Origin of the sequence: Janthinobacterium aquaticum (assembly GCF_009208565.1) — a bacterium.
Classification (GTDB): Bacteria; Pseudomonadota; Gammaproteobacteria; order Burkholderiales; family Burkholderiaceae_D; genus Janthinobacterium.
Map to the genome: position 1 here is coordinate 1 of NZ_WFLK01000005.1, position 57119 is coordinate 57119.

Annotated in this window: 52 protein-coding genes, 1 rRNA gene, 1 other RNA gene and 1 riboswitch (1 of these 55 running past the window's edge); of the genes, 22 read left to right on the forward strand and 32 right to left on the reverse strand. The window is 62.0% G+C overall.

Features of this window, described 5'->3' with window-relative positions; genetic code table 11:
• Positions 1-97, reverse strand: a 16S ribosomal RNA gene (locus tag GCM43_RS09760); the annotation flags it as partial.
• 453 nt (positions 98-550) lie between these two features.
• Between GCM43_RS09760 and cobT the strand changes: the two genes are divergently transcribed.
• The 12 genes from cobT (at position 551) to GCM43_RS09820 (ending at position 12652) form a co-directional block, all read left to right on the forward strand.
• Entirely contained in the window at positions 551-1600 is a 1050-nt protein-coding gene (gene cobT / locus GCM43_RS09765) for a nicotinate-nucleotide--dimethylbenzimidazole phosphoribosyltransferase (protein ID WP_152243690.1), read from the forward strand.
• Positions 1601-1604: 4 nt separating this feature from the next.
• A complete protein-coding gene (locus tag GCM43_RS09770) occupies positions 1605-2387 on the forward strand; it encodes an adenosylcobinamide-GDP ribazoletransferase (protein ID WP_152243692.1) in 783 nt (260 codons plus the stop codon).
• Complete coding sequence (cobC, locus tag GCM43_RS09775; protein ID WP_152243694.1) at positions 2388-2942, forward strand: alpha-ribazole phosphatase family protein; 555 nt, start codon at positions 2388-2390, stop codon at positions 2940-2942.
• Between the two features lie 45 nt (positions 2943-2987).
• A riboswitch (cobalamin riboswitch) is annotated at positions 2988-3222 on the forward strand.
• A gap of 136 nt (positions 3223-3358) precedes the next feature.
• A complete protein-coding gene (locus GCM43_RS09780; protein WP_152243696.1) occupies positions 3359-5230 on the forward strand; it encodes a TonB-dependent receptor domain-containing protein in 1872 nt (623 codons plus the stop codon).
• 75 nt (positions 5231-5305) lie between these two features.
• Positions 5306-6331 (forward strand): FecCD family ABC transporter permease, encoded by a 1026-nt coding sequence (locus GCM43_RS09785; protein WP_152243698.1) that lies wholly within the window; start codon positions 5306-5308, stop codon positions 6329-6331.
• Positions 6332-6349: 18 nt separating this feature from the next.
• The gene (locus tag GCM43_RS09790; RefSeq protein ID WP_152243700.1) at positions 6350-7123 is read left to right on the forward strand and encodes an ABC transporter ATP-binding protein; all 774 of its coding nucleotides are present in this window, start codon (positions 6350-6352) and stop codon (positions 7121-7123) included.
• On the forward strand, positions 7120-7752 hold the full coding sequence (cobO, locus tag GCM43_RS09795; RefSeq protein WP_152243702.1) for a cob(I)yrinic acid a,c-diamide adenosyltransferase: 633 nt from the start codon (positions 7120-7122) through the stop codon (positions 7750-7752). Before GCM43_RS09790 ends, cobO begins: the two co-directional genes overlap by 4 nt.
• A gap of 4 nt (positions 7753-7756) precedes the next feature.
• Positions 7757-8311: a bifunctional adenosylcobinamide kinase/adenosylcobinamide-phosphate guanylyltransferase gene (gene cobU, locus GCM43_RS09800; protein ID WP_152243704.1), complete on the forward strand. Its 555-nt coding sequence runs from the start codon at positions 7757-7759 to the stop codon at positions 8309-8311.
• A gap of 10 nt (positions 8312-8321) precedes the next feature.
• Entirely contained in the window at positions 8322-9317 is a 996-nt protein-coding gene (cbiB, locus tag GCM43_RS09805) for an adenosylcobinamide-phosphate synthase CbiB (protein ID WP_152243706.1), read from the forward strand.
• A complete protein-coding gene (gene cobD / locus GCM43_RS09810) occupies positions 9310-10308 on the forward strand; it encodes a threonine-phosphate decarboxylase CobD (RefSeq protein WP_152243708.1) in 999 nt (332 codons plus the stop codon). The genes cbiB and cobD overlap by 8 nt, the downstream gene beginning before the upstream one ends.
• The gene (locus tag GCM43_RS09815) at positions 10305-11198 is read left to right on the forward strand and encodes a cobalamin-binding protein (RefSeq protein ID WP_152243710.1); all 894 of its coding nucleotides are present in this window, start codon (positions 10305-10307) and stop codon (positions 11196-11198) included. The genes cobD and GCM43_RS09815 overlap by 4 nt, the downstream gene beginning before the upstream one ends.
• A 26-nt stretch (positions 11199-11224) precedes the next feature.
• Complete coding sequence (locus tag GCM43_RS09820; protein WP_152244209.1) at positions 11225-12652, forward strand: cobyric acid synthase; 1428 nt, start codon at positions 11225-11227, stop codon at positions 12650-12652.
• Here GCM43_RS09820 and GCM43_RS09825 read toward each other — a convergent pair.
• Positions 12649-13812, reverse strand: a complete 1164-nt coding sequence (locus GCM43_RS09825) for a hypothetical protein (RefSeq protein WP_152243712.1) — start codon at positions 13810-13812, stop codon at positions 12649-12651. The genes GCM43_RS09820 and GCM43_RS09825 overlap by 4 nt on opposite strands.
• A 179-nt stretch (positions 13813-13991) precedes the next feature.
• Here GCM43_RS09825 and GCM43_RS09830 point away from each other — a divergent pair, with 179 nt between their 5' ends.
• The 6 genes from GCM43_RS09830 (at position 13992) to yacG (ending at position 19430) form a co-directional block, all read left to right on the forward strand.
• Positions 13992-15455, forward strand: coding sequence for a DHA2 family efflux MFS transporter permease subunit (locus GCM43_RS09830; protein ID WP_152243714.1), 1464 nt, complete (start codon positions 13992-13994; stop codon positions 15453-15455).
• 99 nt (positions 15456-15554) lie between these two features.
• Positions 15555-16751: a type II secretion system F family protein gene (locus GCM43_RS09835; protein WP_152243716.1), complete on the forward strand. Its 1197-nt coding sequence runs from the start codon at positions 15555-15557 to the stop codon at positions 16749-16751.
• A 99-nt stretch (positions 16752-16850) separates the two neighbouring features.
• Positions 16851-17723 carry a prepilin peptidase gene (locus tag GCM43_RS09840; RefSeq protein ID WP_152243718.1) on the forward strand — a complete coding sequence of 291 codons (873 nt, stop codon included), beginning with the start codon at positions 16851-16853 and terminating at the stop codon, positions 17721-17723.
• Positions 17724-17742: 19 nt separating this feature from the next.
• Positions 17743-18390 (forward strand): dephospho-CoA kinase, encoded by a 648-nt coding sequence (gene coaE / locus GCM43_RS09845; RefSeq protein ID WP_152243720.1) that lies wholly within the window; start codon positions 17743-17745, stop codon positions 18388-18390.
• A 63-nt stretch (positions 18391-18453) separates the two neighbouring features.
• Positions 18454-19209 carry a cell division protein ZapD gene (zapD, locus tag GCM43_RS09850; protein ID WP_152243722.1) on the forward strand — a complete coding sequence of 252 codons (756 nt, stop codon included), beginning with the start codon at positions 18454-18456 and terminating at the stop codon, positions 19207-19209.
• A 20-nt stretch (positions 19210-19229) separates the two neighbouring features.
• The gene (gene yacG / locus GCM43_RS09855) at positions 19230-19430 is read left to right on the forward strand and encodes a DNA gyrase inhibitor YacG (protein ID WP_413770940.1); all 201 of its coding nucleotides are present in this window, start codon (positions 19230-19232) and stop codon (positions 19428-19430) included.
• 150 nt (positions 19431-19580) lie between these two features.
• On the opposite strand, the gene GCM43_RS09860 is transcribed toward yacG, so the two are convergent.
• The 3 genes from GCM43_RS09860 to argJ are packed head-to-tail and all read right to left on the reverse strand — an operon-like array spanning position 19581 to position 22089.
• Positions 19581-19991 (reverse strand): NUDIX domain-containing protein, encoded by a 411-nt coding sequence (locus GCM43_RS09860; protein ID WP_152243726.1) that lies wholly within the window; start codon positions 19989-19991, stop codon positions 19581-19583.
• On the reverse strand, positions 19988-20854 hold the full coding sequence (locus tag GCM43_RS09865) for an ATP-binding protein (protein ID WP_152243728.1): 867 nt from the start codon (positions 20852-20854) through the stop codon (positions 19988-19990). Before GCM43_RS09865 ends, GCM43_RS09860 begins: the two co-directional genes overlap by 4 nt.
• A complete protein-coding gene (argJ, locus tag GCM43_RS09870) occupies positions 20851-22089 on the reverse strand; it encodes a bifunctional glutamate N-acetyltransferase/amino-acid acetyltransferase ArgJ (RefSeq protein ID WP_152243730.1) in 1239 nt (412 codons plus the stop codon). The genes GCM43_RS09865 and argJ overlap by 4 nt, the downstream gene beginning before the upstream one ends.
• A gap of 349 nt (positions 22090-22438) precedes the next feature.
• Between argJ and GCM43_RS09875 the strand changes: the two genes are divergently transcribed.
• Positions 22439-23518, forward strand: a complete 1080-nt coding sequence (locus tag GCM43_RS09875) for an alpha/beta hydrolase (protein WP_193315588.1) — start codon at positions 22439-22441, stop codon at positions 23516-23518.
• A gap of 56 nt (positions 23519-23574) precedes the next feature.
• Here the strand turns inward: GCM43_RS09875 and secA are convergent, their stop codons facing one another.
• The gene (gene secA, locus GCM43_RS09880) at positions 23575-26343 is read right to left on the reverse strand and encodes a preprotein translocase subunit SecA (RefSeq protein WP_152243734.1); all 2769 of its coding nucleotides are present in this window, start codon (positions 26341-26343) and stop codon (positions 23575-23577) included.
• A gap of 252 nt (positions 26344-26595) precedes the next feature.
• On the opposite strand from secA, the gene GCM43_RS09885 reads away from it, so the two are divergent.
• The gene (locus tag GCM43_RS09885; RefSeq protein ID WP_152243736.1) at positions 26596-27108 is read left to right on the forward strand and encodes a DciA family protein; all 513 of its coding nucleotides are present in this window, start codon (positions 26596-26598) and stop codon (positions 27106-27108) included.
• Positions 27109-27199: 91 nt separating this feature from the next.
• Here GCM43_RS09885 and lpxC read toward each other — a convergent pair whose 3' ends face one another.
• The 3 genes from lpxC to GCM43_RS09900 all read right to left on the reverse strand — a co-directional run bounded on the left by lpxC (position 27200) and on the right by GCM43_RS09900 (position 29956).
• On the reverse strand, positions 27200-28135 hold the full coding sequence (gene lpxC, locus GCM43_RS09890; protein ID WP_152243738.1) for a UDP-3-O-acyl-N-acetylglucosamine deacetylase: 936 nt from the start codon (positions 28133-28135) through the stop codon (positions 27200-27202).
• Between the two features lie 57 nt (positions 28136-28192).
• Positions 28193-29035 carry a DMT family transporter gene (locus GCM43_RS09895; RefSeq protein WP_152243740.1) on the reverse strand — a complete coding sequence of 281 codons (843 nt, stop codon included), beginning with the start codon at positions 29033-29035 and terminating at the stop codon, positions 28193-28195.
• Positions 29036-29185: 150 nt separating this feature from the next.
• Positions 29186-29956, reverse strand: a complete 771-nt coding sequence (locus GCM43_RS09900; protein WP_152243742.1) for a helix-turn-helix transcriptional regulator — start codon at positions 29954-29956, stop codon at positions 29186-29188.
• 119 nt (positions 29957-30075) lie between these two features.
• Between GCM43_RS09900 and GCM43_RS09905 the strand changes: the two genes are divergently transcribed.
• Positions 30076-30843 carry a class I SAM-dependent methyltransferase gene (locus GCM43_RS09905; RefSeq protein ID WP_152243744.1) on the forward strand — a complete coding sequence of 256 codons (768 nt, stop codon included), beginning with the start codon at positions 30076-30078 and terminating at the stop codon, positions 30841-30843.
• Between the two features lie 119 nt (positions 30844-30962).
• Here GCM43_RS09905 and GCM43_RS09910 read toward each other — a convergent pair whose 3' ends face one another.
• The 17 genes from GCM43_RS09910 to rnpB form a co-directional block, all read right to left on the reverse strand.
• Positions 30963-31469, reverse strand: a complete 507-nt coding sequence (locus tag GCM43_RS09910) for a peroxiredoxin (protein ID WP_152243746.1) — start codon at positions 31467-31469, stop codon at positions 30963-30965.
• Positions 31470-31641: 172 nt separating this feature from the next.
• A complete protein-coding gene (ftsZ, locus tag GCM43_RS09915) occupies positions 31642-32850 on the reverse strand; it encodes a cell division protein FtsZ (RefSeq protein WP_152243748.1) in 1209 nt (402 codons plus the stop codon).
• A 158-nt stretch (positions 32851-33008) separates the two neighbouring features.
• Positions 33009-34241: a cell division protein FtsA gene (gene ftsA / locus GCM43_RS09920; RefSeq protein WP_152243750.1), complete on the reverse strand. Its 1233-nt coding sequence runs from the start codon at positions 34239-34241 to the stop codon at positions 33009-33011.
• Positions 34242-34293: 52 nt separating this feature from the next.
• Complete coding sequence (locus tag GCM43_RS09925; RefSeq protein WP_152243752.1) at positions 34294-35106, reverse strand: cell division protein FtsQ/DivIB; 813 nt, start codon at positions 35104-35106, stop codon at positions 34294-34296.
• 4 nt (positions 35107-35110) lie between these two features.
• On the reverse strand, positions 35111-36079 hold the full coding sequence (locus GCM43_RS09930; protein WP_193315589.1) for a D-alanine--D-alanine ligase: 969 nt from the start codon (positions 36077-36079) through the stop codon (positions 35111-35113).
• Positions 36080-36081: 2 nt separating this feature from the next.
• Positions 36082-37476, reverse strand: a complete 1395-nt coding sequence (murC, locus tag GCM43_RS09935) for a UDP-N-acetylmuramate--L-alanine ligase (RefSeq protein ID WP_152243754.1) — start codon at positions 37474-37476, stop codon at positions 36082-36084.
• A gap of 10 nt (positions 37477-37486) precedes the next feature.
• Positions 37487-38581: an undecaprenyldiphospho-muramoylpentapeptide beta-N-acetylglucosaminyltransferase gene (gene murG / locus GCM43_RS09940; RefSeq protein ID WP_152243756.1), complete on the reverse strand. Its 1095-nt coding sequence runs from the start codon at positions 38579-38581 to the stop codon at positions 37487-37489.
• Positions 38578-39789, reverse strand: coding sequence for a putative lipid II flippase FtsW (ftsW, locus tag GCM43_RS09945; protein WP_152243758.1), 1212 nt, complete (start codon positions 39787-39789; stop codon positions 38578-38580). The genes murG and ftsW overlap by 4 nt, the downstream gene beginning before the upstream one ends.
• Positions 39789-41345 carry a UDP-N-acetylmuramoyl-L-alanine--D-glutamate ligase gene (gene murD / locus GCM43_RS09950; protein ID WP_152243760.1) on the reverse strand — a complete coding sequence of 519 codons (1557 nt, stop codon included), beginning with the start codon at positions 41343-41345 and terminating at the stop codon, positions 39789-39791. Before murD ends, ftsW begins: the two co-directional genes overlap by 1 nt.
• A complete protein-coding gene (mraY, locus tag GCM43_RS09955; protein ID WP_152243762.1) occupies positions 41345-42520 on the reverse strand; it encodes a phospho-N-acetylmuramoyl-pentapeptide-transferase in 1176 nt (391 codons plus the stop codon). Before mraY ends, murD begins: the two co-directional genes overlap by 1 nt.
• Before the next feature lie 2 nt (positions 42521-42522).
• A complete protein-coding gene (locus tag GCM43_RS09960; RefSeq protein ID WP_152243764.1) occupies positions 42523-43968 on the reverse strand; it encodes a UDP-N-acetylmuramoyl-tripeptide--D-alanyl-D-alanine ligase in 1446 nt (481 codons plus the stop codon).
• Positions 43968-45488, reverse strand: coding sequence for a UDP-N-acetylmuramoyl-L-alanyl-D-glutamate--2,6-diaminopimelate ligase (locus tag GCM43_RS09965; RefSeq protein ID WP_152243766.1), 1521 nt, complete (start codon positions 45486-45488; stop codon positions 43968-43970). Before GCM43_RS09965 ends, GCM43_RS09960 begins: the two co-directional genes overlap by 1 nt.
• A gap of 8 nt (positions 45489-45496) precedes the next feature.
• The gene (locus GCM43_RS09970) at positions 45497-47275 is read right to left on the reverse strand and encodes a peptidoglycan D,D-transpeptidase FtsI family protein (protein WP_152243768.1); all 1779 of its coding nucleotides are present in this window, start codon (positions 47273-47275) and stop codon (positions 45497-45499) included.
• Positions 47275-47544, reverse strand: a complete 270-nt coding sequence (ftsL, locus tag GCM43_RS09975) for a cell division protein FtsL (RefSeq protein WP_152243770.1) — start codon at positions 47542-47544, stop codon at positions 47275-47277. The genes GCM43_RS09970 and ftsL overlap by 1 nt, the downstream gene beginning before the upstream one ends.
• On the reverse strand, positions 47541-48518 hold the full coding sequence (rsmH, locus tag GCM43_RS09980; protein WP_152243772.1) for a 16S rRNA (cytosine(1402)-N(4))-methyltransferase RsmH: 978 nt from the start codon (positions 48516-48518) through the stop codon (positions 47541-47543). The genes ftsL and rsmH overlap by 4 nt, the downstream gene beginning before the upstream one ends.
• A 9-nt stretch (positions 48519-48527) precedes the next feature.
• Complete coding sequence (gene mraZ / locus GCM43_RS09985; RefSeq protein ID WP_152243773.1) at positions 48528-48956, reverse strand: division/cell wall cluster transcriptional repressor MraZ; 429 nt, start codon at positions 48954-48956, stop codon at positions 48528-48530.
• Between the two features lie 626 nt (positions 48957-49582).
• An RNA gene (rnpB, locus tag GCM43_RS09990) (RNase P RNA component class A) lies at positions 49583-49943 on the reverse strand.
• Between the two features lie 158 nt (positions 49944-50101).
• Here rnpB and GCM43_RS09995 point away from each other — a divergent pair.
• Positions 50102-51802 (forward strand): thiamine pyrophosphate-binding protein, encoded by a 1701-nt coding sequence (locus tag GCM43_RS09995; protein WP_152243775.1) that lies wholly within the window; start codon positions 50102-50104, stop codon positions 51800-51802.
• Between the two features lie 16 nt (positions 51803-51818).
• Here GCM43_RS09995 and GCM43_RS10000 read toward each other — a convergent pair whose 3' ends face one another.
• The 6 genes from GCM43_RS10000 to GCM43_RS10025 all read right to left on the reverse strand — a co-directional run.
• On the reverse strand, positions 51819-52379 hold the full coding sequence (locus GCM43_RS10000) for a hypothetical protein (RefSeq protein WP_152243777.1): 561 nt from the start codon (positions 52377-52379) through the stop codon (positions 51819-51821).
• Between the two features lie 156 nt (positions 52380-52535).
• Positions 52536-53603: a porin gene (locus GCM43_RS10005; protein ID WP_152243779.1), complete on the reverse strand. Its 1068-nt coding sequence runs from the start codon at positions 53601-53603 to the stop codon at positions 52536-52538.
• 983 nt (positions 53604-54586) lie between these two features.
• Complete coding sequence (locus tag GCM43_RS10010) at positions 54587-55039, reverse strand: nuclear transport factor 2 family protein (protein WP_152243781.1); 453 nt, start codon at positions 55037-55039, stop codon at positions 54587-54589.
• Positions 55036-55803, reverse strand: a complete 768-nt coding sequence (locus tag GCM43_RS10015) for an SDR family NAD(P)-dependent oxidoreductase (protein ID WP_152243783.1) — start codon at positions 55801-55803, stop codon at positions 55036-55038. The genes GCM43_RS10010 and GCM43_RS10015 overlap by 4 nt, the downstream gene beginning before the upstream one ends.
• Complete coding sequence (locus GCM43_RS10020; RefSeq protein ID WP_413770941.1) at positions 55800-56360, reverse strand: DUF3833 domain-containing protein; 561 nt, start codon at positions 56358-56360, stop codon at positions 55800-55802. Before GCM43_RS10020 ends, GCM43_RS10015 begins: the two co-directional genes overlap by 4 nt.
• Positions 56357-57119, reverse strand: partial view of an MFS transporter gene (locus tag GCM43_RS10025; RefSeq protein ID WP_152243787.1) — the 3' portion only. Its footprint extends 506 nt past the window's final position; the window shows 763 of its 1269 coding nt (coding positions 507-1269); its start codon lies beyond the right edge, outside the window — the gene reads right to left on this strand; the stop codon is at positions 56357-56359. Before GCM43_RS10025 ends, GCM43_RS10020 begins: the two co-directional genes overlap by 4 nt.

The window sequence follows — 57119 nt, forward strand, 5'->3', positions numbered from 1 at the left end:
ACTCGCCACCAGAGCAAGCTCCGTGCTGCCGTTCGACTTGCATGTGTAAGGCATGCCGCCAGCGTTCAATCTGAGCCAGGATCAAACTCTTCAGTTTAATCTCTGTTACTTTGCCGTTTTACCGGCACCGTCATTGCTGACGGGTCGCTCACTCAAAAAACTGACAGGCCACTACTTTCGTAGCGTCCTATTTCATTATTTCTTGTGAACATTTGATATTTTAAGTTTGACGTCAATCCGAAGATCAACGCTGCACTTCATCAAATGCCCACACTTATCGACTGTTAATTGTTAAAGAACTGTATTCGGTACTACGTGTTTCGCGCTATCGACAAAGCGTTGTGTTTGTCAGCTGCGAAGAAGGAAGAGTATGAAGCGTTTGCAGCATTTCGTCAACCTTCTTTTTTTCCTTCACTCTACTGTGCAACAGCTTGTTTTGTGTGCACCGTTTTGCGAGGAGGCGAATTATAGCCAAGGCTGATGCCGGATGCAAGGCCTTTTAAAGCTGTGCTAAGGTAGCAGCAACACCATCCACACCGCTCACCTCCCCATGCTGATACCCACCATTACCGCTATCGCCGATGCCGACCTGGCCGGCAAGCTCGATCACGCCATCAATCACAAGACCAAACCACTAGGCAGTCTGGGCATGCTGGAACCGCTGGCGCGCCAGGTCGGCTTGATCCAGCAAACCATCGAACCGCAACTGCGCCTGCCTGCCGTGCTGGTATTTGCCGCCGACCATGGCGTGACCGACGAAGGCATTTCGGCCTATCCGCAAAGCGTGACCTGGCAGATGGTGGAGAACTTCCTGGCCAATGGCGCGGCCATCAATGTGTTTGCACGCCAGAACGATTGCGGCCTGTATATCGTCGACGCGGGTGTCAAACATGACTTCGGTGCCCGTGAAAACCTGCTCGATTTCAAGCAAGGTCCGGGCACGCGTAATTTTGCGCAGGAGCCGGCCATGACCATGCAGCAATGCGAAAACGCCATGCTGGTCGGCATGAAGCTGGCCGACACATTGACAGGCGACGTGCTGGGCTTTGGCGAGATGGGCATCGGCAATACCACCTCCGCTGCGGCGCTGATGCACAAGCTCACCGGTATTCCGGTAGCGCAATGCGTGGGCGCCGGCACTGGCTTGTCGGAAGACGGTGTGCGGCACAAACAGCAGGTGATCGAGGCGGCCGTGGCGCTGCATGCCAGTGCGAATGAACCGCTCGATGTGCTGGCGACCTTTGGCGGCTTTGAAATTGCCATGATGGCCGGCGCCATGCTGCAGGCGGCTGCCATGCGCAAGGTGCTGCTGATTGACGGCTTTATCGTTACCAGCGCTCTGCTGGTGGCGGCGCGCCTGCAGCCGGCGATACTTGATTACTGCGTGTTTTCACATTGTTCGGACGAAAGCGGCCATCGCCTGCTGCTGGCGCATCTGTTAACGCACTTGAAGGCGCGTCCACTGTTGCAACTCGACCTGCGCCTGGGCGAAGGCACCGGCGCGGTACTGGCCCTGCCGCTGCTGCATGCGGCCGTCAATTTCCTGCGCGAGATGGCCACTTTCGACTCGGCGCAGGTCAGCGAGAAGTCAGCAGACTAAGCCCATGCACCAGCTCCGCCTGTTCTTTATTGCACTGCAGTTCTTTACGCGCCTGCCGATCCCGCGCTGGGTCGGCTTCGAGTCGGCCTGGCTGCACCAGTCGTCACGCTATTTCCCGCTGGTCGGGCTGGTGGTGGGTGCGCTGTGCAGCGCTGTGTATATGGCGGCCAGTTGGCTGCTGCCGCCACTACTGGCCATGCTGCTGGCGGTGGCGGCCGGCATCTATATAACCGGCGCCTTCCACGAAGACGGCTTTGCCGATATGTGCGACGGCTTCGGTGGCGGCATGAGCCGCGAGCGCGTGCTGGAGATCATGAAGGATTCGCGCATCGGCGCCTATGGCGCAATCGGCATAATGTGTCTGCTGGGTATCAAGTGCACAGCGTTGGCGTCGTTGCCGCCAGCTGCCATCGTGACGGCCTTGCTGGTCGCCCATCCACTGTCGCGCCTGGCAGCCGCCTCGCTGATCCGCTTGATGGACTACGCGCGCGACGAAGGCAAGGCCAAGCCGATGGCGCAAACCATGAGCCGCACCGAATTTGCGATTGCCGCCGCCTGCGGCTTGCTGCCCGGCGCCGCCTGTGCGGTACTGGGCATGCTCGACTGGAGCGCACTGGCTTTTGCTGTGGTGGCTGCTGCGCTGGCGGCCTGGTTTCTGGCGCGCAAATGCCAGCGCCGGTTGCAAGGCTATACGGGCGACTGCCTGGGCGCCGTGCAACAATTGTCGGAAGTGGCCATTTACCTGGCGATCCTGTCGAGCTTTCAGCCGCCGCTGCGTTTGTATTAGATGCAACTGATCCTGATACGCCATCCGGCGCCCGACATTGCCAGCGGCCTGTGCTACGGGCGCAGCGATGTGCCGGTAGCAGCGCAGGAACTGAACAGGGTGCGCGCCAGCCTGCAAAACTCCTTGCCGCGCCAGGTACCGGTCTATTCCAGTCCGCTGTCACGCTGCCTGCAGCTGGCTACGCTCCTTGCGCAGGACTTGCACGCAGGCACCCCACAAACCGATGCCCGCCTGATGGAAATGGATTTTGGCACCTGGGAAATGCAAACCTGGCACGATATCGAGCACGCCGCCATCGACGCCTGGGCCGCCGATCTGGTGCATTACCGGCCCGGTGGCGGCGAGAATGTGCTGACCATGGCGACCCGCGTTCAGTCGTTTCTGCAGCATCTGTTGCGCGAACAACACGCTACCGTCATCGTGGTCTGCCATGCTGGCACCATCCGCCTGATCACTGCCCTGCAGAGCGCATGTTCACTGGAAAAAGCCGCATTGCTGGCGGCCTCATCTGCGCACAAAATCGCTTATGGCAGCAGCACCACAATTGACTTTTGAGCGACATTCACCAGACAGGCCATTACAGTTCCACGCCTGCTGCACGTATAATGGACAGGTTTTGGTGCCCGCGTTCATGTCCATGAACGCAGTTAAACGGGAAACACGATGCTGATCGATAGCCAACGTGTGCTGCCCCCGCAACGGTAAACAAGTGCCCTCGTTTTCAACACGAAAGCGACTGGCAGGCGATCTCTGACAACCACTGTGCCTATGCGGCATGGGAAGGTGAGATGGCTTTACTTGCAGCCCGGATACCGGCCAGAACAGGTGGAAGCGTGCGAACGGGGATGTTCGCGATCCGACTGGCCTGGCATCCGGGCTGTCTTTGATCGTCATCTTCAGTTCCCTCTTCTGTTCAATCTGGCCCACGGGGACGTCGGCTGGTTGCTTATTATTCTTACTGAAAAATTATCATGACTCATGCTGTTTCGCGCCACGCGGCGCTCACTTCGCTCGCGCTGGCCATTGCCGCGCCTTCCGCTTTTGCGCAAGCCACTCCCGACACTTATGACCCTGTTGTCGTTACCGCCAGCCGTTATCCACAACACCTGAGCGAAGTACTGAGCGATACGCTGACCATCAGCTCGGAAGACATCTCGCGCTCGGGCGCCAGCTCGGTAGTCGACCTGCTGCAAAAACAGCGCGGCATCGAAGTGGCGCGCAATGGCGGCCCGGGAACCTCGGCATCGGTCTTTATGCGCGGCGCTAACAGCAACCAGAACATCGTGCTGGTCGACGGCGTACGCATCGGCTCCTCGACCCTGGGCACGGCCAACTTCAGCGCCCTGCCACTGTCGAGCATCGACCATATTGAAATCGTCTACGGCCCGGCCAGTACCATGTACGGCGCCGACGCCATCGGCGGCGTAATCCAGATCTTTACCAAAAAAGGCGACGGTCCCGTGCAACTGAGCGGCTCGGTCGGCTACGGCAGCGACAATACGCGCCAGGTCGAAGCGCATGTCTCGGGCGCCACTGGCGGCGCCAACAGCTTCAGCTACGCTCTGAGCGCCGGCAAGGAAAAATCGGACGGCTACTCGGCATCGAAGCTGGGCGCGTCGTCGTTTACCTACAATCCGGACAAGGACGGCTACGACAAGGAAAGCGTCAGCGGCCAGATCGGCTACCAGATGGCAAAGGGCCACCAGGTTGGCCTGGCGTTCATGAACAGCAAACTCGATGCGCAATACGATGCCGGTCCTGGCTACGATGCACGCAGCAACCAGAAGCTGGAAAACATCTCGGTATTTACCCGCAATGAATTCACGCCCAACTGGACCAGCGAACTGCGCTACGCGGAAGCGCGCGACAAGTCGGGCGACGACAGCGCTGCCGCATCGTGGGGCAAGAGCCAGATCGACACCAAGCAGACCGACCTGAGCTGGCAGAATGACATCCGCTTCGGCCGCGACAACCTGCAACTGCTGGCCAGCTACCGTGACGAAGACGTCACCTCAAGCAGCACGCCTGAAGTGACCGGTTCGCGCAATACCAAATCGTTTGCGGCGTCCTACAACCTGGTCCGCGGCGCGCATCTGCTGAGCGTCAGCGGCCGTCGCGACGACAGCTCGGCATTCGGCAAGCACAACACCGGCAGCGTGGCCTACGGCTACCGCTTCACCAACGCCCTGCGCGCGACCGCCAGCTACGGCACCAGCTTCCGCGCACCGACCTTCAATGAGCTGTACTACCCTGGCTATGGCCTGGCCAGCAACAAGCCTGAACGCGCACGCAACGCCGAAGTGGGCGTACGCTACGACGACGGCGCCTCGCTGCTGAGCGCCAGCTACTACCATAACAAGGTGACCGACCTGCTGGTCAACACCACGCCTTGCCCGGACCCGACCTTTACCGGCACGTTTGGCTGCGCCTACAACGTCAACAAGGCCCTGCTGGAAGGCATCACGATTGCTGGCGCGCGCAAATTCGGCGCCTTGAATGTGACCGGCAACATCGACCTGCAAGACCCACGCGACGAAACAAAAGACAAGCAACTGGTACGCCGCGCCAAGCGCCATGCCAACTTTGCTGCCGACTACACGGTCGGTGCCTGGACCGGCGGCGCCGAATGGCAACTGTCGGGCAAGCGCTTTGAAAACGCTGCCAACACCACCACGCTGGGCGGCTATGGCCTGGTCAATCTGTATGGCACCTACCAGGTCAACCGCGACTGGTCGGTACTGGCGCGCTGGAACAATATCGCTGACAAGAACTACGAACTGGCGCGTTTCTACGCCACGCCAGGCTCGAACTTCTTCGTTGGCCTGCGCTACGGCATGAAGTAATCACGTTGTTGAGGTAAGCTGCGGGCGGCGGCACCATGCCGCCGTCCGCAGTGTCGTGTCTTTTAAGGGTAGTCGATGCACCCATTTTTTCGCAATATGCGCCACCGTGCCACGGTGATCATCACCACGCTGCTCGTGTGCGCAATTGCCAGCCTGCTTGTTTCCGGCATGATCGGCTCGATCGCGATTCCGCTCGCCGACATGCCCACAGCCCTGCTGCACCTGGTGCAGGGCAATCCCGATTCCCTTGCCGCCACCCTGCTTGAGCTGCGCCTCGGGCGCGCTTCAACCGCCTTTGTGACCGGCGCCGCACTGTCGCTGGCCGGCGTAATGATGCAGGCGCTGCTGCGCAATCCGCTGGCCGATCCGTATGTGCTGGGCCTGTCCTCGGGCGCTTCGGTAGGCGCCCTGCTCGCTTTACTGCTGATGTATTCGCTGTGGGCGGTCGATGCGGCCGCCTTTGCCGGCGCCGTCATCATTTCCATGTTGCTGTACCTGCTGGCGCGGCGCGACCTGCGCGGCGGTACGGCAGCCGAAGGCGGCGCCTCCTTGCTGCTGCTGACAGGGGTGATCCTGTCGTCGGCCAGCATGGCGCTGGTCACCCTGATGCTGTCGATTGCGCCTGAAGGACGATTGCGCACCATGGTGTTCTGGATGATCGGTGATTTGTCCGGCGCGCCGGTGCGCCTGATGCCGTGGGTAGTGCTGGCCGGCGCCATGCTCTTTGCGCTGCGCTGCGCGCGTTCGCTCAATGTGATGGCGCTGCATGCCGAGGCGGCCAGCACGCTGGGCGTGCGCGTGGGGGCGCTGCGCAAGGGCCTGTTTTTTGTCTCGGGCCTGCTGACCGCCAGCGCCGTGACCAGCGCCGGCAGCATCGGCTTTGTCGGCCTGATCGTGCCCCATGCGCTGCGCTTTGCCTGCGGCCCCGACCACCGCGTGCTGATACCGGCTGCAGCACTGGCCGGCGGCGCTTTTCTGGTGCTGGCCGATACCATGGCGCGCACCGTGCTGGCGCCGCTGCAGTTGCCCGTTGGCGTGATTACGGCCATGATCGGCGCACCGGTATTTCTGTACCAGCTGCATCGCCTGCGCCGAAAGTAACGCCATGATACTAACGCCATGATACGTACCTACCAACTGGGCCTGCACGCTGGCAGCCGCAAGCTGATCGCCAATCTGAACTGGCAGATCGACGATGGCGAATGCTGGAGCGTGATCGGGCGCAACGGCGCCGGCAAAAGCACCTTGCTGCGTACGCTGGCCGGCTTGCGCCAGCCTGACGCCGGCCACGTCACGATACAGAACCGCGACCTGCATGAGTGGCCTTTGACAGACCTGGCGCGCCAGCGCGCCTTCCTCGCGCAGGCGCGCAATGATGCGTTTTCCTACCGCGTGATTGAAACCGTGCTGTCGGCGCGTCACCCTTACCACGACCAGCATTACTGGGAAGGCAGCGACGACCAGCAGATCGCCCTCGCTTCGCTGGCGTCGATGGAAGTGGCACACCTGGCCGAGCGCGATGTGCGCAGCCTGTCCGGCGGCGAGCGCCAGCGCGTGGCGATTGCCGCCATGCTGGCGCAAGATACCCCGCTGCTGCTGCTCGACGAGCCGGCCAATGCGCTGGACCTGGCGCATCAGGTGAGCGTAATGAACCTGCTGGCGCGCCTGTGCCGCGAGCAGCGCAAAACCGTGGTGATGGTCGGCCATGACCTGAACCTCGCGCACAGCGTGTCGAGCCATGCGCTGCTGCTGATGGGCGACGGCGGCTGGCTGGCCGGCCCGGTGGCCGAGGTGATGCAAGCCGACACCCTGTCGGACTACCTGGGCCACCCGATCGAGATCATCGAACATGGCCAGCGCAAGATATTCATACCGAAAGAGGACATAGCATGAGCGAGAACAAAATCATCGACGCTGACACAGCCGCCATCAACGAACGCCACCGCGTGCGCATGGAACGCAAGAAAGCCATTATCGATGCGGCCATTGCCAAGGCCGACAAGGAAATCGGCATCATTATCGTCAATACCGGCAACGGCAAGGGCAAGAGTTCGAGCGGCTTTGGCATGGCGATTCGCGCCATGGGTCACGGCATGAAAGTGGGCGTGGTGCAGTTTATCAAGGGCGCGATGTCAACCGGCGAAGAGAAATTCCTGCGCCGCTTTCCCGACGAAATCAGCTTTCACGCCATGGGCGAAGGCTATACCTGGGAAACCCAGAACCGCGAGCGCGATATTGAAAAAGCCGAACTGGCATGGGAACAGGCCAAAACCTTTCTGGCCGACCCCAGCTACGGCCTGGTGCTGTTTGACGAACTCAATATCGCCCTCAAATACAAATACCTCGACGTGCACAAGGTGATTGCAGACCTGCTCGAACGCCCCGCCATGCAGCATGTGGTCATTACCGGCCGCGGCGCGCCGGAGGAACTGATCGCGATTGCCGATACGGTTACGGAAATGGCCGTGGTCAAGCATGCGTATGCGGCCGGCATCGGCGCGCAGGCCGGCACCGAGTGGTAATGCATTGATGCGTACCCTCGTGTTGGGCGGCGCGCGTTCCGGCAAGAGTGCGTTTGCCGAGCAACTGGCGCAATCTTCCGGCAAGGAAGTGGTGTATCTCGCCACCGCACAGGCGCGCGACGGTGAAATGGCCACGCGCATTGCGCATCACCGGGCGCAGCGCCCCGCCAGCTGGCCCACCGTGGAAGAGCCCTTGCAACTCGGTGCGGTGCTGCGCGCGCACGCCGCGCCAGGCCGCTTGCTGCTGGTGGACTGCCTGACGCTATGGCTCAGCAATCTGATGTTCTGCTCGGGCGAGGCCTACCCCGAGGTCGGCGCCATCGAGCTGCCGGCACAGTTTCATCACGAGCGCGCGCACCTGTTGACGGTGCTGGACGAAATCGATTGCGACGTGGTGCTGGTCTCGAATGAGGTCGGCATGGGCATCGTGCCCTATGGCGCCATTTCGCGCGCGTTTCTCGATGAAGCCGGACGGCTGAACCAGGCGGTGGCGGCGCTGTGCGAGCGCGCCGTGTTTGTCGCTGCCGGGCTGCCGCTGTATCTGAAGGGTGCACCGTGAAAGGAAGACCATGCTGATGGGCTGGTCCTGTGCGCTGCTGGCCGGTTTGCTGACGGCCGGCGTGCTGCTTGATTTGCTGCTGGGCGAGACGCGCCGCTGGCATCCGCTGGTCGGCTTTGGGCGGCTGGCCAGCCTGCTTGAACGGCTGCTTAACCGTGGGCGAGGCCGTTTCGTGCGTGGCATACTGGCGTGGATGCTGGCGGTGCTGCCGGTTACCGCACTGGCCGTGTGGCTGTGCGGTCTGGGCGGCGCCGCCATCAATCTCTGCGTGCATGTGTTCTTGCTGTATCTGTGCCTGGGCCTGCGCAGCCTGCGCGACCATAACCAGCCGATTGCCGTAGCGCTGGCTGCCGGCGACCTTGACCAGGCGCGCCTGCTGACCGCGCGTATCGTCAGCCGCGATACAGCCAATGCCGATGCGGCCAGCCTGGCCAAGGCCAGCACCGAATCCCTGCTGGAAAACGGCAACGACGCGGTGTTTGGCACGCTGTTCTGGTTTGCCGTGGCCGGCGGCCCGGGCGCGGTGCTGTTCCGGCTGGCCAATACACTCGATGCCATGTGGGGCTACCGCAACGAACGCTATGACTGGTTCGGCTGCTGCGCCGCGCGCATCGACGATATACTGAACTACCTGCCGGCGCGCCTGACCGCGCTGTCCTATGTTGTGCTGGGCAAGACCATGGCCGACAAACAACGCGCCTGGCATTGCTGGCGCACCCAGGCCCCTACCTGGGGCAGCCCGAACGCCGGCCCGGTGATGGCCAGCGGCGCCGGCGCGCTGGGCCTGGCGCTGGGTGGCGAGGCTGTCTACGACGGAGAAATCGAATATCGCCCGATGCTGGGCAGTGGCAGGCCAGCCGAAGCCAGCGACATCGACCGCGCCTGGCGGTTGGTGGCCGAAACCACGGTACTGTGGATCATCTGGGTGGCGCTGGCAGCCGGCCTGTTTTACCTGCAAGGGCTGCTTTTTCAAGGACTGCTTTTTCAAAGACAACTCTATGCTTGAACATGGCGGCAACCTGCGCGACGCCGCGCTGGCTTTTGAACGGCCACTCGACGACTGGCTCGACCTGTCGACCGGTATCAACCCGCACTGGTATCCGGTGCCGCCTTCCAGCGCCAGCGCCAACGCCTGGCACCGGCTGCCTGAAGCCGACCCGGCCCTGGCGCTGGCCGCCTGCCGCTACTATGGCGCCCCCGCCATGCTGCCGGTGGCCGGCACCCAGGCGGCCATCCAGGCCCTGCCCCGTTTGCGCGCGCCATCGCGCGTGGTGGTGGCCGCGCCCTCGTACGCCGAGCATGCGCATCATTGGGGCCAGCATGGCCACAGCCTGCGCCAGGTAGCCTATGCCGATCTGGCGCAGGCTATCGACAGCTGCGACGTGCTGGTGATCTGTAATCCCAACAATCCGACCGGCGAGCGCATCGCCCATGACGTGCTGCTGGACTGGGCCGACCGGCTGGCTGCACGCGGCGGTTGGCTGGTGGTCGATGAAGCGTTTGGCGATACCGAAGACGCGGCCAGCCTCGGCGCGCATAGCGCCCGGCCCGGCCTGGTGGTACTGCGTTCGGTCGGCAAATTCTTTGGCCTGGCCGGCTTGCGCCTGGGCTTTGTCGCGGCGCAGCCGCCGCTGCTTTCTGCGCTGGCCGATCTGCTGGGTCCGTGGACCGTCAGCGGCCCGGCGCAGCAGGTGGCGCTGGCAGCCTTGAGCGATACTGCCTGGCAGGCGGCCATGCGTGCACGGCTGCGGCAGGAAAGCGCATGGCTACGCCAGCTGCTGGCCGCGCACGGCATTGCCAGCGCCGGCACGGCACTGTTTCAATGGTGGCCCGAGCCACGCGCCGAACAATTCTGGCGCCATATGGCGCAGCATGGCATCTGGGTACGATTGTTTCGCCACGCCGCCCACGGCATCCGACTGGGCTTGCCGCCCGATGAACCAGCCTGGCTGCGCCTGCAGCAGGCACTGACCGCATGGAACAAGGAAAACACATGAATGCTCTGACTTTGCCCGTCCTTCTGGCGGGCCTGCTCTCACTGCCGACGCAGGCCGCCATTTCGGTGCGCGACGATGATGGCAATACCGTCACCGTGCAAAAGCCGGCGCAGCGCATCCTGGCGCTGGCGCCGCATATTACCGAGCTGCTGTTTGCAGCCGGCGGCGGTGAAAAAATAGTCGGTGCGGTCAGCTACAGCGACTACCCGGAAGCGGCCAAAAAGATTCCGCATGTGGGCGACAACCGCCAGTTCGACATGGAGCGCATTATCGCCATGAAGCCAGACCTGATCGTGATCTGGCGCCATGGCAGTGCCGACCGCCAGATCGCCATGCTGCGCCAGTTGAAGGTGCCGATCTACCATAGCGATCCGAAAAAGCTGGCCGACATCCCCGAAGGCGTGGAGCGCCTGGGCCAGCTGATGGGGACCGACAATGTCGCCAGACCGGCCGCCGCGCAGTTGCGCACCCGGCTGGCTGGCCTGACCAGCCAGTACGGCAAGCGCGCGCCGGTGCGCGTGTTCTATCAGGTGTGGGACAAGCCACTGTATACCATCAGCGGCGCGAGCATTATCAGCGACGCGATGCGCGTGTGCGGCGGCCAGAATATCTTTGCCGCGATGAAGGTGGTGGCGCCCGTGGTCACGCCCGAAGGCGTGCTGGCCGAAGACCCGGAAGCCATTTTCGGCACCAGTGAAAAGAGCGACCCGGACAGCGAGGGCGGCCTGGCCATGTGGCGCGCTTTTCCATCGATCACGGCGGTACGCAGGAACAACCTGTTCCGCCTCAATGGCGACCTGCTCAACCGCGCCGGCCCGCGCATGATCGACGGCACGGCCGCCATGTGCGAGCAGCTCGATATGGCGCGCCAGCGCCGGAGCAAACCTTGACCCAGCTGTCGCTGTACACAACTTTGATGGTGCAAGGCACCACCTCGGACGCCGGCAAGAGCACCATCGTGGCGGCGCTGTGCCGGCTGCTCAAGCGGCGCGGCGTAACGGTGGCGCCCTTCAAGCCGCAGAATATGGCGCTCAACAGCGCAGTGACCAGCGACGGCGGCGAGATCGGCCGCGCGCAGGCGCTGCAGGCGCTGGCCTGCGGCCTGGCGCCGCATACCGACATGAATCCGGTGCTGCTCAAGCCGTCGTCGAACACCGGTGCGCAAGTGATCATTCACGGCAAGGTACGCGCCGAGATGGATGCGCGCGACTACCAGCAATACAAGACCATCGCCATGGGCGCGGTGCTCGAATCGCATGCGCGCCTGCGCCAGCAGTACCAGGCCGTGATCGTCGAAGGCGCCGGCAGCCCGGCTGAAATCAATCTGCGTGCGCGCGATATTGCCAATATGGGTTTTGCCGAGGCGGTCGACTGCCCGGTGATCCTGGTGGCCGATATCGACCGCGGCGGCGTGTTTGCCCATATTATCGGCACGCTGGCCTGCCTGTCCGACAGCGAACGCGCGCGCGTGCTGGGCTTTGTGATCAACCGCTTTCGCGGCGATATTTCCCTGCTCGAACCGGGCATCGAGTGGCTGGAACAGCAGACCGGCAAGCCGGTGCTGGCCGTGCTGCCCTATCTGCAAGGGCTGTTTCTCGATGCCGAAGATGCGGTCGAAGCGATGCAGGCCGAGCGCGGCGCCTTCAGGGTAGTGGTGCCGCAACTGCCACGCATCAGCAACCATACCGATTTCGACGCACTGCGCGCCCATCCCGGCATCGATCTGCAGTTCATCAAACAGGGCCAGCCGATACCGCCGGCCGACCTGGTGATCCTGCCCGGCAGTAAAAACACGCGTGGCGACCTGGCCTGGCTGCAGCAGCAGGGCTGGCCCGCTTACCTGGCCAGGCATCTGCGCTACGGCGGCAAGGTGATCGGCATTTGCGGCGGCTTCCAGATGCTGGGCGCCACGGTACACGATCCGCTGGGCGTGGAAGGGGCGAAAGGGGCGTCGCAGGCGCTCGGCCTGCTTGAACTGGAAACCGAACTGACGCCCGACAAGCGCCTAGTCCTGGTGGAAGGCCAGTGCGCGTTTGCCGACGCGTCCGTCAAGGGCTATGAAATTCACATGGGCGTGTCAAGCGGTGCAGCGCTGGCGCAGCCCGCGTTTGTGCTCGGCGGCAGGCCGGAAGGGGCGATTTCCCTAGATGGGAAAATCCTTGGCAGCTATTTGCATGGCATGTTCGATACGCCCGGCGCCTGCAGCGCGCTGCTGCGCTGGGCCGGGCTCGAATCAAACCATGTGGTCGATACGGCGGCCCTGCGCGAAGCGAGCCTGGAGCGTATTGCCGATGCGGCCCAGCCTTTGCTCGATGCGCTGGACCGCCTGGCCTGGCCGGCCTAGTTTTTCAGGCACATGCCCATATAGGCGCGGTCGGTGGAAAACTCGACCGCCATGCTCGACGACACCGGCATGAACATCGAATAATCGGCGGGCACATCGGCCGGGTCCTTGAACACGGCAATGCCATCGAAGTCGACCGCTTGCGTACCCAGGCCCAGCTTGTTGACGGTGATGGTCTCGTTATGCGATTTGCCACTCGTCAGGTTGGTGACGGTGGCCGTGCTGCCGGCAATGTCGATCTTGCCGCCGATACCGCCGCCTGTTGCACAGGCATAGCTGCCATTGAGTTCGCTGCCAATTTTCTGCTGTTTGGCCGCCACGATGGTGCCGACCCGCAGCACGTTTTCCTGGTTGACGCCGTAGCGGTCGATAAACAGCGCCAGCCCGCGGTCGCCGGCATGCACATGTACCACGCCGAAGTCCAGATTGCCCTGGCGTGCGATCACCAGGCCGCTGGCATTTTTGGCCAGCGTCAGGCTGGCGTTTTCTGCTGCCAGCGATGGTGACACGGCGCTGCAGACGCCCTGCGCATTGAAGCTGCCGCCGTTGCACAGCTGCGCCGTGCCATCGGCTGCGACCTTCAGCACGCCTTTGGGATTGAACAGGCTGCCGCCGTTCGAGGCATTGCGCATGGTGCCGATAAAAACATAGCTGCCGGCCAGCTTGGTCACGTCGCTGACGGCGTAGCCGGTGCCGCTGACGGTACTGGCCTTGCCGCCCACTTTCACATTACCCGTCAACAAGCGCGTGCGCGCATCGACCGATACATTCAGGTCGGCGCCGGTATAGGTGGTCACGCTGCCGCTGGTGGTGGAGGTAAAGGTGCCGCTGCGGTCAGTCAGGCCGAACTGCGTCGACAGCACCTTGATGCTGAAGGTCTTTTTCACGTTATCGAAGGTGATGCGCCAGGTATCGCCGATATCGGCTGCCACGTCATACACGGCTTCATCGGCACTGGCGCCGGCCAGCAGGCTCAGGCCAGCCTGGGCGGCCACCGCCTGCGAGGCGGCAGTGACGGCATCGGGTGCTGGCGTGGTAACTGGTGGGGTCACCACGACTGGCGGCGTCACCGGTGCAACAGGTGCGTCGTCATGGTCACTGCCACCGCCGCAAGCAGACAGGGTGGCGCCCAACAGGACGATGGCCAGGGATTTTTTCATGGGATAACTTTCCGTATCAAAAGGGTGCGCTCGCATGCGCAGGGACAAGCGATACTAGCGTTAGCAGTAAGTCATTTCCATAGAACAAATGTTCCATGGACTTTTTGAAAACAGCAGGCTGACGGCATGGCACACGCATTTATGTAACAATTCGGGCACCACCTCTACCGGCCCAGCTTATGTCCAGTCCCCCAACTGTTGCCACACCATCGGTCAAAGCTTTTCTTCCCTGGGTGGTCGCCACCGCACTGTTCATGGAACAGCTCGATTCGACCATCGTCAATACCGCCATTCCGGCCATGGCCGCCAGCCTGAACGTGACGCCGCTGAGCCTGAAGGCGGTCGTTACCAGCTATATCCTGAGCCTGGCAGTCGGCATCCCGATCAGCGGCTGGATGGCGGACCGCTTTGGCACGCGACGCGTGTTTTCCACCGCAATTGCCATCTTCACCATCGCCTCGGTGCTGTGCGGCCTGTCGGTCAATTCGCCGATGCTGGTGGCCTCGCGCCTGCTGCAGGGCATCGGCGCGGCCATGATGATGCCGGTTGGCCGGCTGGCCATTATCCGCACTTTCCCCAAGTCGCAATTACTCGCTGCCATGAATTTCGTGATTATCCCGGCGCTGATCGGCCCACTGCTGGGGCCGACCGTGGGCGGGCTGATCGTGCACTGGCTGTCGTGGCGCGAGATTTTCTTTGTCAACGTACCGGTCGGCCTGGCCGCGCTGTACCTGGCGCACCGCCATATGCCCGACTACTACGGCGACAGCCCGCGTCCGCTCGACCTGATCGGCCTGGTGCTGTTCGGTACCGGTATCGCGCTGCTGTCGTGGCTGCTGGAAATCTTTGGCGAGCACAAGATCGATCCGACCTCGGCCGGCGTGCTGCTGCTTATTTCACTGAGCCTGCTCGCTGCCTACGGCTGGCACTCGCGCGAAGTGCTGCATCCGCTGCTGCGCCTGTCGCTGTTCAAGATCCGCACTTTCCGCACCGCCGTGATGGGTGGCTTTATCACGCGTCTCGGCGTGGGCGGCCTGCCCTTCCTGCTGCCGCTGCTGTACCAGATCGGCCTGGGCCTGCCGGCCTGGCAGTCGGGCCTGCTGATGATGCCGTCGGCAGCGGCCGCCATGGGCATGAAATTCATTTCAGCGCGCGTGCTGGCGCGCTTCGGCTATCGCCAGGTACTGATCGTCAACACCTTGCTGATCGGCGTGACGATTGCCATGTTCTCGCAGGTCAATGCCGGCACGCCGCTGTATGTGATCGTGGCCATCGGCCTGTGCCAGGGTTTCTTCAATTCGCTGCAGTTTTCCAGCATGAACACGCTGGCGTACGCCGATGTGAATAATGCCGATTCCAGCATGGCCAGCACCATGTCGAGCTCGATGCAGCAGCTGTCGATGAGCTTTGGCCTGGCCATGGGCTCGCTGGTGACCGGCTGGTTCCTCGGTGATTTGCCGCAGTCCGACCGCGCCGCGCTCAGTAATGCGCTGCATCATGCGTTCCTGACGCTGGCCGCCGTTACCATGTTGTCTTCGCTGAGTTTCTGGGGCTTGCGCCGCAACGATGGCGAAAGCATCAGCAAGGGCGACAGCAGCAGCGACGAATCCGCTCCCGTCACGCCGCCAATCGCAAAAAAATGACCGCAAACTGAACTGCATCAAGCCTCTTGCAGGCCGCCCTGGCGGCGCTGCCAACTGCTGCTAGTGTGAAAGCTGGCGTGCAGGTGGCAGGGGGCACAGATGCCGGTCGAGCGCAAATTCAGATGGGAAGGCAAGGACCGCCACGGCCGGCAGACGCATGGCGAGCTGCGCGCTGCCGATCCGCAATCGGTCAGTCTGCTGCTGCGCCGCCAGGGTATCTTGTCGACCCGCGTGCAAGCTGCGCGTGCGCCGCCAGGCAAGGCCATCAACGCCAGCGATATCGCCCTGTTTACGCGCCAGCTGGCAGCCATGATGGCAGCCGGCGTGCCGTTGCTGCATGCGTTCGATATCGCCGGCAAGGGCCATCCCAAACCCGCCATGAAGCAGCTGATGCAGGAACTGCGCCAGGCGGTCGAGGCCGGCAGCAGCCTGCAGCAGGCATTTCGCCAGTATCCGGCGCTGTTCGACACGCTCTATTGCAATCTGGTGGCGGCCGGCGAACAGGCCGGCATCGTGCAGGAGCTGCTGGCGCGCCTGGCCAGCCACCAGGAAAAGGCGCTGGCGCTGCGCCGCCAGTTGCGCGGCGCCCTGGCCTACCCGGCTACCGTCGTGCTGGTGGCCGTGCTGGTGACGGCCGTGATCCTGTCAGTGGTGGTGCCGGCCTTTCGCCAGGTATTCGACAGCGTGGGCGCACCGCTGCCTTTGCCGACGCTGGTGGTGATGACCCTGTCGGCGCTGCTGACGCGCTACTGGCTTGCATTGCTGGCAGGACTGGCCGGCGCCGTGCTGCTGGGGCGTCTGGCCTGGCGCCGCTGGCCGCTGCTGCGCCGCCAGGTCCAACTGCAGATGCTGCGCCTGCCCGTGTTCGGTGCGCTGCTGCGGCGCGCCGCCATTGCACGCTGGACGCGCACCCTGGCCGCCCTGTTTGCCGCCGGCGTGCCGCTGCTCGATGCGCTCGAACTGGTCGGCGCGGCGGCCAACCATGTGCTGTACCACGAGGCAACCGGGCGCATCGAACGGGAAATCCGCGCCGGCGGCAGCCTGGCGCTGGCCATGGAGCATAGCGGCGTGTTTCCCGCGCTGCTGACGCAACTGGCGCTGATCGGCGAAGAGTCCGGCACGCTCGACGCCATGCTGACGCGCGCGGCCGAGATGATCGAAGCGGAAATCGACGCCGCCGTCTGTACGCTCTCGTCCCTGATGGAGCCTTTGCTGATGCTGGTGCTGGGAACGCTGGTAGGGGCGCTGGTGATTGCCCTGTACCTGCCCATTTTCAAGCTGGGCACGGTGTTTTGAATCTTTCTGTGTTGCAAAACATTCCACTGGCAGCGCGGATGTCTTACACTGCAATGCCTGCCGCAGCCATGCGCCGCTTTTCCCTGTTACCGGAACACCATGCAAGATACCCTGCTGTTTGCCGCCCCCGGCACGCTGTTCGTCACCCTCGTTGCCGCCCTGTTCGGCCTGATGGTCGGCAGCTTTCTCAATGTGGTGATCCACCGCATCCCCAAAATGATGCAGCGCGAGTCTGATAACTATGTTGCGGTGGAAAGCGGCCAGCCGCCGCCCCATACCGAGCGCTACAACCTGATGCTGCCGCATTCGCATTGCAGTTGCTGCGGCCACCGCATCACGGCCATGGAAAACATCCCCGTCATCAGCTACCTGCTGCTGCGCGGCAAGTGCAGCGCCTGCAAGGCGCCCATTTCCATGCGCTATCCGCTGGTCGAACTGCTGACCGGCGCGCTGTCGGCCCTGCTGGTCTGGCATTTCGGCAGCGGCTGGACCGGTCTTGCCACGCTGGTGTTTGCCTGGCTGCTGATCGCCATGACCTTTATCGACGCCGACACGCAAATGCTGCCGGACGACCTGACTTTTCCGCTGCTGTGGGCCGGCCTGCTGGTCAATCTCAATGGCACGTTTGTACCGCTGGCTGACGCCGTGATCGGCGCGGCGGCCGGCTACCTGGCCCTGTGGAGCGTGTACTGGCTGTTCAAGCTGGCGACAGGCAAGGAAGGAATGGGGTATGGTGACTTCAAACTGCTTGCCGCGCTGGGCGCCTGGCTGGGCTGGACCATGTTGCCGACGATTATCTTGCTGGCATCGGTGGTTGGCGCCATCGTCGGCATCTGCCTGATCGTGTTTGCCCGCCGCGGGCGCGACAAGCCCATTCCGTTTGGTCCCTATCTGGCTGCTGCGGGCATGATTGCCCTGCTGTACGGCACGCCGCTGTCGCAACTGACGCAGGGCCTGTTTGGCCCGTATTGATGATTATCCGGAAGGAAGCATGGAAAGACCCACAGCGCCTTATTTCAGCGTCGGCCTGACCGGCGGCATCGGCTGCGGCAAGAGCACGGTAGCCGACCTGTTTGCCGCGCGCGGCGCCACCATCGTCGATACCGACCAGATCGCCCACGGCCTGACGGCTCCCAACGGCGCAGCCATGCCGGCGCTGGTAGCCGAGTTTGGCGCCGCCTATGCCGATGCGCGCGGCGCGCTGGACCGCCCGAAAATGCGCGAACTGGTGTTTTCCGATCCACAGGCCAAGGCCAGGCTGGAAGCGATTTTGCATCCGCGCATCCGCGCCGCCACCCTGGCGGCGGCACAGAACGCTACCGGCAGCTATGTGATGTTTGCCGTGCCGCTGCTGGTCGAGTCCGGCGGCTGGGTCGAGCGCGTCAACCGCGTGCTGGTGATCGACTGCCTGGAGGCCCGCCAGATCGAACGGGTGATGACGCGCAACGGGCTGACCGAAGCGCAGGTGAAAGCCATTATGGCCACCCAGGCCACGCGCGCCATGCGCCTGGCAGCCGCTGACGATGTGATCGATAACAATGGCGCCGTGGCGGCGCTGGAGCCGCAGATCGCCGCGCTGCACGAGGTATACCTCGCATTTTCAAAAAGAATGGCTGGAATGGCGTCTCAGCATTTGTAATTTGTCGACGCTTGGTTCAAAATCACGGGATTGCTTGCCGATCCTTACTTAAGGGATATCATTTTGATTGTCTACGAATACCCTTTCAACGAACGCATACGGACACTGTTGCGGCTGGAAGACCTGTACGACAAATTCAAGTTCTTTATCCAGCAAGAGCACGCCATGCAGCACCATGTTGCCTTGGCAACTATTTTCGATATGCTGGAAGTGGCAGGCCGCGCCGACCTGAAGTCCGACCTGCTGCAGGAACTCGAGCGCCAGCGCCAGAGTCTGCTGGGTTACCGCAGCAATCCCAATGTCGAGCCGGAAACACTGGACGCCATCCTCGGCGAACTCGATAGCATCAGCGGGGCGCTGGTGGCGGCGCAGGGCAAGACCGGCCAGAATATCCGCGACAACGAATGGCTGATGAGCATCCGCGGGCGCACCATTATTCCCGGCGGCGCTTGCGAGTTCGACCTGCCTTCGTACTACGCCTGGCAGCAACGCAGCAGCGCGCAGCGCCTGGCCGATATCCAGGCCTGGTTTGCACCGCTGGCGCCGCTGTTCGACGCGCTGGCGCTGGTGCTGCGCCTGCTGCGCGACTCGGGCCGCCCGGTCACGCTGACGGCCAACGCCGGCAGTTACCAGCAAATGCTGCAAGGCAAGGTCTACCAGATGCTGCGCCTGTCGATCGATGAAACGAGCGGCGCGATTCCGGAAATTTCAGCCAATAAATATATGCTGTGGGTGCGCTTTACCACCCAGGGCGGCGACCTGAAACCCAAGCCGCTCGAAGAAGATGTACCATTCGAGCTGACGCTCTGTAACTTTTAATGTTGTAAAGTACCGCTATCATGCCAGTTGTAAATTGCCCCACCTGTCACGCCAAGGTCGAATGGACCGAGGCCAACAAATACCGCCCCTTCTGCTCGGAACGCTGCAAGCAGATCGACCTGGGCGCCTGGGCCGAAGAAAAGTACACGATTCCCGCCGCTGATCCGCTGGAAGATCCGTTGCAAGATCCGCTGGCCGATCATGAACCCAAACCGCATTGAAGTAGGTCGGATTAGCCGCTTGGCGGCGTAATCCGACAACACCTGCGGCGCCAACAATGTTGTCGGATTTCGCGGGGTTTTGCCCCGCTTGCGTGGCCCGGCTGATCCGACCTACCGTCCTACCGTCCTCTTAACTTGGCGGCATCAGGCTCAAGCCTGGGCTCGTACCTCGTCCAGCCATTCAAGCAGCGGAATGGTGGCCGGCAGCAAAGGCTCGACGCCCACCGTGCCCTGCCAGGCAAACGCTTGCCCTTCCAGGCTTTGCGGCTCGCCCTGCCAATCGCGGCTGATATAGAAATGCAGCCGCACATGGGCATGCGGATACACGTATTCCACGCCGCACCACGCTTCGGCGCTCACGATCTGCAGGCCCAGCTCCTCGACAAACTCGCGCTTCAATGCATCGAGAATGGCTTCACCCGGCTCAACCTTGCCACCCGGGAACTCCCAGTAGCCGTCGAAGGGCTTGCCGGGCGGCCGCTGGCCCAGCAGCACGTCGCCATTCGGTTTCATCAGGATGCCGACGGCAACGTCCACCGGTTTCGGTTTCACTTCGCTCATTGCGGCAGCTTTCCGGCGTAGTCGCGTGCAAACTGCCACGCCACGCGGCCCGAACGCGAACCGCGCTGCAGCGCCCAGCGCAGGGCATCGCCACGCGCTTCGGCAATCTGCGCCGGCGTGCAGCCGTAGGAGGCGAGCCAGTGCGACACGATGTCCAGATAGTCGTCCTGGCGAAACGGATAGAACGACAGCCACAGGCCGAAACGCTCCGACAACGAGATTTTCTCTTCCACCGTTTCGCCTGGATGCAAATCGCCATCTTCATCGGTCTTGTAGCTGGTGTTGTCCGACATACGTTCGGGCATCAGGTGACGCCGGTTCGAGGTCGCATAGATCAGCACATTGTCCGACTGCGCGCTGATACTGCCATCGAGCGCCACTTTGAGCGCCTTGTAGCCGCTCTCGCCTTCCTCGAACGACAGGTCGTCGCAAAAAACGATAAAGCGTTCGGGACGCGCCGCCACCAGATCGACGATGTCGGGCAGGTCGGCCAGGTCGGCTTTGTCCACCTCGATCAGGCGCAGGCCCTGGTCGGCAAACTGGTTCAGGCAAGCCTTGATCAAGGATGACTTGCCGGTGCCGCGCGCGCCTGTCAGCAGCACATTGTTGGCCGGACGGCCGCTGACGAACTGGCGCGTGTTCTGCTCGATCTGCTGCTTTTGCGCGCCGATATTGTGCAGGTCCGACAGCGTGATCTGCGACACATGGGCCACCGACTGCAGATAGCCGACAACGCCCTGGCGGCGACGCCAGCGGAAGGCAAAGCTGTTCCAATCCGGCAGCGGCGCTGCCTGCGGCAAGATTGCCTCCACGCGCGCCAGCAGGCTTTCCGCGCGGAGCAAAAATTGCTCGAGGCCGGTCATGAGCGGTAGTCGGCGTTGATCGACACGTAGTCGTGCGACAGGTCGCAAGTCCACAACGTGGCCGCAGCATCGCCGCGCGCCAGCTTGACGCGGATGGTGATTTCGCTTTGCTGCATCACGCGCTGGCCGTCCTGCTCCTGGTAGTCGGGATTACGGCCGCCGTTCTTGGCTACCCACACATCGTCCAGGTACAGATTCAGCTGCCCCACATCGAGATCATCCACGCCGGCGTAGCCGATGGCGGCCAGGATACGGCCCAGGTTCGGGTCCGAGGCAAAGAAGGCGGTTTTCACCAGCGGCGAGTGGGCGATCGAATAGGCGATCTTGCGGCATTCTTCCACGCTGCGGCCGTCTTCCACGGTCACCGTCATGAACTTGGTCGCGCCTTCGCCGTCGCGCACGATGGCTTGCGCCAGGAAAGTCGACAGTTCGGTGACGGCGGCGGCCAGTTCGACGTAATGCGGCGAATCGATGGAGTCGATCACCAGGCTGCCCGCGCCGGTGGCCACCAGCATAAAGGAGTCATTGGTCGAGGTGTCGCCGTCGATGGTGATGCAGTTGAACGACTTGTCGGCGGCCTGCTTGACCAATTGATCGAGCACCGGCTGGGCCACGGTGGCGTCGAATGCCAGAAAGCCCAGCATGGTGGCCATGTTCGGCTTGATCATGCCGGCGCCCTTGCTGATGCCGGTCAGGGTCACGCTGTGCCCGCCGATGGTGACCGTGCGCGAGCCGGCTTTCGGCTGGGTGTCGGTGGTCATAATGGCTTCGGCTGCCGAGAACCAGTTGTCGTTCGTTAACGCAGCCACCGCCTGCGGCAAACCGGCCACCAGGCGCTGTACCGGCAGCGGCTCGAGAATCACGCCGGTGGAAAACGGCAGGATCTGCTGCGGCGTGCAGCCCAGCAGTTCGGCCAGTGCGGCGCAGCTGGCCTGTGCATCGGCCAGGCCCGATTCGCCGGTGCCTGCATTGGCGTTGCCGGTATTGACCAGCAGCGCACGGATCGGCGCGGCGCCAGCGGTCACGGCGGCCAGGTTGGCTTTTGAGATCTGCACCGGCGCGGCGCAGAAGCGGTTGAGCGTGAATACGCCAGCGACGGTGGCCGTCGGCGCCAATTTCAGTACCAGCAAATCCTTGCGGTTGGGTTTCTTGATGCCGGCTTCGGCAACACCGATTTCAATACCGGCGACAGCTTTCAGGTCGGCGGCGACGGGCTTGGGAGAATTGACGGCCATGGGAGCTCTTCTGCTAGGGAAAAAGGAAGCGCTATTGTAGCGCCTTCGCGCCAGCGGTGACCATCGCGCATGGATCGCCAACTCGCTTGCGGCGCATCAAAGCGCGGCCTGGCAGCGCGATTAAGGTAAAAATCTACGCCATCGCCGACCGGAGCATGCCATGCACCAACACCTTTTACATTTGCTGCGTTTATACCTGATGTTAAGCCTCGCGCTATGCTTGGGTGCGTTGGCAGCCTGCACCACAACAGGGCCATTTGCCCTGACTGGCGCAGCAGAACGTGTAATCAGCGAAGAAGTAGCAGCGAGAGCAATGCAACCGCCGCCGGCGCCTGCCCCAAGATCAGCAATGCCCGATGCCTTTGGCGGCGCTGAAGCATCTTTCAGCAGCAGTGCGGCGGCGGCCGGCGCAGTGGCCGGCGGCATGGCCAAGCGCGAAAAAAATGCCCTGCTGCTGACCGTGTACTATGCCACCGACCGGCAGTACCGGCCAGCCGACAAGAAATATGGCTGGCAGCCGAATCGGGCCGCACCGCATCTAAGCTATGGCAGCGTACAGGTCAGCGTCCCCATCGAGCGTGTGCCCGGCACGCTGCCGCTGCGCCCCTGGTACGACATGGTGCCCAGCAACGACGCCGGACAATATGTACTGGTAAAGCAAATCGCACGCTGGTCGCGCAGCACCTTCCTGCGTGCAGTCAAGGCGGGGCTGGCGGCAGATCCGACGAGCCGGGCCGCCTTTATCTATATCCACGGCTACAGCAACACCTTCGATGAGGCGGCCAGCCGCACAGCACAGATGGCGGTCGACCTCGATATCGACGCCATCCCCGTGTTTTACAGTTGGCCCTCGAAGGGCACGCTGGCCGGCTATGCCTATGACCAGAATTCGGTTGAATGGACGCAAGCCCATCTGCAGCAGTTCCTGAGCGACTTCGCCGATCATACGGGCGTCACCGACATCTACATCATCGCCCACAGCATGGGCAACCGTCCGATGACGCTGGCGCTAGCCAGCCTGCTCGAGCAGCGCGCCGATCTGCTGCCACGCTTCAGGCAGATAGTGCTGGCCGCGCCCGACATCAATGCCGATGTGTTTCGCGAACAGATCGCGCCCCGCTTTGCCAACTTGAAGCTGCCGGTGACGCTGTATGCCTCCGCCAACGATAAGGCCATGCGTGCCTCCTACGGCTTTGCCGACTGGCGCCGCATCGGCGATATCAGCCCGCCCGTGACGGCCATCGACGGCCTGGAACTGATCGATGCCTCCTCGGTGACAATGAATTTCATGGGCCATGACTATTTCGCCAGCAACCGTGCGCTGCTGACCGATATCGCCACCCTGTTCAAGACTGGGCAGCGCGCCAGCAAGCGCGGCGGCTTGCGCGGCATGCCGGCTACCGCACCGTTATACTGGGCGTTTCCCTGAGCGCCGCGCAAAAAAACGGAGACCGCAGTCTCCGTTCTTGCTTCAGGCCATCATGCTTAGGCGAGCTTGCCGTGACACGCCTTGTATTTCTTGCCGCTGCCGCAAGGGCATGGGTCGTTGCGGCCCACTTTGACGCCCATGCTCACGCTCATGTCGTCGACATAATCGGCAGCGTCGCCGCTTGCCGGCGCCAGCAGCTCTTCCGGCGCCGCGTTCGGGTCGAACGTGGAATGCTGGTAGTGCACGTTTTCCACGTGCGACTGCTGCATGGCCGCTTCGGCCGCGTCGACTTCTTCGCGCGACTGGATACGCACCGTCATGACATGCTTGGTGACGTCGTTCTTGATCATGTCGAGCATCTGGCCGAACAGTTCAAACGCTTCGCGCTTGTATTCCTGTTTCGGGTTTTTCTGTGCGTAGCCGCGCAGGTGGATACCCTGGCGCAGATGGTCGAGCGCCGCCAGATGTTCGCGCCAGTGCGTGTCGACGCTTTGCAGCATGACATTGCGCTCGAAGCCGCCAAACGATTCCTTGCCGACGATATCGATCTTCGACTGGTACACGGCGTCGGCCGCGGCCAGCACTTTTTCCACGATCTCTTCGTCCGTCAGGTTCGGCTCGGCATCCAGCAAGGCCTGCAGCGGAATGTCCAGCAGCCATTCGCCGGCCAGCACTTTTTCCAGGCCCTTGATGTCCCACTGCTCTTCCACCGATTCCGGCGGCACGTAAGCCTGTACCAGGTCGGTAAATACGCCGTGGCGCAAGGACGCGATCATTTCCGAAATATCGGTCGCTTCGAGCAGGTCGTTACGCTGCTGGTAGATCACTTTGCGCTGGTCGTTGGCCACGTCATCGTATTCGAGCAACTGCTTGCGGACATCGAAGTTGCGTGCCTCGACCTTGCGCTGCGCCGATTCGATCGAACGCGACACGATGCCTGCCTCGATCGGCTCGCCTTCCGGCATTTTCAGGCGGTCCATCACGGCGCGTACGCGGTCGCCGGCAAAGATGCGCAGCAGCGCGTCGTCGAGCGACAGGTAGAAACGCGACGAACCCGGATCACCCTGGCGACCGGCGCGGCCGCGCAGCTGATTGTCGACGCGGCGCGATTCGTGGCGTTCGGTGCCGATAATGTGCAGGCCACCGGCTTCGACCACGTGGTCATGCAGCGACTGCCACTCATCGCGCAGCTGCTTCGCTTGCGCTGCCTTGTCGGCGTCGCTCAGTTCGGCATTGGCTTCGATAAATTTGACCTGGTTTTCCACATTGCCGCCCAACACGATGTCGGTACCGCGACCGGCCATGTTGGTGGCGATGGTAATGGCTTTCGGACGACCGGCCTGAGCGATGATTTCCGCTTCGCGTGCATGCTGTTTCGCATTGAGCACGTTATGCGGCAGCTTGGCCTTGTCCAGAATACCCGACAGCAGTTCCGAGTTCTCGATTGAGGTGGTACCCACCAGCACCGGCTGGCCGCGCTCGTAGCAATCGCGGATATCGACTACCATGGCGTTGTATTTCTCGGCCGACGACTTGTAGACCTGATCCTGGCGGTCCTTGCGCTGCAGCGGACGGTTCTGTGGAATCACCACCGTTTCCAGGCCATAGATTTCCTGGAACTCGTACGCTTCGGTATCGGCCGTACCGGTCATGCCGGCCAGCTTGGAATACATGCGGAAGTAATTCTGGAAGGTGATCGAGGCCAGCGTCTGGTTCTCGTTCTGGATCTTGACGCCTTCCTTCGCTTCGACAGCTTGGTGCAGACCGTCGGACCAGCGACGGCCTGTCATCAGGCGGCCGGTAAATTCATCGACGATCACTACTTCATTGTTCTGCACCACATAGTGCTGATCCTTGAAGTACAGTGCATGGGCGCGCAGGGCAGCATACAGATGGTGCACCAACGTGATATTGGCCGAGTCGTAGAGCGAGGCGCCTTCCGGCAGCAGGCCCAGTTCGGTCATGATGCGTTCGGCTTTTTCATGGCCGGCTTCGGTCAGCAGCACCTGATGCGCTTTTTCATCTTTGGTATAGTCGCCCGGCACTTCCACCTTGCCTTTGCCGTCCGGCGTTTCTTCGCCGATCTGCAAGGTCAACAGGCTAGGCACTTCATTGATCTTGTGATACATGTCGGTATGGCTTTCAGCCTGGCCCGAAATGATCAAAGGCGTACGCGCCTCGTCGATCAGGATCGAGTCGACTTCATCGACGATGCCGAAGTTCAGAGCACGTTGCACGCGGTCGCGCGCTTCGTAGACCATATTGTCGCGCAGGAAGTCGAAACCGAATTCGTTGTTGGTGCCGTAGGTAATGTCGGAGTTGTACGCCTGTTGCTTGGCGCTGTGCTCCATCTGCGACATATTCACGCCGGTCGTCAAACCCAGCCAGCCATACAGGCGGCCCATGGTTTCGGCATCGCGCTGGGCCAGGTAATCATTGACCGTCACGATATGGACGCCCTTGCCGGACAGCGCGTTGAGGTAGGCTGGCAGGGTTGCCATCAGGGTCTTGCCCTCGCCCGTGCCCATCTCGGCGATCTTGCCGTAATGGAGCACCATGCCGCCGATCATCTGCACATCGAAGTGGCGCATGCGCAGCACGCGCTTGCTGGCCTCGCGGCAGACGGCAAATGCTTCGACCAGCAGGGAGTCGAGCGATTCGCCACCGGCGATGCGTTCTTTGAAGGCAGGCGTCTTCGCTTGCAGCTCGGCATCCGACAGCTTTTCGATGACCGGCTCGAGCGCGTTGATCTCGCGTACCGTTTTTTGGTATTGCTTGAGCAGCCGCTGGTTGCGGCTACCGAAAATCTGGGTCAGTAATGACATGCTTGAATTCTTGAAAAAACGCCGTTAAAAAAAGCTCGGTAACCGGACCGCGAGTAACTGTTCGCATGACCGCACGGAGTTCGACTATGGCAAAAGACGATGATTTTATCATGCGTTCCCCGGAAGGTTGGGACTATGCACTATATAACAATAGCTTTAAGACAAACAAATGCTGGAAAATACGGACATTTTCCATGGAGTAAGTTCCACCGGCATGCCGACAGCCTTGGGCGAATATGGTATGTTTCGGCCATGCGAACTCCCACCTATACACCGGCGCCACGGCGCAGCTATGGCTTTTACCGCGCAGGGCCCAGCGTGACCGGCGCCACCGACCTGCTGCGCAGCAATGCCGTGATGGCCGCATTGATGCCGACCGTGCGGCGCCTGGCATCCCTGCAGAAAGACTGCGCCCTAGCTTTGCCGGCCATGTTCGAGCATTGCGATATTCTGCAGTTCGAAGGGGGCCAGCTGGTGCTGGCCATACCCAACGCGGCACTGGCCGCCAAGCTCAAGCAGCAACTGCCGAAGCTGCAGGCAGAACTGGAAAGAAAGGGCTGGCAGATTTCCGCCATCAAGCTGAAAGTTCAAGTCATCAAGAGCATTGCGCCGATTGTCCACACGCGCGCGCTGGTATTGCCGGAAAAAGCCATGACAGCGCTCGAGGAACTGAGCACCGTTCTGCCGGCGTCAAAACAGAATCAGGATCTGATTGCCGCGCTGCAGCGCTTGGTGCGCCATCACCGAGAAGGTAGGTCGGATTAGGCCCCGAGGGGCCGTAATCCGACAACATTGTTGGCGTCAGCGGTGTTGTCGGATTACGCCTGGCTGCGCCAGGCTAATCCGACCTACGTCTTCACGTAAGCGACCACTCGCGTTCCATCTGGCGTAAATAAGACTGCGGCGCCGCTTCATTGGTGGCAAACGAAACGATCTCGTAGGCATCGGGCTGCTCAAGCAGCGCCAGCAGCAGCTGGTTGTTCAGGGCATGGCCGGATTTATGGGCAGTGTAATAGGCCAGCAGCGGATGGCCGACCAGGTACAGGTCGCCAATCGCGTCGAGGATCTTGTGGCGCACGAATTCGTCTTCGTAGCGCAGGCCATCGGCGTTGAGGATGCGGTACTCGTCCATCACGATGGCGTTTTCCAATGAGCCGCCACGGGCCAGGCCCATGCCGCGCAGGCTTTCCACATCCTGCATGAAGCCGAACGTGCGTGCGCGCGCCACATCGTGGATATACGATACGTCGCCGAAATCGACCGAGGCGCGCTGCATCGTGCCATCGACGGCCGGGTGATTGAATTCAATAAAGAAGTCGAGCTTGAAGCCGTCGTACGGCGTCAGGCGCGCCCACTTCTCGGCGTCGCCCTTGCCATGACGCACTTCGACCGGCTTGATCACCTTGATGAATTTCTTGGCCGCCGCCTGCTCTTCCACGCCGGCTTGCTGCAGCAGGAATACAAACGAGGAAGCCGAGCCGTCCATGATGGGAATTTCTTCGGCATTCACGTCGATATACATGTTGTCGATGCCGAGACCGGCCGCAGCCGACATCAGGTGCTCCACCGTCGAGACGCGTGCGCCGTCCTTGATCAGCACCGAGGCCATGCGTGTATCGCCCACGGCCATCGCGCTGGCGGGAAACTCCACCACGGGCGACAGGTCGACGCGGCGAAACACGATGCCCGTGTCAATCGCGGCCGGACTCAGGGTCAGCTCGACCTTGGTGCCCGAGTGCAAACCGACACCGATGGTGCGGACCGATTGTTTGATAGTGCGTTGTTTTAACATGCCCAGATTATAGCCAGTTGCAGCCCGGCATGCTGCGCCGCTCCAAAAAATGCCGGCTCAGGGATGCTCACTTTCCACATGCACCGCTTCGCGCCGCACCAGGTAAATGCCGCTGCCGATAATAATGACCGCGCCGATCAGGGTGTACTGGTCGGGCAAGGTCTGCCACAGCAGCCAGTCCAGCCCCATGCCCCAGGCCAGCGCCGAGTATTCGAACGGCGCCACGCTCGACGCCTTGCCGCTGCGGAACGCTTCGGTAATCGCCAGCTGTCCCAGAAAGCCGCTGACCGACAGGCCCGCCAGCAGCAGCCAGTCTGCGCGCCGGATCGGCAGCCACTCGTGCCAGGCCAGCGCCACGCCGCCGGCCGCCATCATGACCATCAGCCAGAACACCATGCTTTCGCTGGCATCGGTACGGCTCAGGATGCGCACGGCAATGGCTGAAATGGCGTAGCAGGCGGCAGCGGCCAGCACGGCCAGGCCAGCCAGTGAAAAAAATTCGCCGCCGCTGGGGCGCAGCACCACCAGCACGCCCAGCAGACCGACGGCAATCGCGCACCAGCGCGCCAGGTCTACCCGCTCTTTCAGGATCAGCACCGACAACGCGGTAATCAACATCGGGGCGATAAAGAACAGCGAATACGCTTCGGCCAGCGACAAACGCTTCAGGCCATAGGCAAACAGCGTGATCATGGCCACGCCCAGCGCACCGCGCAACAGGTGCAGCGACCAGCGCACCTTGAGCACGCGACCAAAAGCGCCGCGATAGAACAGATACAGGCATACCAGCGGCAGGGAAGTGAGCGCACGCAAGGCGGTGACCTGCATCGCGGGATAGGTTTCGGACAGCAGCTTCATGGCCGTGTCCATCAGGGAAAACAGGCCGGCAGCGGCCAGCATCGCGTAGATGCTGCGCAGATTGGGATTGGAAGTATGCAGAACAGACTCCTGGCGGGAGCTAAACCGTCATCATGGCGACGGCCGGAGCCAGGACCGGGCAGCCGGGGCAGGCAGCAAGCGATCGCTGCCATTATAGCAAGCGTTCTCCTGTTACAAGGCAGGCAGCAGCATCACCAGTTTGAGCTCATGCTGGCGCGCCAGGTGCAGCGTGACCTGGTGAAAGCTGAGCGCGCCCAGCGCCGGATGGCTAAAATTGCGCAAGCCGCCATCCCGGCCCTGCACCTGCTGTGCATCCCACCATAGCCGGAACTCGGTGCTGGCATCGGCCAGTTCGGCAATCAGCCCGGCCAGCGGCGCCTGGTCGGCGTGGCGGCCGATATCGGCGCGAAACTCGGCGACCAGCCGGCGCGCGCGCTCGGGCCAGTCGATTACCAGCGCGCGCGACTGTGGTGACAGGAACATGAAACGCAGCTGGTTGGGCGCTGCTTCGCCATCGAGCCAGCCGGCAAACAGTTCGGTGGCACGCGCGTTCCAGGCCACCGCATTCCATTGCCGGTCCAGGATATACGCGGGCGCATCGATGGCGGCCACGATGCCGGCCAGTTCGGCCGCTGCCGGTCCTTCGCTTTCGCCCGCGCCATGGCTGGGATCGGCCTTGTCGGCCACCTCGAACAGATAAGCGCGCTCGGCAGCGCTCAGCTGCAGTACCTGCGCCAGGCGCGCCAGCAAGCGGCTTGAGGCCGATACGGGACGGCCCTGCTCGAGCCAGGTCAGCCAGGTCGGGCTGACTTCGACCAGTTGCGCCAGTTCCTCGCGGCGCAAGCCCGGCGTGCGGCGCCGTCCGCCGCCAGGCAGGCCGGCCATGGCAGGCGTGACAGCCTCGCGCCGGGCGCGGATAAATTCAGCAAGCTTGTGCGACATGGCAGCCTTGAAGGTGGTAGCAGGGTAGTAAATATACCAGTATAAGTTCTTGTCTTGTTACAGGATAAGAGAAGCACTATTCTGCAGCAACACCATCATTTCACCGCCAGGAGAACACCATGCACCAGCAAGATGTCGTCGCCGAACAGTTCGGCAAGACCGCCAATGCCTACCTCAGCAGCGCTATCCATGCGCAAGGGCTGGACCTGGTAGTGATGCAGGAATGTGCGCGCCGCCACGGCCGGCCGCAAGTGCTGGACCTGGGCTGCGGCGCCGGCCACGCAAGTTTTGCCGTGGCGCCCGTGGCCGAATCGGTGGTGGCCTACGATATCGCGCCGCAGATGCTCGATGTGGTCGAACACGCGATGGCGCAGCGCGGCCTGCACAATATCAGCACGCAACAGGGCGACGTGGCCAGCCTGCCGTTTGCCGACGCCAGCTTCGACATGGTCGTCACGCGTTTTTCAGCCCATCACTGGAACGATGTGGCCGGAGCGCTCAGCGAAGCGTGGCGCGTGCTGCGTCCGAACGGTACTTTGCTGGTAGTCGATATCGTGGCGCCGAAAACCGCGCTCTACGACACCACCTTGCAGGCGGTGGAAATGCTGCGCGACGCCTCGCACGTGCGCGACTACCGCACCTGCGAATGGGGCGCCAAATTTGACAATGCGGGATTCACGCACCAGTTGCGCAGCGTATGGAAGCTGCCGATGCAGTTCGATCAGTGGGTGGCGCGCATGCGCACACCAAGCGAGCGCGTGGCGGCGATCCGCCACCTGTTCGACGGCGCACCAGAAGAAGCGCGCCGTTACTTTGCGGTGCAGGACGATTACTCGTTCAGCATAGATGCCGCCTTGTTCGAGGCGACCAAGCCGCAGGTGCAATAAATCCGGTGCTCAATGATCGTCGGCCGGGTAGGTCGGGTGGGGCGGGTAGGTCGGATTAGCGCGCAAGCGCGTAATCCGACAACACCCGCAACGCCAACAATGTCGTCGGATTACGGTGTTTACGCCAGCTGACCCAGCAGCGTTTCCGCATTCGACACTTCAAACTTGCCGCCCTGCTCGATGTTCAGCTGCGTCACCACGCCGTTGTCGACCAGCAGCGAGTAGCGCTGCGAGCGGGTGCCCATGCCGAATTTCGAGAAGTCGGCGTCCAGGCCCAGCGCCTTGCTGTAGGCGGCATTGCCGTCAGCCATCATGCGTACGATGCCGGTGGCTTTCTGGTCGCGGCCCCAGGCGCCCATCACGAACGCGTCGTTGACCGAGATGCACCAGATTTCATCGACGCCCTTGGCTTTCAGTTCTTCGGCGTGCTGCACATAGCCTGGCACGTGCTGTGCCGAGCAGGTTGGCGTGTAGGCGCCTGGCAGGCCGAAGATGGCGATTTTCTTGCCCTTGACCAGGTCTTGCACGTTGAACGTGTTCGGGCCCAGCGCGCAGCCTTCGGTTTCGTTTTCGATGAATTCTGCCAGGGTGCCTTCAGGCAGGGTGTCGCCGATCTTGATGGTCATATGGACTCCTTTTTTATGCGGTGATTGGGGGGAGACCGGCGCGCGGCCGGTACTGCGCGACAGTATGCCTGACTCGCCTGGTTTATGCACAGGCCAGCAAAAAAGGCAAAGCTCCCACTCAAAAAAACGGCGATCCGAAGATCGCCGTTCACTGTTGTCTGCTGCTGCCAGATCAATCGGCCTGCTTGCGCAGGAAAGCCGGAATATCGTACGTTTCCATGCCATTTTTTTCCATCGCACGCACCTGCTCGGAAGCCGATTCGCGGCGCCATACGGCTGGCGCTTTCATGCCGTCAAAGCCTGGCGCCGGTGCTGCCACGCCGACGCTGGCGGCAACAGCCTGCGCGCCACCGAGCGACGCCGATGGCGTCAGCGGGGTGTTGTGGGTACCGGTGCGCAGCACTTGCTGCGGTACCAGCTGGATGTTTTTCTTGGCGCGGCCCAGGCCCGTTGCCACCACGGTCACGCGGATATCGTCGCCCATGGCGTCGTCGTAGGCGATACCTTGTGCAATCGATGCATCGGGTGCGGCAAAGGCGCGCACGGCCGCCATGACTTCCTTGATCTCCTTGCCCTTCAGGCCGCGGCTGGCCGTGACGTTGACCAGCACGCCGCGCGCACCGGACAGGTCGATGCCGTCGAGCAGCGGCGAAGCGACTGCCTGTTCGGCTGCAATGCGCGCACGGTCCACGCCCGAAGCGGTAGCGGTACCCATCATGGCCTTGCCCTGCTCGCCCATAATGGTTTTCACGTCATTGAAGTCGACGTTGATATGGCCAGGCACGTTGATGATCTCGGCAATGCCGGCCACCGCGTTGTTGAGCACATCGTCGGCATGCTGCATCCATTCGAGCATGCTTTCGTCTTCGTAGATCTCTTCCAGTTTTTCATTGAGGATGATGATCAACGAGTCGACGTGCAAGGACAGCTGTTCGAGGCCTTCGTCGGCGATGTCCATGCACTTCTGGCCTTCGTACGAGAACGGCTTCGAGACCACGGCCACGGTCAGCGCGCCCAGTTCCTTGGCCACTTCGGCCACGATCGGCGCAGCGCCGGTACCGGTGCCGCCGCCCATGCCTGCAGCGATAAACACCATGTGCGCGCCGCGCAGGGAATCGGCGATGCGACCGCGCGACTCTTCCGCGAGCTGGCGGCCGACGGCCGGCTTCATGCCTGCGCCCAGGCCGGTATCGCCGATCTGGATAATATTGTCGGCCTTGGAAGTCGACAGGGCCTGGGCGTCGGTATTGGCGGCAATGAACTCCACGCCCGACATGCCCTTGTTGATCATGTGTTGCACTGCATTGCCACCCGCACCGCCGACGCCGACCACCTTGATGACGGTACCTAAAGCTGTGTTATCGACCATATCGAACTCCATGATGTGCTCCTATCAGAATGCGCTTTCCAAGCGCCAGGCCTCATATGTGTAGGAGATCTGGAGATTGAAAACCGCAAGTAAATATTAAATGAATGTTGTACTTGCTGTGTTGTATCTGTGCTACCGAAAATCTGTGCTGCCGGGCAAACTGCAGGCCCTTAAAAATTCCCTAAAAACCATTCTTTCATCCGCTGCCAGACTGCCTTCACCGAACCGTCCTGACGCGTCACGATATGGCCGCGCAGATATTGCTTCTTCGCTTCGAGCAACAGGCCAAGCACGGTGGCGTAGCGCGGACTGCGCACCACGTCGGCCAGCTGGCCGCGATACTCCGGCGTGCCCAAGCGCGCCGGTTTCAAAAAGATATCTTCGGCCATTTCCACCATGCCGGGCATGATGGCCGTACCGCCGGTCAGTACGATGCCCGACGACAGCACGCCTTCATAACCGGATTCGCGCACCACCTGGTGCACCATCGCAAACAGTTCCTCGACACGCGGCTCGATCACGGCGGCCAGCGCCTGGCGCGACAGGTTGCGCGGACCGCGGTCGCCCAGGCCTGGCACTTCCAGCGACTCGCCCGGATCGGCCAGCACCTGCTTGGCCACGCCATAGCGCATCTTGATCTCTTCAGCTTCGGCAGTCGGGGTGCGCAAGGCCATCGCGATATCGTTGGTGATCTGGTCGCCGGCAATCGGGATCACGGCCGTATGGCGGATCGCGCCATCGGAAAACACCGCCACGTCGGTGGTACCACCGCCGATGTCGATCAAAACCACGCCCAACTCTTTTTCGTCCGGCGTGAGCACCGCGTCGGCCGACGCCATCGGCTGCAGGATCAGGTCCGATACTTCCAGGCCGCAGCGGCGCACGCACTTGACGATGTTCTGCACGGCCGACACGGCACCGGTCACGATATGCACCTTGACCTCCAGGCGGATACCGCTCATGCCGATCGGCTCGCGCACATCTTCCTGGCTGTCGACGATGAATTCCTGCGGCACCGTATGCAGCAATTGCTGGTCGGTCGGAATGTTAACCGCTTTCGCCGTCTCGATGACGCGCGCTACGTCGGTGGCCGTCACCTCCTTGTCCTTGATGGCCACCATGCCGCTCGAATTGAAGCTGCGGATATGGCTGCCGGCAATGCCCGCATAGACATTGCGGATCTTGCAGTCGGCCATCAGCTCGGCTTCTTCGAGCGCGCGCTGGATCGATTCGACCGTCGCCTCGATGTTGACCACCACGCCTTTTTTCAGGCCCTTCGATTCGTGCTGGCCCAGCCCGATCACTTCGTGGCGTCCATCGGACATCACTTCGGCCACCACCGCCACCACTTTCGAGGTGCCGATGTCGAGACCGACGATCAGGTTTTTCGCGTCTTTTGTCATTTCTGTCGCCTAATTTTTTGGGCTATTGTTAATTGGCTCGGTCTGTCGACCATCAAGCCGGTTTTTTAATAGGAACAGCTGGTTTCTTCTTCATGATCGGCTTGCCATTCTTGCCCTCTGCCGGGATCACCAATCCGGCAGAACTGAGGGCCAGGCCGTTCTGGTAACGCATATCGATCGTGTCGATATTTTCCAGGCGGCTGGCCAGCTGCGGATAAATTCCCACCAGCCGGTCCACGCGCGCCTTGAGCGTGGTGTGATTCTGTTCGCGTCCCAGCGCCACGCTCATGCCGTTATCGAGCGTGACGGTCCACGCATAACGGCTCGACAGCGACACCGTGGCCGGCTTCATCTTCAGCGGCGCAAACCACTTCTGCAACTGCCCGTAGGTACTCAATACTTCCTTCTCGCTGCCATCGGGTCCATAGAACGCCGGCAGCTCATGGTCGTCTTCCGCTTCGGCCACGTTGGCGGTAAACACATCGCCCTTGACCGACAGCAGCCGCCCGTCTTCGCCCCAGGTGCCGAGCGCATCGTGCTCTTCGAGCGCCACGATCAGCTGGTTAGGCCACTCGCGGCGCACGCTGGCGCGGCGCACCCAGGGTACCGACTCGAACACCGAACGCACGCTGTCCAGATTGGCGGTAAAAAAATTGCCCTTGATGCGCCCTTGTACGCCGCCGCGCAGGGTCAGGATATTCACGTGCCGCAGGCCCTGCCCGTCCGCGCTTTCCACCTTCACGGTGCGCAGGTCGAACATCGGGCGCTGCGAGACCCACCAGACGCCGGCGGCCACGCACACGACCAGCACAAAGGCGAGCAGGCCGTTGGCTGTCGTATTGAGGCTTTTAGCGTCATGCCACATCGTCTCAGCCCTCTGCCTTGGCCAGTTTCAGGCGCGCCGTCGCCACGATTTCCAGGCACAGGTCTTCATAGCTGATGCCGACCGCGCGCGCCGCCATCGGCACCAGCGAATGGCTCGTCATGCCCGGCGAGGTATTGACCTCCAGCAGGAACAATTTGCTGTCGGACTCGCGCATCAGCACATCGACGCGGCCCCAGCCCTCGCAACCGAGCGCGCGATAGGCCTCGACCGCAATGCGCGACATATCGGCCAGGATCGCTTCATCGAGCTGCGGCGGGCAGAAATACTGCGTCACATCGGTGAAATACTTGTTCTGGTAATCGTAATTGCCTTGCGGCGCGACGATCTCGATGGGTGGCAGCGCACGCGCGCCGGCGCCGTGGCCAAGGATGGCGACCGTGAACTCGCGGCCCTGCACAAACTCCTCTGCCAGCACCGCATCATCGAGACCAGCGGCGACATCATAGGCCGCCTTGAAATCTTCTGCCGCACGAACCGTCGTGATGCCGATGCTCGAGCCTTCATGGGGTGGCTTGACGATCAACGGCAGGCCCAGTTGCTGCACTACTTTGGCCAGATCGGACTGATCGTCGAGCACCGCGTAGTTCGGCGTGGGCAGCTTGTGCATCAGCCAGATCAGCTTGGTATACACCTTGTCCATGCCGATCGCGCAGGCCATCACGCCGCTGCCGGTATAGGGAATGCCCAGTTGTTCGAGCGCCCCTTGCAGGCTGCCGTCTTCGCCGTAACGCCCGTGCAGCGCGATAAAGACGCGATCAAAACGTTCAGCGGCCAGTTCGGCCAGCGAACGCTCGCCCGTGTCGAAGCCGTGTGCATCGACGCCGCGGCTCAGCAAAGCGGCCAGCACGCCGCTGCCGGACATCAGCGACACTTCGCGCTCGGCCGAACGGCCGCCGAACAGGACGCCGACCTTGCCCAATTGTTTGATATCGATAGCGGAAGCTTGGTTCACGGTCAGGCCTTTACAGAGTACTTGGTAAGTTGGTTGGGAATACCGCTGATCGAACCGGCGCCCATGGTCAGCACCACGTCGCCATCGCGCGCCACGCTCATGATGGTGTCGGCCATGTCGCTCATCGATTCGACAAAAATCGGCTCGACCTTGCCGCGCGCGCGCAGTGCATGCGCCAGCGAGCGGCCGTCGGCAGCGACAATCGGCGCTTCGCCGGCCGCATACACTTCCGACAGCAGCAGCACGTCCGGCACAGCCAGTACCTTGACGAAGTCTTCGAACAGGTCGCGCGTGCGGCTGTAGCGGTGCGGCTGGAACGCCAGCACCAGGCGGCGGCCCGGATAGGCGGCGCGCGCGGCGGCCAGCGTGACTTCGGTTTCCACCGGATGGTGGCCGAAGTCGTCAACCAGCGCGAAGCTGCCGCCGGCCGGCAGCGCGATGTCGCCATAGCGGGTAAAGCGCCGGCCCACGCCGGAAAACTCGGCCAGACCTTGCTGGGTGGCGCTGTCGGCCACGCCGATTTCACGCGCAATGGCCACTGCCGAACAGGCATTTTGCACATTGTGCATGCCGGGCTGGTTCAATACGATGTCGAGGTCCGGATAGCCTTGCTGCAGCACCGTAAAATGCATCTGCAGACCGACAGCGCGCGCGTTGATGGCGCGTACCTGCGCGTCTTCGGCAAAGCCGTAGGTCGTCACTGGTTTGGTCACGTGCGGGATAATCGCGCGCACATGCGGATCGTCGATGCACAGCATGGCGCGGCCGTAGAACGGCAAACGGTGCGTGAACTGCACGAACGCCTGCTTGAGCTTTTCAAAATCGTGCTCGTAGGTGTCCATGTGATCGGCGTCGATATTGGTGATCACTTCGATCATCGGCGCCAGATTCAGGAACGAGGCATCCGATTCATCGGCTTCGGCCACCAGGTAGTCGCCCGAACCGAGCTTGGCGTTCGCGCCGGCGCTGGTCAGGCGCCCGCCGATGACAAACGTCGGATCGAGGCCGCCCTGCGCCAGCACCGAGGCCACCAGGCTGGTGGTGGTGGTCTTGCCGTGCGTGCCGGCAATCGCGATACCGCGCTTCAAACGCATCAGTTCGCCCAGCATCACGGCGCGCGGCACCAGCGGAATCTTGCGCGCACGCGCTGCCGCCACTTCCGGGTTATCGAACGGCACCGCGCCCGAGGTCACCACCGCGTCGGCGTCGCCGATGTTGTCAGCGGCGTGGCCCAGCATCACGGTCGCGCCCAGGCTGGCCAGGCGCTGCGTGGCCGCATTGCTGCCCAGGTCCGAACCGGACACCTTGTAGCCCAGGTTGACCAGCACTTCGGCGATGCCGCTCATGCCGCTGCCGCCAATGCCGACAAAGTGGATATTGTTTACTTTATGCTTCACAGACCATACCTCATGCCAGTTTTTCCAATACGTGTGCGATCGCCGAATTGGCGTCGCGCTTGCCCGCTCCCTGCGCCGCCTGTGCCATCTGCAGGCACTGCTCACGCGTGAGCGAGGCCAGCATCGCCGACAGCGACGCCGGGTTCATCTCTGTTTGCGGCAGATGGATGGCCGCGCCTTGGCTTTCCATCCACTGCGCGTTATTGCGCTGGTGGCTGGTGGTCGAAGCGACCAGCGGCACCAGCACGCTGGCCACGCCGGCAGCCGTCAGTTCGGACAGCGTGATGGCGCCGGCGCGGCAGATCACTACATCGGCCTGCGCATATGCCTGCGCCATATCGTCGATAAAGTCGACTACTTTAGCCGTTACACCCGCTTGCGCATACGCTGCATGCAGCGCATCGATATTTTTCTTGCCCGACTGGTGCGTCACTTGCGGACGCGACGCCTGCGGCATCAGCGCCAGCGCCGCCGGCAGGGCGTCATTGAGCGCTTTCGCGCCCAAGCTGCCGCCCACCACCAGGATGCGCAGCGGGCCGCTGCGCCCGACAAAGCGCTCGGCCGGCGCCGGCATGGCCAGGATTTCTTCGCGCACCGGATTACCGGTCACCACCGCCTTGCCGGCAGCAGGGCCAAAGTCGGCCGGAAAGCCGAAGCACACCTGCTGCGACAGCGGCACCAGGGTTTTATTGGACAGCAGCAGCGCTGCGTCGGCATTGACCAGCACCAGCGGCACGCCGGCCAGGCGCGCCATGATCCCGCCCGGCACCGTCACATAGCCACCCATGCCCAGCACCACATCGGGCTGGCGGCGCGCGATAAAGCGGCGCACGGCAAAAAAGCTGGCCAGCATCTTGAAGCCGCCCTTGACGGTATGCGCCAGGCCCTTGCCGCGCATGCCTGAAAACGCGATCGCATCCATCGCAATCCCGCTTTTGGGCACCAGTTCCTGTTCCATGCCGTGGGTGGTGCCCAGCCAGCTCACTTCCCAGCCGCGCGCGCGCATGGTCTGCGCGATGGCCAGGCCGGGGAATATATGGCCGCCGGTGCCGGCCGCCATAATCATCAGTTTCTTGTTTGTCTTCACAGTTTTCACGTGGTTCATAGCCGGCCTCCGCGCATCAGGATCCGGTTTTCATAATCGATACGCAGCAAAATCGCCAGGCCGATGCAGTTGATCAGCACGCCCGTGCCGCCATAGCTCATTAACGGCAAGGTCAGCCCTTTGGTTGGCAGCAGGCCCAGGTTCACGCCCATATTGATGAAGGTCTGCACGCCGATCCAGATGGCGATGCCCTTGGCGGTCAGGCCGGCAAAGGTCTGGTCGATGGCGATGGCCTGGCGGCCGATGTCGAAGGCGCGCTTGATAATCCAGTAGAACATGCCGATCACCACCAGCACGCCGACCAGGCCCAGTTCTTCGCCGATCACCGCCAGCAGGAAGTCGGTATGCGCTTCGGGCAGGTAGTGCAGTTTTTCCACGCTGCCGCCCAGGCCCACGCCAAAGATCTCGCCGCGGCCGAAAGCGATCAGCGAGTGCGTCAGCTGGTAGGCCTTGTTCAGTGCATTGTCTTCCTGCCACGGATCGAGGTAGGCAAAGAAGCGCTCGCGGCGGAATTTCGACAGCGCGATAATGGTCACGAAAATGGCCGTCAGCATGGCGCCGATACCGCCGAACCAGATCGCATTGACGCCACCCAGGAACAAAATGCCCATGGCGATGCAAACGATCACGCCGAACGCGCCCAGGTCGGGCTCCATCAGCAGCAGCAGGCCGACAAAGCTGACCGCCAGCGCCATCGGCATGAAGCCTTTGGTCAGCTTATGCATGTATTGCTGCTTGCGCACCGTGTAGTCGGCGGCGTACAGCACCATCACTACCTTCATCAGCTCGGACGGCTGCGGGCGCAGACCGGGCAGATTGAGCCAGCGGCGACCGCCGTTGACCGACACGCCCAGACCGGGAATCAATACCATCACCAGCAGCACCAGCGTGCCGATAAACAGCCACGGCGCCATCTTCTGCCAGCGCGCCACCGGGATGCGGAACACCACGGCGCCAGCCACCACCGAGACGGCGATAAACAGCGCCTGGCGCACTACGAAGTAGTTGTTGGTGTAGGCGGCAAACTTGCGCGCGTCAGACAGCGAAATCGAGGCCGAATACACCATCACCATGCCCAGCAACATCAGCAGCAGCACCACCCAGACCAGCGGCTTGTCGTAGTCCATCATCTTCGACTGCCGCGCGCGGCCGTCCAGCGGCTGGGCAGCCGAGCCGGAACCGAAGCCAAAGGGCAGTTGGAAGGCCATCAGATATCCTGTCCGTTATCGAGCGCGATTTCACGCACGGCGTCGACAAACACCTGCGCGCGGTGCGCGTAATTCCTGAACATGTCCAGGCTGGCGCAGGCCGGCGACAGCAGCACCGCGTCGTTGGCCTGCGCCAGTGTGCTGGCGCGCTTGACGGCGTCCTGCAGCGTAGCGCAGTCGATCAGTTCGACGCCCGACGGCTCGAGCGCTTCGCGCAGCGCCGGTGCATCGCGACCGATCAGTAGCACCGCACGCACGTAGCGCGATACCGGTTCGGCCAGTGGCGAAAAATCCTGGCCCTTGCCGTCACCACCGGCAATCAAGACCAGCCGCTGGTCCTGGCCGCCAAAAGCCTTGCCCAGGCCGCACAATGCCGCCACCGTGGCGCCCACATTGGTGCCCTTGCTGTCGTCGTAGTATTCGACGCCGTTGACCGCCGTGACCAGTTCGACCCGGTGCGGCTGGCCCTGGTATTCGCGCAGGCCATGCAACAGCGGCGCAAACGGCAGGCCGATGGCGCGGCACAGCGCCAGCGCTGCCAGTGCGTTCGAGGCATTGTGCTGGCCGCGGATTTTCAGCGCATCGGCCGGCATCAGTTTTTTCGCCATGGTCGGCACCGGCTCGGGCGCCGGGTCGTTTTTGCGGCGTTTTTTCTCGATCACTTCTTCGCTGGCCACCGCCTGCGCCAGCCAGAATACGCCGCGCTCGTTGACCAGGCCGAAGCTGTCGAGCTCCGCCGGCTCGCTGGTGCCAAAGGTCACCGTGTCAACCAGCGCGTCGCGCATCTGCATCACGGCCGCATCGTCGCGATTAAGCACGCGCACCGTCTGCGCGCCAAAGATGCGCGCCTTGTCCGCCGCGTAGGCGGCCATGTCGCCATGCCAGTCCAGATGGTCCTGCGACAGATTCAGCACCGTGGCCGCATCGGCCTGCAGGCTGAAGGTGGTATGGAGCTGAAAGCTCGACAGCTCGAGGATCCATGCCTGCGGCAGCGTACTGGCTACGATGGCGGGCGCCTCGCCCTCGGCAGGCGTTTCGGCCGGCGGCGGCTCGTTATCGAGCACCTCGCGCAGCACGTCGAGCGCGGCCGGGCTGATATTGCCGGCCACGCGCGTGGACAGGCCGGCGCGCTCGCACAGCAGACCGACCAGGCTGGTGACGGTGGTCTTGCCGTTGGTACCGGTAATGGCGATCACCTTCGGTGCATAGCCGCGGATTTCCTTCAATACCGCCAGCGCCTGGGCAAACAGTTCGATCTCGCCCCAGACGGGGATGCCTTTTTCTGCGGCGGCCGGCGCAATCTGCGCCAGCTCGCGCTGCGGCGCCAGGCCGGGGCTGGTTGCAACAAAGTCGACGCCATCGAGCAGGCTGGAGTCAAACGGACCGGCAATAAACTGTGCATCAGGCACGGCGGCGCGCAAGGCGGCCAGGCGTTCGGGCGCTTCACGCGTGTCGGCCACGCGCACACAGGCGCCGCTGCGGGCCAGCCACAGCGCCATCGCCAGCCCCGATTCGCCGAGGCCCAGCACCAGTGCGGTTTTTGCGTCGTACATCATCAGCGCAGCTTCAAGGTTGTCAGGCCGAGCAGCACCAGCATCATGGTGATGATCCAGAAACGCACCACCACTTGCGTCTCCTTCCAGCCTTTTTGTTCAAAATGGTGATGCAATGGCGCCATCAGGAAAACGCGGCGACCGGTGCCGTAGCGCTTCTTGGTGTACTTGAACCAGCCGACCTGGATAATCACCGACAGCGTCTCGACCACGAAGATGCCGCCCATAATGAACAGCACGATTTCCTGGCGTACGATCACGGCAATGGTGCCCAGCGCGCCGCCCAGCGCCAGTGCGCCGACGTCGCCCATGAACACTTTGGCAGGGTGCGTGTTATACCAGAGGAAGGCGAGACCGGAACCAGCCAGCGCGCCGCAGAAAATCACCAGTTCGCCGGCGCCCGGAATATGCGGGATAAACAGGTAGCGCGCATAGGTGACGTTGCCGGTCAGGTAGGCAAACAGACCCAGTGCGGTGCCGACCATCACGGTTGGCATAATGGCCAGGCCATCGAGGCCGTCGGTAAAGTTGACGGCGTTGCTGCTGCCGACGATCACGCAATAGGTCAGCGCGATAAAGCCCCACACGCCCAGCGGATAGCTGACGGTCTTGAAGAACGGCACGATCAGGTCGGCCTTGGGCGGCAGGTCCATCGAGAAGCCCGACTGCACCCAGTCGTAGATCAGCTTCCACACCTGGCCGGCATTCGGTTCGGAGATCGACACCGAGAACGCCAGATAGAACGCGGCGGCCAGGCCGATCAGCGACTGCCAGAAATATTTTTCACGCGAGCGCATGCCTTCCGGGTCCTGGTACACCACCTTGCGGTAGTCGTCGGCCCAGCCGATGGCGCCAAAGCCGAGCGTGACAATCAGCACCGGCCAGATAAAACGGTTCGACAGGTCGGCCCACAGCAGCGTGGAAATGCCGATGGCCAGCAAAATCAATACGCCGCCCATGGTTGGCGTGCCGTGTTTTTTCAGATGCGTTTGCGGACCGTCGGTGCGCACGGCCTGGCCCACTTTCAGGCGGGTCAGCATGCGGATCACGGCCGGACCGGCGCACAGGCCGATCAGGATCGCCGTCAGCGTGGCAAACACCGCGCGGAAGGTAATGAAGTTAAAGACCCGCAATGGGCCCAGGTCGTCCTGGAAATAATGAGCGAGCCAGAGCAGCATGATTAGTGAGCTTCCTTGTTGTTATTGTTTGAACCAATCAAATGCTGCACGGCCCGTTCCATCTTCATGAAGCGGGAGCCCTTGATCAATACTGTTGCATCCGATTGGGCCGCCAGGTGCGCATCGAGCGCCGCCAGCAAACCGTCGAACTGTTCGAAATATTCCACCACCGTGCCCGTACCGCCGGCTGCCTGTGGGGTTGCCATATGGCGCGTCAGTTCGCCCGTCGCCAGCACCCGTTCGATGCCTTTGGCGGCCGCATACGCGCCGATCTCTTCGTGGAACTGCTGCCCTTGCACGCCCACTTCACCCATCTCGCCCAGCACCAGGATGCGCGGCGCGCCAGCCTGCGCCAGCACATCGATGGCGGCGCGCGCCGAATCGGGGTTGGCGTTGTAGGTGTCGTCGATCACGGTGGCGCCATTCAAGGCGCGTTTTTTCTGCAGGCGGCCAGCCACCGGTGCGAACGCTTCCAGGCCGCGTTTGATGGCGTCGAGCGTCACGCCGGCTGCCCAGGCGCAGGCCACTGCCGCCAGCGCATTTTTCACATTGTGTTCGCCGGCCGCCTGCAGGCCGACAAAAAACTGCTGCACTGCGCCCTGCGCGTCGCGCACGGTAATGAACAGGTCGCTGCCAAAATCCTCGGCGGCGCGATGGGTGCAGCTCACTTCGGCCTCTTTCGACAGGCCGAAACGGATCGCGCGTCGGCTGCCGGCCAGCGCCTGCCATACTGGCGTGAATTGCTCGCCATGCGGGAACACGGCCACGCCGTCTGGCGGCAAGGCGGCCAGCACGGCGCCGTTTTCGCGCGCCACAGCCTCGACGGTGTGCATGAATTCCTGGTGCTCACGCTGGGCGTTATTGACCATCGCCACGGTTGGCTCGGCAATGGCGGCCAGGCGCGCGATCTCGCCCGGATGGTTCATGCCCATCTCGATCACGGCTGCGCCATGGCGTGCGCCCAAGCGAAACAGCGTCAGCGGCACGCCGATTTCATTATTGAGGTTGCCGCGTGTGGCCAGCCGATCCTCCTCGCCGTAAGCGGCGGCCAGAATGGCGGCCAGCATTTCCTTGACCGTGGTCTTGCCATTGCTGCCGGTCACGCCGATCACCGGCAAGTCAAACTGGCGACGCCAGAAGTTGGCGATGCGGCCCAGCGCAACGAGGCTGTCGTCAACCACGATGGCCGGCACCGCTGCGCTGTCCCAGCCTTCGGGCAGCGTTCCCACCACCACCGCGGCCACGCCCTGGCGCGCCACGTCGTGCAAAAAGTCATGCGCGTCAAAGCGTTCGCCACGCAGGGCCACGAACAGCGAGCCTGGCGCGGCCTGGCGGCTGTCGGTCGAGACGCCGGCAAATGGCGTGGCGATGGCGCCTTCGAGGCGTGCACCGAGCGCTGCCAGACCTGGCAGCACTTGTGCGAGCGTCGCGTGCACGGTCTGCTCCATCAGTTGGTCCTCATCATGGTCAGGCGCGCCGACAGCGCCAGCTGCGCATGTTCGGCGTCGGAAAACGGCAGCTTCTTGCCCTTGATTTCCTGGTACGGCTCATGTCCCTTGCCCGCCAGCAGAATCACATCGGGCTTGGCGGCATGCTTGATGGCCGACAGGATGGCGGCGGCGCGGTTTTCAATCGCCTGCGCCTGCGGGCCGTCAGCACGCATGCCGGCCATGATCTGTTCGATAATCGCGTGCGGCTCTTCGCTGCGTGGATTGTCGCTGGTGACCACCACATGGTCGGCCAGTTGTGCAATGGCGCCCATCTGTGGGCGCTTGCCCGGATCGCGGTCGCCGCCGCAGCCGAACACGCACCACAGCTGGCCATGGCGTTCCTGCGCCACCTGGCGCAAGGCAGACAGGGTTTTTTCCAGTGCGTCGGGTGTATGGGCGTAATCGATCACCACCATCGGCGCTTCCTGGCCGCCCAGCTGCTGCATGCGTCCCGGCGCCGGTGCCAGCGACTCGATGGCGTCGATGGCCGCGCGCAGGCCGGTGCCATGGGCCAGCAAGGCGCCCAGCACCGCCAGCGCATTGCTGATATTGAAGTGGCCCACCAGTTGCGTCCTGATCAGCGCCATGCCCAGCGGGCAATCGAGATGGAAATCGGTGCCGGCGTGGCGGCTGCGGAACTGGCTGGCACGCAGCATCAGCACGCCCGGCAGGTCCGGCTGGCTGGCGGCATCCTTGAGCGTGTAGCCGATCACCGGGTATTGACCGGTGAGGCCCTCCGGCCTGGCCAGCACATGCTGCACCAGGCGCAGGCCCATCGCGTCATCCAGGTTGATCACGGCCGTTTTCAGGCCCGGCCAGTCGAACAGGCGGGTCTTGGCGGCCTCGTAGGCTGCCATGGTGCCGTGGTAGTCGAGATGGTCGCGCGTCAGGTTGGTCAGCATCGCCACATCGAAATGCATGCCGGCCACGCGCTGCTCTTCCAGGCCGATCGACGATACTTCGATGGCGACAGCCTGGGCGCCAGCTTCGCGCATGGCAGCCAGCTTGCGCGCCAGCAGCACCGCGTCCGGCGTGGTGTAGCCGGTCACATCAAATTCGATCTCGCTGCGCGGCTTGCACAGGCCCACGCCCAGGGTGCCGATCACCGACGAGACCTGACCCAGATGGGCCAGCGCCTGCGCCAGCCACAGCGCGCACGAGGTCTTGCCATTGGTGCCGGTCACGCCGGCGCTGAACATGGCAGCGTCGGGCATATCATAAAACGCATGGGCAATCGGGCCGGCCTGGCGTTTCAGTTCGGCCAGCGCCAGGTGCGGCACGGCGCCGGCGGCGTTCCACTCATCACCGGCATCGTGCAGTACCGCTGCTGCGCCCTGGGCGATGGCGGCGTCGACAAAACGGGCGGCTCCTGCATAGGCAAAAAATACGTCGCCCTGCTGCACGCGACGCGAATCGGCGGTCAGCTGCCCGTTCGGCGCAGCTGCCTTGATCCACAAACTGATCTCTTGTATGTTCATGAGTGACTTCACATGGCCTCCGGGCCGGCATTGGCCGGGACCACGATTTCGGTAACGGAGGAATCGGGCGGTACGTTCATCGCGCGCAGCGCGTTGGTGGCGATCGCCGCGAAAGCGGGGGCGGCCACCTGGCCGCCATAGTGGTACAGGCCGGTCGGTTCATCGATCATCACGGCGATAATGAAGCGCGGCGCCGACATCGGCACCATGCCGACGAACGAGCCGATATATTTGCGCGGCATCGCATAGCGGCCGTTTTCCACCTTGTAGGCGGTACCCGTCTTGCCGCCGACGCGGTAGCCGGCAACCTGCGCGCGCTTGGCCGAGCCGTGTGCGCCGGACACTACCAGTTCCAGCATGGCGCGCATGTCGGCAGCGGTCTTGGGCTTGATGATCTGCTGGCCGACCGGCAGCTCCTTGACCTTCTGGAACGACAGCGGAATGGTGTCGCCATCGCGCGCAAACATCATGTAGGAGCGCGCCAGCTGGATCAGCGAAACGGAAATGCCGTTGCCATAGCTCATGGTGGCCTGTTCGACCGGACGCCACGACTTGTACGGACGCACGCGGCCGGCCACGGCGCCGGGGAAACCCCATTTCGGCTGCTGGCCGAAGCCCACCTTGGTAAACATCTCCCACATTTCCTGGGCCGGCATGCCGAGCGCGATTTTCGAGGAACCGATATTGGACGACATCTCGATCACCTCGGCCACGCTGATCACGCCATGCGCGCTGGTGTCGGTAATGGTGCGATCGGCAATCGTGTAGCGGCCGGCGCCGGTGTCGATCATGGTATTGGGCTTGACGCGGCCGGTGTCAAGCGCCAGCGACACGGTAATCGGCTTGAGGGTCGAGCCGGGCTCGAAGGTATCGGTCATGACGCGGTTGCGCAGCTGCTGGCCGGTCAGTTTCCTGCGGTCGTTCGGGTCGTAGCTCGGGTAGTTGGCCAGCGCCAGCACTTCGCCCGTATGCACGTCGAGCACCACGGCGCCGCCGGCCTTGGCGTTGAATTTTTCCACCGCTTCCTTCAGCTGCGTAAAAGCGATGTACTGGATCTTGCTGTCGACCGACAACGTCAGGTCCTTGCCGTCGTGCGGTTCATGGATAAAACCGATGTCCTCGACGATATGGCCGAGGCGATCCTTGATCACGCGCCGGCTGCCGGTGGTGCCGACCAGGGTTTTCTGCTGCGCCAGCTCCATGCTTTCCTGGCCCACGTCTTCCACATTGGTAAAACCCACCACGTGGGTCATCACTTCGCCCTGCGGATAGAAGCGCTTGTATTCCTTGCGCTCGTCGATGCCGTCGATACCGAGCTTGTTGATCTTGTCGGCCACATCCATCTCGACCTGGCGTTTCAGGTAAACAAAGCTGCGGTCCGAATCGAGCTTTTTGCGCAAATCGTTGACGTTCATGTCGAGCAAGGCGGCCAGCGCGTTGATTTTTTCCGGCGGCGCCTGCAGCACATCGTCGGGTATCGCCCAGATGGCCTTGACCGGTACCGACGAGGCCAGCACCTGGCCATTGCGGTCGGTGATCTTGCCGCGCGTGGCCGGCAGCTCGAGCGTGCGCTCGTAGCGCGCCGCGCCCTGCTTTTGCAGGAACTGGGTCGAGACGCCCTGCAGCCACATGGCGCGCGCGCCCAGGCCGGCAAAGGCAAAGAACAGCAGGAACAGCACCACGCGCGAGCGCCATACCGGCAGGCGCACCGCCAGCACAGGGTTCTTGGAAAATGGCACGCCCTTGGACGCCGCCACCCGGCCGTTGCTGTTACTGCCCAGCTTCATTACTCGCCCTCCGTCAGGTATTGGGTACGCGCCGCCGTCAGCGGCGTCATGCTCAGGTCGCGCCGCGCAATCGATTCGATGCGCTCATGCTTGCCCAGCGTGGACTGGTCCAGCTGCAGCTGCGCCCAGTCGATATCGAGCTGGCGCGACAAGGCCTGCGCCCGCTCCAGGTCGATCAGCAGGTGGCGCGCCTGGTACTGGGCGTTGACCAGCGACAGGCCGCAGCCAACCAGCAGCGCCGACAGCACGATGCACAGCTTGCCAGTCATCGCGCGCCGCCATCGGCATGGCCGGCCAGCGGCAGGCGCTGCGCCACGCGCATCACGGCCGAACGGGCACGCGGATTGGCCTCGATCTCGGCGTCGGACGGCTTCATCTTGGCGATCAGCTTCATCTCGGGCTGCGGCAGGTCGACCGCGCGGATAGGCAGGCGGCGGTCAGGCTGTTCCACATTGGCCTTGGACGCAAAGAAGCGTTTGACCATGCGGTCTTCCAGCGAATGAAAGCTGATCACCGCCATGCGCGCACCGGGCGCCAGGCAGGCGTACGCCTGATTCAACCCGGTCTCGAGATCCTCGAGTTCCTTGTTAATGAAAATGCGTATGGCCTGAAAGGTGCGGGTAGCGGGGTCCTTGCCCTTCTCGCGGGTTTTGACGGCGCCTGCCACGATGCCGGCAAGCTGTCGTGTGCTTGAAATTGGCTGCACTGCCCGGCCAGCAACAATCGCCTTTGCAATCTGAAAAGCAAACCGTTCTTCCCCATAATCGCGTATCACCTTTTCCAAATTTTGCACGGTTTCCACCGCCAGCCATTCGGCGGCGGACTGGCCGCGCGTAGTATCCATGCGCATGTCCAGCGGTCCGTCGTTACGGAAGCTGAAACCGCGCGCCGCGTCGTCCACTTGTGGCGACGAGATGCCCAGGTCAAGCAGGATGCCGTCCACCTGCTGCACGCCGCGCGCAGCCAGGCTGTCGGTCATGGTGGCAAAGCTGTCGTGCACGATGGCAAAGCGCTGATCATCGATCTGCCCTGCCGTGGCAATCGCCTGCAAGTCCTTGTCAAAGCTGATCAGGCGCGCGTCCTGGGCCAGGCGCGACAGGATCAGGCGGCTATGGCCGCCACGGCCAAACGTGCCGTCGACATAGATGCCATGCGCGCGCGCGCCCGTCAGGTCGAGTGCGTCGACCGCTTCATCAAGCAGCACCGTGCGATGCTGAAATTCCGGCACCGTGAGTAGTGTCATTACGGAGCCTTAAAAAGAAAAATTGGAGAGTACATCGGGGGTGCCGGCATCGATTGCCTGCTGTTCTTTTTCAGCCAGTCGGGCGGCGTCCCAGATTTCAAAATGACTGCCCATGCCCAGCATCATCACCTCACGCGACAGGCCGGCTGCATTGCGCAGCTCCGGTGCGATCAGCACGCGCCCTGCCGAGTCGAGTTCGACATCGACGGCGCTGCCCAGGAAGATGCGCTGCCAGGCGCGCGCCGACATTGGCCAGCTGGCGATTTGCTGTCGGTGGCTTTCCCACACGGAACGGGGGAAAAACAGCAGGCAGCCATCGGGATGGCGGGTCAGAGTCAAGCGACCTTCGCATTGTATGGCCAGCGCGTCACGGTGCTTGGCAGGGATAGACATCCTGCCTTTGGCATCGAGACTGATAGCGGACGCGCCTTGAAACACGAAAGACCTTTTTTAGAGCTTGGGTTGCGACGCTTTTGCGTCACGCTGGATGGGGAAAATCTCCCACAAAAAAACACTTTTTCACACACTTGCCCACTTTAGAGGATGGAAAGAGGGTGGTCAAGCGGTTTCCGATTGGAAAAATACGAATTTTAGTAATGAAATTAAGGACTTAGCGCATATCGTTGAAGGAGCCTCAAATTAAAAAATATCGATAAATTAGAGACTTATGAACGATAGTGAATGTGCTACCTCATCTGCACCCATGTTTTTTGTTACCGTAAACATTCAAAATTACAAAATGGAAAAATTAAATTTTTTGCAGTTAGTTGATGTGGGACAATAGTTTCGTTATGCAGCCATAACCTTGTCAGTTAGTAAAAATACCTTGTTTTAAAGTTAAACAAACCGACCCTGGCGGAGCAAGCCGCATATTTCGCGGCTGGCAAGCCATCAAGCATTTTTAATTTCCCAACAGGAACTATTAAAAAAAGAAGTCGCGAACCGAAAAATAGATCAATCTGTCTATACAACTTATTTGTTAAGAGTATGTTTTTGGAAACAAAAAAAGCCCCGATCACGGGGCTTTTTTGCTGCGTACCAGATTTGCGGGCACGCCAGAATTCAAGTGAAGCAGGCCGATAGGCCGGATTTTGTTACGGCGCCTTCCTTGCGGTCGGCGCTATGACAGTCATTCCTCTAGGCGCCGGATTACTCCGGCGCTCAAGCTTTCTACCCGCACGCTCCGCGAGCAACATCATCGCGTGCCTATTTGAAATTGCACCAGGTGGAGGTTACCGCGTTTCACCGTAACTTAATACGCTCGTCTCTGTGGCCCTGTTCCTCGCCTTATACCGTGCTGCCGTACAAGTACGCCAACCCGGATTTTCAGCGGACGGCCGTTAACCGTCACCCCGCTCTATGGAGTCCGGACCTTCCTCCCGCCAGTGCATTGCTGCACCGGCCAGCGACTGTCTGGCCTGCTTCACCCGACATTGTACCGCGCCGCAGCATCGATGGGGCAAAAAGCATGGCAGCTACCGGGCAATTGTGAAATTACGTGTCGCCATTTCAAAAGCCGGGCCAAATCGGCTCACATAGAATAAACAGCGCGCCTGCCTTCCCACACTTATAAAGAGCCAACCATGACGCAACAACCTCGTACCGGCGGCCAGATTCTGGTCGACGCCCTGCATATCCACGGCGTCGACACCGCCTTTGGCGTACCAGGCGAAAGCTATCTCGATGTACTCGACGCCCTGCATGACTCGAACATCCGCTTCATCATCAACCGCCAGGAAGGGGGCGCCGCCTTCATGGCCGAAGCCTACGGCAAACTGACCGGCAAGCCCGGCATCTGTTTCGTCACGCGCGGCCCCGGCGCCACCAATGCCTCGATCGGCGTGCATACCGCTTACCAGGACTCGACGCCGATGATCCTGTTTATCGGCCAGGTCGGCAACGACTTCGTCGACCGCGAGGCGTTCCAGGAAATCGACTACCGCCGCATGTACGGGCAGATGGCCAAGTGGGTAGCGCAGATCGACCGCGCCGAGCGCATACCGGAATACCTGGCGCGCGCCTTCCAGGTCGCCACCAGCGGACGCCCAGGCCCGGTGGTGCTGGCATTGCCGGAAGACATGCTGGTCTCGCTGGCCGAGGCGAGCGACACGCGCGCTTTCCAGCCGGTGCAGGCCTCGCCCTCGCAGCAGCAGATGGATCAGCTGCGCGGCATGCTGGCCGCAGCACGCCGCCCGCTGCTGCTGCTGGGCGGCGCCACCTGGACGCCACAGGCGTGCAGCGACCTGCAACGCTTTGCCGAAGCCAACCATTTGCCGGTCGCCTGCGCCTTCCGCTTCCAGGACCTGCTCGACAATCATCACCCCAACTATATCGGCGACGTCGGCATCGGCATCAATCCGAAACTGGCGGCGCGCGTGAAAGACGCCGACCTGGTGATCGCCATCGGTCCGCGCCTGGGCGAGATGACCACCGGCGGCTATACCCTGTTCGAGTCGCCGGTACCGCGCCAGCGCCTGGTGCATATCCACACCGATGCGCTCGAGCTGGGCAGCGTCTACCAGGCCGAGCTGATGATCGCCAGCGGCATGCCCCAAGCGTGCACCATGCTCGCTGCGATGCAACCGGTTGACGCCAGCGCCTGGCGCCATACCGCGCCTGAAGCGAAGGCCGAGCTGGCCGCCTACCAACAGCGCCCGCCGATCTTCCAGGACGGCCAGGCGCCGCTGGATCTGTGGCAGGTCACGCAGGAGATCATGGCGCAGGCGCCGCATGACACCATTATTACCAACGGCGCCGGCAATTACGCAACCTGGGCGCACCGCTTCTACCGCTATGGCGGCATGCGCACGCAGTTGGCGCCCACCAGCGGCGCCATGGGCTACGGCGTGCCGGCCGGCATCGCCGCCAAGATTGTCGATCCCGCACGTACCGTAATTACCTTTGCCGGCGATGGCGAGTACATGATGAACGGCCAGGAACTGGCCACGGCCGTGCAATACAACGCTGGCGTGGTCATTATCGTGTTCAACAATCAGATGTTCGGCACCATACGCATGCACCAGGAACGCGATTATCCGGGCCGTATTTCCGGCACCAGCCTGCACAACCCGGATTTTGCGGCGCTGGCGCGCGCGTATGGCGCGCATGGCGAAGTGGTCAATACCACCGAAGAGTTTGCGCCTGCCCTGCAGCGCGCGTTGAGCCATGCGACCGGGCACAGGCTGCCGGCGCTGATCGAATTGCGTTATGACGGCAATCTGATCACGCCCGGCGCCACGCTGGCCACCATCCGCGCCAATGCGGAAAAGGCGCGCACGGCATAAGGTGGCTTGAGCGCTGTCAGCTCACCGGCGTTTCATTGCCCGATGCCGGACCCGGGGTTGGTGGCGCCGCCGGTTCTGCCGGTGCCGCCGGCGTAGCAGGGCAAGGCGTGCAAGCCTTCAGGGGCCGGCCGAAGTCGCTGATGCGCGACAGCTTCATCGGCATGCGCGCATTGCCGCCGCAGTAATCGCCGGCCAGTGTCAGCGTCTTGCCGTCCTTGGAAAAGGTGCCGTTAAAAGTACGCTCTTCACTGTCGGGGCCTTCGATGGTGAAGTCGAACGCCCCGGTGGCGTCATTGATATTGACGTCGCTGGCGACGATGGGCATGCTCAGGGCGCCTGCCGTAAATTCATAGACCACGCTATCGGCTTCGGCAAAGCGATGCAGGGTCACGCGCTGGCCGCCGATCTCCCCGCGATCCTTCTGCAGGCACAGATCCGAATACACGGCCACGCCGTAACGCTCGAGACCGGCCGGCTTCTTGCCCTTGGCGCTCGTTGCGGCCCAGGCGCCCGTGGCGCTCGCCAGCAGCAGCGCTGCCAGCACAACAGTCATACGCGGTGATTTCAACTGGCTCATGGCATTTCCTCAACTTTAGTAACAGCAACATTGTAACTGATGCCGCAGATGCAAAAACGCGCCGCCAGACAAAGTCTGACAGCGCGTTTCCGACCAGACCTTCCCTGCGGAAGGCCTGGTATGCAGCTTTCTGCTTACGCTTGCGCGTCAGTCAGATTAGAACGAGTGACGAACGCCAACGTTGAAAGCTTTATCGCCGGTACCAACATTGCTGTTGTTGCCAACGGTGTAGCCTGCGTTGTTTTTGTTCGAGATCTTGGCGTACGAAGCGTAGGTGCTGGTGCGCTTCGACAGAGCGTACGAGTAGCCGATAGCGAACTGGTTTGCGTCAGCGTCAGCTTGGTTTTTGTCGTTCACGTGGATGTACGAAGCCATCACGGTGCCTTGACCCAGCGGTACCGTTGCGCCGATCAGGGCGGTGGTGCTGTCGGTGCTGAAACCAGCCGACTGGTAGTTGAACGCGTTACCGAGTGATGCATTGTTACGCACAGCGCTGTTCAGGCCTTTGTTCACGCCGTAGGCTACGTATGCTTTAGCAACTGCGAAGTCGTAGTTTGCTGCAGCCAGCCAGTTGCGGCCGCTACCTTGTTCGATGGCAGCGGTGTCGTTGCTGGTGTTGTTGTAAGCAACACGGGCGTTCAGAGGACCGTTGGCGTAGCCAACCGACGCGCCGAATTTACGGCCGATTTTGTTCGATTCAGCGTTTTCGCCGAAGGTGTAAGCCACGTCACCGTCGAAACCATTGTAGCTAGGCGAGGTGTACAGCACGGTGTTGCTGGTGCGGGTGTTGTTCGGGAACAGGTTCTTTGCGGAACCAGCGTAGCCAGCTGCAAATGGATCAGCAACTTTCGACAGCGTGTTGTAGATCGGGGTGTATTGACGACCCAGGGTCAGGGTACCGGTGGTTTTGCTGCTCAGGCCAACGTAAGCTTGACGGTTGAACAGAGTACCAGGAACGTCTTGATTACCGTTATCAACGTTGAAACCCGATTCCAGCAGGAACAGAGCCGACAGGCCGCTGCCCAGATCTTCGGTGCCTTTGAAGCCGATGCGCGAAGCCGAAGCAATACCGCTGTCGAGCTTGTTGACATTGCCGTTCACGCCACCGCGCTCGCTGACGAAACCAGCGTCAACGATACCGTAGATGGTGACGCTCGATTGTGCGTGTGCTACGCCAGTGGTGGCGGCGGCCAGAACTGCCAGGGAGATCAGAGTCTTTTTCATTGCAATTTCCTTTAATTTTTTCAAGCAAAAAGTAATACAGCCTTATGCATCTCTTGCGACGCTCTAGCAGAGCGCTTTTATGAGTGAGGGCAAGGTCTCCACTTGCCACTGCTGTTCCGATCAGGGGAACAGTCATGTTGGTATCGGGACGCTATTGCACCGATAAGCGAGAAGGCTGCATAACGACCGTATTTCGTGCGCCGGGTTCGGTGCTCACTGGCACCGGAAGCGGCACTATAACGACCGTTTCACATTCCATCAAGTTCCAACATGTTACTTCCAGTACCAAGTCAAGGCCTTGTTCAAGACACTCAACCATTGCTAAACGTACTACGCAACAGAGCCATTGCCCTTTGCCAATCAATGCATAGGCCTGATTGACTGTTTCATCATAGCGCATGCCACTTTGGAGCCTGTTGTATTAGCGCAACAGTATCAGGCGACTAGGTAAAACGTCAACATGTTACAGCCATCATTTTGCCTTACTGATTTACACGACAAAGCGGACAATTTGTAAGGCGATAATGGCAAAACGGAACGAAGCATACACCTCCTCGCAAATCCTTGCTGCGCAGCGCACAAAAACGCGCACGCAACGCCCTCAATTGGTGCATTGATGCAGGTTTTGTGGGGCGTAGGAGAAAGTTTGGCGTGCGGCATGTCACAAATCAGGCCAAGCGATGTCACAATCAAATTACTGACTCTTCGGTAATTTAAATTACTCTTGTACAAGCAAATTGAAGTGTGTAAAAAGCAGTTGCGAATAAAAGGCAGCCGATCCAAGTTGGCAATTCTGCATGTCAATTGCGCATGAATTGAAACAATTTCTTACAATGTTAATTTCTCAATAAATTCATTAAATCGTTGTATAAAAACGACAGATTGATAAAAATCAAGAGAGTTTACTGTCCATTCGACATTATTCGCTTTTTCTTTTGCGGATCATCCCGATAAAAAGACGACAAAACAAAGCGGCAGTTTGCTCAGTGTGCAGCCTGCCGCTTGAGCCAGCGCATCAGCGCGCCGATAACCGGCAGTTTTTCGTATAGCTCTTCGGCTGCATCCCAGTAATCGCGATGCGAGAGCACCCGCCCCTCGGCGTCGAAAACCACCTGGGTTGCACCGCGTATGCATTGCTCACCTTTGACATGGCGGCGCATGTGAAAACGAAACTCCCAGGCCAGAAAAGCCTCGCCCCCCTGCCCGACGCTGCTGGTCACCACGAAACGCGGGGTATCGACCTGCACGAACATGCGCTCGAAAATGGCCAGGATGGCGGCATGCCCCTGCACTTCGTTGAACGGGTCCTTGAAGCTGGCGTCGGGCGCATAGACGGCGCCGAGTTGCGCCAGGCTTTGCACGGTCAGCGTTTCATAGAAAGCGACCAGGCGCGCCAGCGCCGTGGCCATGTCGGGATCGGCAGTGAGTTGAGTCATAAGCCAGTGACCTTGCGTATCAGCCAGAAGTAGGCGCGGTAAGGCAGCAGCCGCGCCAGGCGCAGCCAGTTGCTGAAGCGTTTGGGGAAGTGAATATGGAAGTGTCCCTGCTCGATGCCGCGCAGCATGGCGCCAGCGGCCTCTTCGGCCGATATCAGCGCCGGCATCTTGAAGTCGTTGCTGGCGGTCAGCGGTGTATCGACAAAGCCCGGATTGATCTGGTACACGCCGATGCCCTGCGGCTGCAGATCAAGATACAGCGATTCAGTCAGGTTGATCAATGCGGCCTTGCTGGCGCCATAGGCCAGCGCCTTGGGCAGGCCGCCATAGCCAGCCACCGAGGCCACGATGCCGATCCCGCCGGCTTTCTGGCGCAGCAGCACCGGCAGCACCGGCGCCAGACAATTGAAGACGCCGCCGACGTTCAGCGCCAGCAAGTCGGTGGCGGCAGCGCGGTCAAAGCTGTCGGCGCGCATGGCCTGGTAGCCGCCGGCCACTACCAGCACCAGATCCAGGCTCGACCATTGGCTCATCAGATGCGCGCAGACGGCGCGCACCTGCTCGGCCTGCGTGATATCGAGCGGCAGCGCCTGCGCCAGCGGCTGCCCCTCGCACAGGCGCTCCAGCCCAGCCAGGTTACGCGCCGACACGGCCACGCAGGCGCCCTGTTCAAGCAGCATGCTGGCACAGGCCGCGCCGATACCGCTCGATGCGCCGATAATCCACACATGCTTGCCGGCCCAACTGTCAATCTTGCGGTTCATTGCCCATCCTTGTGACGCTTGCGAAACGACAACGTGACCGCGCCCAGGTCAAAGCCGAACTTGCTCATGCTGGCGCGATTGAGCATGACCTGCTCATCGATCAGGAACATCCAGTCGTCAAAATTGACGTGATAGACCGTGCCATCGACCGGCAGCGCCAGCACATACTTCCAACGCAAGGCGTTGCCGGCCACCTCGCCGACCGCTTCGCCAATCACATCGGGAGCGGTGCCGACGAAACGCCCGGGCGCCGTCTTGCGCAAGGTCCACACCCGCTTTTCGCGGGTGCCATCGGCATAATGGAAGTCTTCATCGAGCGTGCCGACATCGCCGTCCCAGTGGCACACCATCACCACCGTGAAACGTTTGACCACCTTGCCGGCACGGTCCTGGAACATGCCATGGGCATCGAGCGTGCCGTTGAAATACTGCTGCAGATCAAGTTGCGGTGTCTGCTGCGCATAGGTGGCCGGCGTGGGCGGGGCCGCGCAGCCCAGCAGCGCCAGCGCCAGCAGGCCTGCAGGCACGGCGCGTTTCAGACAGGTCATGCAATTCATGCCGGATTCTCCAATGGCTGCTTGTAAATGGACTGCAGGGGCGCGCGCCACAGCATGAGCGCGGCCAGCAGTTTCAGGGCGCAGGGCAACAGGGCATAGACCGCCGACAAGGCAGGCAGCGCATGGTTACTGCCCGGCACATAGCCAAACCAGCCCAGCAGTGGCAAGGCCAGGCCGGCCGCCAGCGCCAGGCTGATCTGCACACCCCAGTTCCACCAGCCGAAATAGGCAGCTTCATGCTGGCGGGCATGGCCGGCACTGCCGATCAGTCCGGCCAGCAAGGCCGACGGCAACGCCAGGTCGGCGCCCAGCGCCAGCCCCGACAGCACGCAGATGGCACCAAAAGCCCGGACATCGCCCGCCCCCAGGCCATAGGCCCAGACAAACACCGATGCCCCCATCAGCATGGCCAGCAGCCAGGCGCGCGCTTCGCCATAACGGCGCGCCAGCGCCACCCACAGCGGTATCGAAGCGGCAGCGGCCAGGAAATAGACCACCAGGAAGGCGCCGGCCAGGTGGCCCAGTTGCAGCACGTCGCCGGCAAAAAACAGGAACAACGTGGCCGGGATGGCGGCCGCCACGCCATTGACCAGCAGTACGGCAAACAGATGGCGAAAAGCGCGCTGGCGAAACGGCAAACGCCATTGTTGCACCGCGCTGGCGGCGGTAGCGACAGGCTGCACCCGCGGCGCGCGCATCAGCAGCAAGGCGCCAGCGGCCAGCAGGCAAGCGGCAAACACCAGCGACAGACCGTCGTAA

What these genes read in the sequence shown, in the direction of transcription:
- cobT (WP_152243690.1), top strand. Translation starts at nt 551, where the DNA reads ATGCTGATACCCACCATTACCGCTATCGCCGATGCCGACCTGGCCGGC.
- GCM43_RS09770 (WP_152243692.1), top strand. Translation starts at nt 1,605, where the DNA reads ATGCACCAGCTCCGCCTGTTCTTTATTGCACTGCAGTTCTTTACGCGC.
- cobC (WP_152243694.1), top strand. Translation starts at nt 2,388, where the DNA reads ATGCAACTGATCCTGATACGCCATCCGGCGCCCGACATTGCCAGCGGC.
- GCM43_RS09780 (WP_152243696.1), top strand. Translation starts at nt 3,359, where the DNA reads ATGACTCATGCTGTTTCGCGCCACGCGGCGCTCACTTCGCTCGCGCTG.
- GCM43_RS09785 (WP_152243698.1), top strand. Translation starts at nt 5,306, where the DNA reads ATGCACCCATTTTTTCGCAATATGCGCCACCGTGCCACGGTGATCATC.
- GCM43_RS09790 (WP_152243700.1), top strand. Translation starts at nt 6,350, where the DNA reads ATGATACGTACCTACCAACTGGGCCTGCACGCTGGCAGCCGCAAGCTG.
- cobO (WP_152243702.1), top strand. Translation starts at nt 7,120, where the DNA reads ATGAGCGAGAACAAAATCATCGACGCTGACACAGCCGCCATCAACGAA.
- cbiB (WP_152243706.1), top strand. Translation starts at nt 8,322, where the DNA reads ATGCTGATGGGCTGGTCCTGTGCGCTGCTGGCCGGTTTGCTGACGGCC.
- cobD (WP_152243708.1), top strand. Translation starts at nt 9,310, where the DNA reads ATGCTTGAACATGGCGGCAACCTGCGCGACGCCGCGCTGGCTTTTGAA.
- GCM43_RS09815 (WP_152243710.1), top strand. Translation starts at nt 10,305, where the DNA reads ATGAATGCTCTGACTTTGCCCGTCCTTCTGGCGGGCCTGCTCTCACTG.
- GCM43_RS09820 (WP_152244209.1), top strand. Translation starts at nt 11,225, where the DNA reads ATGGTGCAAGGCACCACCTCGGACGCCGGCAAGAGCACCATCGTGGCG.
- GCM43_RS09825 (WP_152243712.1), bottom strand. Translation starts at nt 13,812, where the DNA reads ATGAAAAAATCCCTGGCCATCGTCCTGTTGGGCGCCACCCTGTCTGCT.
- GCM43_RS09830 (WP_152243714.1), top strand. Translation starts at nt 13,992, where the DNA reads ATGTCCAGTCCCCCAACTGTTGCCACACCATCGGTCAAAGCTTTTCTT.
- GCM43_RS09835 (WP_152243716.1), top strand. Translation starts at nt 15,555, where the DNA reads ATGCCGGTCGAGCGCAAATTCAGATGGGAAGGCAAGGACCGCCACGGC.
- GCM43_RS09840 (WP_152243718.1), top strand. Translation starts at nt 16,851, where the DNA reads ATGCAAGATACCCTGCTGTTTGCCGCCCCCGGCACGCTGTTCGTCACC.
- coaE (WP_152243720.1), top strand. Translation starts at nt 17,743, where the DNA reads ATGGAAAGACCCACAGCGCCTTATTTCAGCGTCGGCCTGACCGGCGGC.
- yacG (WP_413770940.1), top strand. Translation starts at nt 19,230, where the DNA reads ATGCCAGTTGTAAATTGCCCCACCTGTCACGCCAAGGTCGAATGGACC.
- GCM43_RS09860 (WP_152243726.1), bottom strand. Translation starts at nt 19,991, where the DNA reads ATGAGCGAAGTGAAACCGAAACCGGTGGACGTTGCCGTCGGCATCCTG.
- GCM43_RS09865 (WP_152243728.1), bottom strand. Translation starts at nt 20,854, where the DNA reads ATGACCGGCCTCGAGCAATTTTTGCTCCGCGCGGAAAGCCTGCTGGCG.
- argJ (WP_152243730.1), bottom strand. Translation starts at nt 22,089, where the DNA reads ATGGCCGTCAATTCTCCCAAGCCCGTCGCCGCCGACCTGAAAGCTGTC.
- GCM43_RS09875 (WP_193315588.1), top strand. Translation starts at nt 22,439, where the DNA reads ATGCCCGATGCCTTTGGCGGCGCTGAAGCATCTTTCAGCAGCAGTGCG.
- secA (WP_152243734.1), bottom strand. Translation starts at nt 26,343, where the DNA reads ATGTCATTACTGACCCAGATTTTCGGTAGCCGCAACCAGCGGCTGCTC.
- GCM43_RS09885 (WP_152243736.1), top strand. Translation starts at nt 26,596, where the DNA reads ATGCGAACTCCCACCTATACACCGGCGCCACGGCGCAGCTATGGCTTT.
- lpxC (WP_152243738.1), bottom strand. Translation starts at nt 28,135, where the DNA reads ATGTTAAAACAACGCACTATCAAACAATCGGTCCGCACCATCGGTGTC.
- GCM43_RS09895 (WP_152243740.1), bottom strand. Translation starts at nt 29,035, where the DNA reads ATGCTGGCCGCTGCCGGCCTGTTTTCCCTGATGGACACGGCCATGAAG.
- GCM43_RS09900 (WP_152243742.1), bottom strand. Translation starts at nt 29,956, where the DNA reads ATGTCGCACAAGCTTGCTGAATTTATCCGCGCCCGGCGCGAGGCTGTC.
- GCM43_RS09905 (WP_152243744.1), top strand. Translation starts at nt 30,076, where the DNA reads ATGCACCAGCAAGATGTCGTCGCCGAACAGTTCGGCAAGACCGCCAAT.
- GCM43_RS09910 (WP_152243746.1), bottom strand. Translation starts at nt 31,469, where the DNA reads ATGACCATCAAGATCGGCGACACCCTGCCTGAAGGCACCCTGGCAGAA.
- ftsZ (WP_152243748.1), bottom strand. Translation starts at nt 32,850, where the DNA reads ATGGAGTTCGATATGGTCGATAACACAGCTTTAGGTACCGTCATCAAG.
- ftsA (WP_152243750.1), bottom strand. Translation starts at nt 34,241, where the DNA reads ATGACAAAAGACGCGAAAAACCTGATCGTCGGTCTCGACATCGGCACC.
- GCM43_RS09925 (WP_152243752.1), bottom strand. Translation starts at nt 35,106, where the DNA reads ATGTGGCATGACGCTAAAAGCCTCAATACGACAGCCAACGGCCTGCTC.
- murG (WP_152243756.1), bottom strand. Translation starts at nt 38,581, where the DNA reads ATGAACCACGTGAAAACTGTGAAGACAAACAAGAAACTGATGATTATG.
- ftsW (WP_152243758.1), bottom strand. Translation starts at nt 39,789, where the DNA reads ATGGCCTTCCAACTGCCCTTTGGCTTCGGTTCCGGCTCGGCTGCCCAG.
- murD (WP_152243760.1), bottom strand. Translation starts at nt 41,345, where the DNA reads ATGATGTACGACGCAAAAACCGCACTGGTGCTGGGCCTCGGCGAATCG.
- mraY (WP_152243762.1), bottom strand. Translation starts at nt 42,520, where the DNA reads ATGCTGCTCTGGCTCGCTCATTATTTCCAGGACGACCTGGGCCCATTG.
- GCM43_RS09960 (WP_152243764.1), bottom strand. Translation starts at nt 43,968, where the DNA reads ATGGAGCAGACCGTGCACGCGACGCTCGCACAAGTGCTGCCAGGTCTG.
- GCM43_RS09965 (WP_152243766.1), bottom strand. Translation starts at nt 45,488, where the DNA reads ATGAACATACAAGAGATCAGTTTGTGGATCAAGGCAGCTGCGCCGAAC.
- GCM43_RS09970 (WP_152243768.1), bottom strand. Translation starts at nt 47,275, where the DNA reads ATGAAGCTGGGCAGTAACAGCAACGGCCGGGTGGCGGCGTCCAAGGGC.
- ftsL (WP_152243770.1), bottom strand. Translation starts at nt 47,544, where the DNA reads ATGACTGGCAAGCTGTGCATCGTGCTGTCGGCGCTGCTGGTTGGCTGC.
- rsmH (WP_152243772.1), bottom strand. Translation starts at nt 48,518, where the DNA reads ATGACACTACTCACGGTGCCGGAATTTCAGCATCGCACGGTGCTGCTT.
- GCM43_RS09995 (WP_152243775.1), top strand. Translation starts at nt 50,102, where the DNA reads ATGACGCAACAACCTCGTACCGGCGGCCAGATTCTGGTCGACGCCCTG.
- GCM43_RS10000 (WP_152243777.1), bottom strand. Translation starts at nt 52,379, where the DNA reads ATGAGCCAGTTGAAATCACCGCGTATGACTGTTGTGCTGGCAGCGCTG.
- GCM43_RS10005 (WP_152243779.1), bottom strand. Translation starts at nt 53,603, where the DNA reads ATGAAAAAGACTCTGATCTCCCTGGCAGTTCTGGCCGCCGCCACCACT.
- GCM43_RS10010 (WP_152243781.1), bottom strand. Translation starts at nt 55,039, where the DNA reads ATGACTCAACTCACTGCCGATCCCGACATGGCCACGGCGCTGGCGCGC.
- GCM43_RS10015 (WP_152243783.1), bottom strand. Translation starts at nt 55,803, where the DNA reads ATGAACCGCAAGATTGACAGTTGGGCCGGCAAGCATGTGTGGATTATC.
- GCM43_RS10020 (WP_413770941.1), bottom strand. Translation starts at nt 56,360, where the DNA reads ATGAATTGCATGACCTGTCTGAAACGCGCCGTGCCTGCAGGCCTGCTG.